This window comes from Dyadobacter sp. HNCC25DJ183 (assembly GCF_056895175.1).
Genome location: NZ_JBXHAP010000002.1, coordinates 807,399 through 848,512, shown reverse-complemented (window position 1 = coordinate 848,512; position 41,114 = coordinate 807,399). Strand labels below are relative to the sequence as shown.

Annotated in this window: 30 protein-coding genes; 20 read left to right on the top strand and 10 right to left on the bottom strand. The window is 44.1% G+C overall.

Annotated features, from left to right (window positions below; all coding sequences use genetic code 11):
- Window positions 1–84 precede the first annotated feature (84 nt).
- A complete protein-coding gene (locus tag AC1XTG_RS07500; protein ID WP_484841513.1) occupies window positions 85–591 on the bottom strand; it encodes a hypothetical protein in 507 nt (168 codons plus the stop codon).
- 274 nt (window positions 592–865) lie between these two features.
- Here AC1XTG_RS07500 and AC1XTG_RS07495 point away from each other — a divergent pair, with 274 nt between their 5' ends.
- Together AC1XTG_RS07495 and AC1XTG_RS07490 are read left to right on the top strand one after the other, a co-directional pair.
- Window positions 866–1,909 carry a hypothetical protein gene (locus tag AC1XTG_RS07495; RefSeq protein ID WP_484841512.1) on the top strand — a complete coding sequence of 348 codons (1,044 nt, stop codon included), beginning with the start codon at window positions 866–868 and terminating at the stop codon, window positions 1,907–1,909.
- Window positions 1,906–2,241 (top strand): DUF6984 family protein, encoded by a 336-nt coding sequence (locus tag AC1XTG_RS07490; RefSeq protein WP_484841511.1) that lies wholly within the window; start codon window positions 1,906–1,908, stop codon window positions 2,239–2,241. The genes AC1XTG_RS07495 and AC1XTG_RS07490 overlap by 4 nt, the downstream gene beginning before the upstream one ends.
- Before the next feature lie 3 nt (window positions 2,242–2,244).
- Here the strand turns inward: AC1XTG_RS07490 and AC1XTG_RS07485 are convergent, their stop codons facing one another.
- Window positions 2,245–3,486: an MFS transporter gene (locus AC1XTG_RS07485; RefSeq protein WP_484841510.1), complete on the bottom strand. Its 1,242-nt coding sequence runs from the start codon at window positions 3,484–3,486 to the stop codon at window positions 2,245–2,247.
- A 22-nt stretch (window positions 3,487–3,508) separates the two neighbouring features.
- A complete protein-coding gene (gene arfB / locus AC1XTG_RS07480) occupies window positions 3,509–3,916 on the bottom strand; it encodes an alternative ribosome rescue aminoacyl-tRNA hydrolase ArfB (RefSeq protein ID WP_056280735.1) in 408 nt (135 codons plus the stop codon).
- A 304-nt stretch (window positions 3,917–4,220) separates the two neighbouring features.
- Between arfB and AC1XTG_RS07475 the strand changes: the two genes are divergently transcribed.
- From AC1XTG_RS07475 to AC1XTG_RS07465, 3 genes are all read left to right on the top strand, one after another.
- Window positions 4,221–5,561 (top strand): DUF6600 domain-containing protein, encoded by a 1,341-nt coding sequence (locus AC1XTG_RS07475; protein WP_484841509.1) that lies wholly within the window; start codon window positions 4,221–4,223, stop codon window positions 5,559–5,561.
- A 110-nt stretch (window positions 5,562–5,671) separates the two neighbouring features.
- The gene (locus AC1XTG_RS07470) at window positions 5,672–6,691 is read left to right on the top strand and encodes a GntR family transcriptional regulator (protein WP_484841508.1); all 1,020 of its coding nucleotides are present in this window, start codon (window positions 5,672–5,674) and stop codon (window positions 6,689–6,691) included.
- Between the two features lie 266 nt (window positions 6,692–6,957).
- Window positions 6,958–7,485, top strand: coding sequence for a DUF1579 family protein (locus AC1XTG_RS07465; RefSeq protein ID WP_484841507.1), 528 nt, complete (start codon window positions 6,958–6,960; stop codon window positions 7,483–7,485).
- Between the two features lie 53 nt (window positions 7,486–7,538).
- On the opposite strand, the gene AC1XTG_RS07460 is transcribed toward AC1XTG_RS07465, so the two are convergent.
- From AC1XTG_RS07460 to AC1XTG_RS07435, 6 genes are all read right to left on the bottom strand, one after another.
- Entirely contained in the window at window positions 7,539–8,822 is a 1,284-nt protein-coding gene (locus AC1XTG_RS07460) for a sugar isomerase (RefSeq protein ID WP_484841506.1), read from the bottom strand.
- A gap of 67 nt (window positions 8,823–8,889) precedes the next feature.
- Entirely contained in the window at window positions 8,890–11,013 is a 2,124-nt protein-coding gene (locus AC1XTG_RS07455; protein ID WP_484841505.1) for a bifunctional aldolase/short-chain dehydrogenase, read from the bottom strand.
- 238 nt (window positions 11,014–11,251) lie between these two features.
- Complete coding sequence (locus AC1XTG_RS07450) at window positions 11,252–13,102, bottom strand: T9SS type A sorting domain-containing protein (RefSeq protein ID WP_484841504.1); 1,851 nt, start codon at window positions 13,100–13,102, stop codon at window positions 11,252–11,254.
- Between the two features lie 79 nt (window positions 13,103–13,181).
- Window positions 13,182–15,284 carry a prolyl oligopeptidase family serine peptidase gene (locus AC1XTG_RS07445; RefSeq protein WP_484841503.1) on the bottom strand — a complete coding sequence of 701 codons (2,103 nt, stop codon included), beginning with the start codon at window positions 15,282–15,284 and terminating at the stop codon, window positions 13,182–13,184.
- 12 nt (window positions 15,285–15,296) lie between these two features.
- Complete coding sequence (locus AC1XTG_RS07440; protein ID WP_484841502.1) at window positions 15,297–17,183, bottom strand: CocE/NonD family hydrolase; 1,887 nt, start codon at window positions 17,181–17,183, stop codon at window positions 15,297–15,299.
- A gap of 11 nt (window positions 17,184–17,194) precedes the next feature.
- Window positions 17,195–18,112, bottom strand: a complete 918-nt coding sequence (locus AC1XTG_RS07435) for a PE-PGRS family protein (protein ID WP_484841501.1) — start codon at window positions 18,110–18,112, stop codon at window positions 17,195–17,197.
- Window positions 18,113–18,204: 92 nt separating this feature from the next.
- On the opposite strand from AC1XTG_RS07435, the gene aspS reads away from it, so the two are divergent.
- The 7 genes from aspS to AC1XTG_RS07400 all read left to right on the top strand — a co-directional run bounded on the left by aspS (window position 18,205) and on the right by AC1XTG_RS07400 (window position 28,151).
- On the top strand, window positions 18,205–19,962 hold the full coding sequence (gene aspS / locus AC1XTG_RS07430) for an aspartate--tRNA ligase (protein ID WP_484841500.1): 1,758 nt from the start codon (window positions 18,205–18,207) through the stop codon (window positions 19,960–19,962).
- Window positions 19,963–20,095: 133 nt separating this feature from the next.
- Complete coding sequence (locus tag AC1XTG_RS07425) at window positions 20,096–22,489, top strand: polysaccharide biosynthesis/export family protein (protein WP_056280715.1); 2,394 nt, start codon at window positions 20,096–20,098, stop codon at window positions 22,487–22,489.
- Window positions 22,489–23,541, top strand: coding sequence for a Wzz/FepE/Etk N-terminal domain-containing protein (locus AC1XTG_RS07420; RefSeq protein WP_056280712.1), 1,053 nt, complete (start codon window positions 22,489–22,491; stop codon window positions 23,539–23,541). The genes AC1XTG_RS07425 and AC1XTG_RS07420 overlap by 1 nt, the downstream gene beginning before the upstream one ends.
- 365 nt (window positions 23,542–23,906) lie before the next feature.
- Entirely contained in the window at window positions 23,907–25,076 is a 1,170-nt protein-coding gene (locus AC1XTG_RS07415; protein WP_484841499.1) for a glycosyltransferase family 4 protein, read from the top strand.
- Complete coding sequence (locus AC1XTG_RS07410; RefSeq protein ID WP_056280708.1) at window positions 25,077–25,883, top strand: glycosyltransferase family 2 protein; 807 nt, start codon at window positions 25,077–25,079, stop codon at window positions 25,881–25,883. It begins immediately after the preceding gene.
- Between the two features lie 43 nt (window positions 25,884–25,926).
- Entirely contained in the window at window positions 25,927–27,006 is a 1,080-nt protein-coding gene (locus tag AC1XTG_RS07405) for an EpsG family protein (protein WP_056280706.1), read from the top strand.
- Window positions 27,003–28,151 (top strand): hypothetical protein, encoded by a 1,149-nt coding sequence (locus AC1XTG_RS07400; protein ID WP_056280704.1) that lies wholly within the window; start codon window positions 27,003–27,005, stop codon window positions 28,149–28,151. The genes AC1XTG_RS07405 and AC1XTG_RS07400 overlap by 4 nt, the downstream gene beginning before the upstream one ends.
- A gap of 68 nt (window positions 28,152–28,219) precedes the next feature.
- Here the strand turns inward: AC1XTG_RS07400 and AC1XTG_RS07395 are convergent, their stop codons facing one another.
- Window positions 28,220–29,353, bottom strand: a complete 1,134-nt coding sequence (locus tag AC1XTG_RS07395) for a glycosyltransferase family 4 protein (protein WP_056280702.1) — start codon at window positions 29,351–29,353, stop codon at window positions 28,220–28,222.
- Between the two features lie 151 nt (window positions 29,354–29,504).
- Between AC1XTG_RS07395 and AC1XTG_RS07390 the strand changes: the two genes are divergently transcribed.
- From AC1XTG_RS07390 to AC1XTG_RS07355, 8 genes are all read left to right on the top strand, one after another.
- The gene (locus tag AC1XTG_RS07390) at window positions 29,505–30,713 is read left to right on the top strand and encodes a hypothetical protein (protein ID WP_056280699.1); all 1,209 of its coding nucleotides are present in this window, start codon (window positions 29,505–29,507) and stop codon (window positions 30,711–30,713) included.
- Window positions 30,714–30,752: 39 nt separating this feature from the next.
- Window positions 30,753–31,826: a glycosyltransferase family 4 protein gene (locus AC1XTG_RS07385; RefSeq protein ID WP_056280696.1), complete on the top strand. Its 1,074-nt coding sequence runs from the start codon at window positions 30,753–30,755 to the stop codon at window positions 31,824–31,826.
- 359 nt (window positions 31,827–32,185) lie between these two features.
- Entirely contained in the window at window positions 32,186–34,378 is a 2,193-nt protein-coding gene (locus AC1XTG_RS07380) for a glycoside hydrolase family protein (protein ID WP_056280692.1), read from the top strand.
- Window positions 34,379–34,659: 281 nt separating this feature from the next.
- Window positions 34,660–35,781, top strand: a complete 1,122-nt coding sequence (locus AC1XTG_RS07375) for a glycosyltransferase family 4 protein (protein WP_056280690.1) — start codon at window positions 34,660–34,662, stop codon at window positions 35,779–35,781.
- Window positions 35,778–36,797 carry an NAD-dependent epimerase/dehydratase family protein gene (locus AC1XTG_RS07370; protein WP_484841498.1) on the top strand — a complete coding sequence of 340 codons (1,020 nt, stop codon included), beginning with the start codon at window positions 35,778–35,780 and terminating at the stop codon, window positions 36,795–36,797. Before AC1XTG_RS07375 ends, AC1XTG_RS07370 begins: the two co-directional genes overlap by 4 nt.
- 290 nt (window positions 36,798–37,087) lie before the next feature.
- Window positions 37,088–38,089: a sugar transferase gene (locus AC1XTG_RS07365; protein WP_056280684.1), complete on the top strand. Its 1,002-nt coding sequence runs from the start codon at window positions 37,088–37,090 to the stop codon at window positions 38,087–38,089.
- Window positions 38,090–38,131: 42 nt separating this feature from the next.
- Window positions 38,132–39,550 carry a capsule assembly Wzi family protein gene (locus tag AC1XTG_RS07360; RefSeq protein ID WP_484841497.1) on the top strand — a complete coding sequence of 473 codons (1,419 nt, stop codon included), beginning with the start codon at window positions 38,132–38,134 and terminating at the stop codon, window positions 39,548–39,550.
- A 51-nt stretch (window positions 39,551–39,601) separates the two neighbouring features.
- Window positions 39,602–41,044 (top strand): capsule assembly Wzi family protein, encoded by a 1,443-nt coding sequence (locus AC1XTG_RS07355; protein ID WP_484841496.1) that lies wholly within the window; start codon window positions 39,602–39,604, stop codon window positions 41,042–41,044.
- Window positions 41,045–41,114: the final 70 nt, after the last annotated feature.

The following is a 41,114-nucleotide window of genomic DNA, read 5'->3' as shown; positions in this document are numbered from 1 at the left end:
GCAAACTTAGGTCTGCTACTGTTTCAAAACTTTAATTTATTTATCCCAAACCTGTATCGGGTTTTCAGGACTAGTCAATATTGACTAGAACTTCCCGGTCGGTGTGTAAATGTATCTGATGCTATCCAGATCAGCTTTGTACTCTGCACTTTTCATAACATTACTGACGTCCATCTGATAAGACTGGTTTGAGCCTTCAACAAAGTGAAATACGATCCGAAATCCCTCCTGCTTTGAAATAGCATACCATTGAACTTCGGTAGGTGTCTTCGGGCCTGATTCATATCCCCATTCAATCGCATCAAGAACACTTGTCTCTGTGGAATCAGAGGAGGCAAACGTAAATACATAATGCGTATTGTGTGTGGAATAAGCACTGTCGTATTTAGTGTATTGACTTAATTTCAGGTAGGCCAAACTGTCTGCCTTAAAAATGTCAATTTGATTTTTGTTTTTGTAAAGCGACGTCAATTTCCAATACCCGTCCGATCTGTTTCCAAGTGGATTGGCGCGCGGGCCAAGCGGTGTATCACAGCCGAGAATAGTAAGCGTGCACACGATTGTTCCGATTGAAATTAATCTTTTTATCATACCTGTGAGAGGGACATTGTGTAAGCTATTGTTTCAAGTCAAGGAAATTACATCAATGTAAAACTAGCTAAAAAAAGATTCGTCAAATGAAACCGAATGTTCGACGGGTTCGATCAAAACTTCGACGAACTGAGCGAATTTCAACCAATTGTGCTATTGATTGCAAGTGCGGCTTGGCAGAAATTTATCATTTTTGCTAAATAAGTATTACAATAGTGATGCTTCTGACAGTTCATCGGCACAGACTTTGTAAAATGATGCACTAAAAACCGGAATGGAATTAGATAAAAAAGAAGCCGAAACTGTTAACAAAGCCATTCTTTTCTGGGAGGAAAGTAACCAGATATCCAGGGAACAGGCAGAACAGCTGCGGGGAAGTTACCAGCTGCGCAATTCGAATGTGGATGCAATCGCCATTTACGCATTGATCTCAGCCATTTCGTGTGGCCTGCTGGCTTTCGGCGCATTGGTGATCGATGAAAAGTGGCTGGAAATGCTGCGACAGAAATGGGGTATTTCCGAGAATATTTTCGGGATAGGCTTTTCTCTCCTGAGTGCATTGTTTGTTTTTCTTGCCAAAAGAAGACAAATCCGCTTTCCACAGGCACGCGCAAGCAACGAAGCCTACAACATTACAATCATCCTCACAGTCGCCATCGCCGTCACCTACTGGACGCGCAGCTTCGCCGATGCGCAAAGCAACTACGCACTGCCGTTGCTGATTGCGGCGGTTGTTTATGGCGGTATAGCTGTTCTATTACGCTCAACCCTGCTCTGGACGGTGATGATTGTTTCACTTGCCGGCTGGTGGGGAGCGCAAACCCATTATTGGTCAAAGGGTAGCTTCCGGTTTTTGGGAATGAATTATCCGCTGCGGATGACAGTTTTCGGACTGGTTATCTGGGGTTCTTCCTTCCTTTTGAAGCGCTCCGGCTCAATGAAGTTTTTACAGGAAGTCACTTATAGTATCGGCCTTTTTCTATTCCTACTCGCAGCCTGGACACTTTCTATATTCGGGAATTATGACGATTGGGAGGGTTGGAAATTGCTGAAACAAGGCCATTTCTGGTATTGGGCAGCTGCATTTACATTGATGCTCGCCGGAATGCTCTATTATGCATTTCAGAAAGGTTTGTATGTCCTGCGCGACTTGTGCCTGATCTTCTTTCTGCTAAACATTTACACCCGGTATTTTGAGTACTTCTGGGACCGTACCAACAAAGGCATTTTCTTTGCAATACTCGCACTTTCATTCTGGTTTGTAGGAAGAAAGGCTGAACAGTGGCGCAACAAAACCATTTCTACCCCCACTAAATGAGAAAGATCCGCCAAAACGAAAAAGACCTTATTGCATTTTTGCTTACACACATCAATCTCAACCCTGACGATTTCCCGGTCAATGAAAACGTAGATGAATACGAAGGCGGCGTAATGGGAAGTATCAGTCTGGGTGGCAATGTGGATGCATATGCCGGAGATCTGATACAGGTCGAATACGTGGACCAGGATGGAACTCCGGTTGTAATTACGCTCACGAAAGATGAAAACAACAGGTTACTCGACCTGGATTTCTGGAAAACTGATTTTACAAAACTGCTTGTATATCCCACTCCGGACAAGCTGATTTTCGGCACTCCGGCAGTGAAGTAAGGGTTACAGTTCCTCGTAGTCAAGCTCTTTGCCGTAGGTTTCCTCCATTTTCCACAGCGACAATAAAGCCAGGGCAAAACAAATGCCGCCCACAATCGCGCCGGAATGCAATACACCTGAGGAAGGTTTCAGTAATTGGAACAGGGGCAATGTAATCAGGACCGTAGCGCGCACATTGTTCGCCACCGAGGTAGTGGCAGTAGCCCGGAGGTTGGTGCCAAATTGCTCCGCAGTCGTGGTCAGGAACATCGCAATGTACCCGATCGAAAATCCAAGCCAGACGTAACAGATATACAATACTTCTGCCGACCTGATACCTCCGTAAAGCAGCCACCCTACCCCGGCCAAAGTCATTGTGATCATAACCAGAATAGCTTTGCGCCGTGATTTCAACCATTGACTCAGAATACCGCTGAAAAAATCGCCGGTGACTACACCAATGTAAGTATACAGCACGCAGGTCCCCGCCTGCACTTCACCTGGTATTCCAAGTGCCTTAGCGAATTCGTTACCAAAGGTGGAGTAAATACCGATTACCATGTACGTTGGCAGCCCGATCCCCATGCAGCGAAGGTACCTTATCAGCCGCGACCAGCTTATGAACAACGTCCACCAGGGTACCCGCCTGGCTCCCCGCTTTTCCAGACTTTTACTAAAAACCGAGGATTCAAGCACATTGAAACGCATAACCAACAGGATCAACCCCATTCCGCCACCTATAAAGTACGCCGTGCGCCAGTCCGTAAGCTTAACGGCAAAGAAAGCCGCAATTGCTCCGGCAAGTCCGACGCTCGCTACCACCGAGGCTCCGTATCCCCTGAGCTCCCGCGGCAGGATTTCGGCTATCAATGTGATACCCGCACCCAGCTCACCAGCCAGGCCAAGTCCTGCGATGAAACGTAACAAGGAGTAAATCTCTACGTTACTGGTAAAACCGCAGGCAATGTTTGCGAGCGAGTAGGTCAGTATTGAGCCAAACAGCACTGATCGCCGCCCCAGCTTATCGCCCAGAACTCCCCACATGAAGCCACCGATCAGCAATCCCGCCTGCTGCCAGTTATAAATATTGGCACCGATCCGGGAGATTTCTTCTTCGCTCAGGCCCAAATCTTTGAGACTTGGAACACGCACGATATTGAACAGCAGCAGGTCGTAAACATCCACGAAATAGCCGAGTGAGGCTACAATCACGGGCAATGTAAGAACAGCGCTTATTTTGGGCTGAACAGTTGTAACGGAGTGCATTATCGGTATGTGTTGAGCAGTCTTAATCTTCAAAAGTTTTCTTCCGCAGCGATTTTACGATCGCATTGCGCTGCTTGTCTTTCAACCTTTCCAGCCTGGAAGCGTTGGTGGGCCGGGTAGGTTTCCGGCTTTTTTTAACTGTAAATGCCTGTTTGATCAGCTGATCAAACTTGGCGATTACTTTGTCCTTGTTGGCCAGCTGCGAGCGCTCGGTCTGGTGGTATAATACCAGGACTTTGTCATTCGTTAACTTGGAGGCAAGTTTTTCGATGAGCATTTGCTTCTGTTCGTCAGTAAGTACCGTCGAATGCAGGATATCAAATCTCAGTTCCACCTTTGTTTCTACTTTATTAACATTTTGTCCTCCGGCGCCACCGCTGCGGGCTGTCTGGAAGGTCAATTCATTGTGAAGTGTGTCCGGATTTATCATTATCAGGAGGAGAAATATTGTTAACGCTTGTTAATGTTTTTTGGCTAAATAGGGCTATCTGCTTGTTCAATTGTCAGATTACCTGTCTGGCTAACAGATTCATTTCATTAAAAATGCTACTAATAAGCTGTGGAAGAAGAATTTACATTAAGTACCTTCCCTAGGATTGCAAAAATTGACATTAAAATGCTGAAAGCAACCTTGAAGCCTGTTCGGTAGTCTGTCAAATAGCATTAAACCGGCAGCAAAAATTGATGTCCAAGAAACGATTTTTAAAAACAGAAAACAATTTAAACATACAGCCATGAGCACCACGCGCATACTTCGGATTCTCGGCCTGTGCATTTTCATGTTAGGCGGTGTTACGGTGTCCAATAAAACCCAGGCTCAACCCGGGGTAAGCATTTCTTTTCAAACATTTTACGAAGAATTGTCACCCTACGGAAGGTGGGTGCGCAATCCGCAGTTCGGCTCCATTTGGGTGCCTGACGTACCAAGAGGTTTTCAACCCTACTCCACCAACGGATATTGGGAAGTTACCGAATATGGTAACACATGGGTGTCCGACTACGACTGGGGCTGGGCACCGTTCCACTATGGCCGGTGGTCTTTCGACGATTACGTGGGCTGGTTTTGGGTACCTGATTACGAATGGGGACCTGCCTGGGTAAACTGGCGTTCGGGTGGAGGCTATTATGGCTGGGCGCCGCTGGGTCCCGGGGTGAATATCAATGTGTCGGTGAACATTCCTTCCTTCTGGTGGGTGTTTGTACCACAACGTTATGTCACTTACCGCAACTGGTACAACTACTGCCCGCCGCGCCGGAGAGTCACAAACGTTTACAATCAAACTGTGATCATCAACAATTATTACCGCAGCAACAACCGCACTTATGTGTATGGACCGCGCCGCGATGAGATTGAGCGTGTGACACGAAGAAGCGTACCTGTGCGTACAATCGATGCAACACCGAGTGGCCGCGGCAGGGTGATTGTAGCCGGGAACAGCAGAGGTGACAACCGGTACGATTCACGTGGTAACGACCGGGATGCAAGATACGAACCCAACCGCCGCGGATCTGTCATTGATGCCAACCGCAATGGACGGGGCGATAATGATAACAGCAGCAGGGATCGTGGGAATAACGATTTTGACAGAAATGACCGCATCAGCAGCGGTCGGGTCAACGAAAATGCTGATCGTCGTGATGAACGCATTAATAATGGAAGGATAAGCGACAATTCGGATCGGGGTGACCGTAGCCCTGTTGATCGTAGTCCCGGCGACCGTATCAACAATGCGCCGCGTAATCCGGTGGAAGCTCCTGATAATATGAGAAGAGGCCGGACCAGGGAAGCTGAGCCGTCATTTCCTTCTGACAACCGCAGCAATAACCGGTACGAAGCGCCCCGTCAGCCTGATCGCAGCAGCAGGGAGGTTAATCCAGGATTCGGTTCTGAAAGAAGTGCCAGACCAAGCCGCTCAAATGATGCGCCGGTCAATCCGGGCCGCGGATCTTATGAAGCGCCGCAGCGTTCGAGCCGCCAGGAAAGAAGTGCTCCCGAGCCCAGAAATAATGGTCGTTCTTCCCAGGAAAGTGCACCGCGGGGTGCCTCTGAAAGAAGCGGAAGAGGGCCAAGATAAGTGGTGTTAGTGTATTTGAAAACCCGTCAGAATCATAGATTTTGGCGGGTTTTTTCTATTGGATGCAGGATAAAATCGTTACTTTTAGCCTATTCTAAACCCACTTTTTAATGGAAATACAATTTGACATTGAATTCAAAGAAAGTGCCCCCAAGTACATCCAGATCATCAAGTCGCTCTTGCAGGCAATCAGCAAAGGAAAGCTGAAAAGAGGCGACAAAATCCCTTCCATTAACCAGCTCAGCGAGGAATACCTGCTCTCGCGGGATACTGTTGAAAAAGCTTACAAACACCTGATCAAAGACGGGGTACTGATCTCGGTTCGCGGAAAAGGATATTTCATCAATCGCGTTGACATTGAAACTTCGGTGCGGATCTTACTGGTTTTTAATAAGATCAGTAATTACAAAAAGCAGGTTTATAATGCGTTTGTGGAAAATCTGGGGAAGAATGTAAATGTAGATCTGCATATCCACCATTCCAATGCAAATATCTTTCGCAACCTGATCAAAAACAGTCTGGGTGAGTACGACTACTATGTGGTCATGCCGCATTTTTACGAAAAAGCGGAAGATGCCATTGAAACACTCAAAATGATCCCGCCGGAGAAGCTGATATTACTGGACAGGGATCTGGAATTAAACAGCAAGAAGCATTCGTCTGTATACCAGAACTTTGAGAAAGATATTGTATTGGCGCTTAATGAAGCGGTGGATTTGCTGAAAGTCTACAAGAAACTGGTACTGATCTTCCCGACCCTGATCCGGTATCCGAAAGAAATCATCAAAGGTTTCCGGATCTTTTGTATCCAGCATGAATTCCAGCACGAGATCATGTACGATTTTCATGAAGATAACAAGGCTGTGAAAGATACTGCCTATGTGGTAATCGAGGAAAATGACCTGGTGAACCTGATCAAAAAATCACGTGAGCAACAGTTGACGGTAGGGAAAGATATCGGGATTATTTCTTACAACGAAACGCCGCTGAAAGAGATTTTACTCGACGGAATTACCACCATCTCTACCGATCACGAGCAAATGGGCAGAACAGCCGCCGAACTGATCAATGAAAATAAGAGGGCAGTGATTAAAAATCCGTTTACGTTGATTAAGAGAAAGTCGCTTTGATTTAAAAACTTGCTATATTGCTTGCCTACTCAATGTTCCGCTCTTTATAAGTTTTTTAATTAAACAAACTTTGCGAATGGAACAACATACCATCTTACCCTGCCTTACAAATCTGGCAGAGACTCCAATTAAAGCTATCAAGCTAGCGGCACTAGTTACTAACGCAACAGATTCCTGTTGCCTATGGCAAATAAGGCTTAGATCTTCTTCTTTGAACCTGCCAAACTAGTCTTCGTTAACCTCGAAAGTAAAATTCATTAGCAAAAATGAAACAGCTTCAAACTCTGGCTTTCGCCTTTTTGATCACATTTACACATACAAATATTATGGGACAGAACTCTTCTAAATGCCCGACTGAGTTTTCCGAAGATTCCTTGTTGCAAAAGTTGGTAGGCACATGGGAATCTAACGGAAATATTGGAAATGAAAAAGTCAGATATACAATATCAGTACAATGGATACTTAACCGCCAATTCTTGCAAATGGACTTGGAAGGATCATCTGACTCTTCGTTATACTCAGCCAAGGTATTAATAGGCTACGATTGCGAAAATTCAAAATATATAATGCATTGGCTAGACATCTTGGGTGGACCGTTCTCAGAAACTCTAGGATATGGAAAGAAAATAAATAATTCGATAAAATTTCACTTTCAGTATCCTCAGGGACCTTTTAGCAATGAATTCCTATATAATATCGACAGCGATACATGGCAATTTCTCACGAAATTTAGAAGTAGTGAGAAAGATGAATGGAAGGATTTTGGCAATCTTTCGCTAAAAAGAAATTTGTAATACATAAGTGCGCATGGATGTAACGATTGTCCCTGCGCACTTAACATTAAAGTTTACAACCCCGTCGCTACCGTCAGCTTGCCTCTTTCATTCATCAGCTCATTCCTGACATTCAGATTCCTGAACAACCCGATGGGGTCGAGTGCTCCGCCGCTCAGGCGCATCGATTCGCGGACCAATGGCCTTACGTCTGTTCTGAATGCGTTTTGCAAAATTTGCTGGGCGAGTACTACGTCGTTTTCCATTCTTGCCTGTTCCAGCCTGGTGCGGTCAACCAGCAGAGCCTGTGCTTGTGCGATCAGGATTGCTTCTACTGATTGCAGCAAGTCTTCGAGTGGATCTTTTACATTGTGGCTGGCGTCGATCATCCAGGCATACGAATCCGCGGCCCGGTTAGCGCGCTGCATTCCTGCCACTAGCTCTACGAAAATCAGGAATAACTGATACGGACGAATGCTGCCCACAGTCAGATCATCGTCGCCATATTTGGAATCATTGAAGTGAAAACCCGCCAGGCGACCTTCCATCATCAGCGTAGCAACGATTTGCTCAATGTTTGCATTTGGTAAATGGTGGCCCAAATCAACCAGTACATCGGCTTTCGGTCCCAGCTTTTGGCAAAACAATAAAGAGCTGCCCCAATCCTGGATCACAGTTGAATAGAAATTAGGCTCGTAAGCTTTGTATTCCACATATACCTTCCAATCATCAGGCAATGCAGTATATATTTCCTGCAATGATTCAAGTGTATTCTGGAAAGCCTTCACAAAGTTAGATTGCCCTGGAAAGGTAGAACCATCGGAAAGCCAGATCGATAGCGCCTTTGAACCCAGCTCTTTTCCATATTTGATTACCTCAATATTGTGCTCAACCGCCTGCTTACGCACAGATTTATCTACATGCGACAGCGAGCCGAACTTGTAGGAAAGCTCCTGGTTTTTCTGATCCTGGAAAGTATTTGAATTGACAGCATCGAATTTGAGATTGACAGAAGCAGCCAGCTCCATAATGGATTGTGCTCTTTCCGGAATATCCCAGGGAATGTGCAGCGAAATAGACCCGCTGGAACGGTTTAATGCGTGCAGCAAGCCAACATCTTCTATCTTCTCTTCCAAAGAGCGCGGCTCCCCAACACCGGAAAAACGGCCGAAACGAGTACCGCCGGTACCCAAAGCCCAGCTTGGAATAGCTACCTGAAACTCGGATAATGCTTTTACAACATCACCGGCATTGATCCCTTCCTCAGCCAGAATAGTATTGGTGTACGCCAACTGATTATTGTGCCTGGCAAGTAAGCTGTCGTTGTGCTGATCGATCTGATATTGTTCAATTCTCATGGGTAAAAGCGTTTTTATAAAACAAAAAAACCGGGGCTTTCCGGCCCCGGCGCATTTCATTCAATTCTTATCTCAGGAATGCAGCAGGTACGCCACCGTCCACATTGATCACATTGCCGGTACTTTTGCTGAGCAATCCGCTCACGAAAATGTATACGCCATTTGCGATGTCTTCGGTGTGGATCTCTGCATTCAGAACAGTTCTCTTGGCATAATATGCCGGAAGTTCTTCCACTTTGATCCCGTAAGCCTTCGCGCGGCCAGCCGCCCAGCCACTTTCCCAGATCTTACTTCCTGCAATCACTGCGTCAGGGTTAACGACATTCACACGGATCTTGTCAGGCCCGAGCTCAGCGGCCAAAAGTCGCGACATATGCTGCTGGGCTGCTTTGGCAGTTCCGTAGGCCACATTATTTGGACCTGAAACGATTCCGTTCTTGCTCGCAATGTTTATAATATCTCCTCCCAAACCCTGCTGGCGCATTATGGCGACAGATTCCTGCGATACCAGAAACTGACCTTTAACCAAAACATCCTGCAGGATATCGTAATCTTTAATAGTAGTCTCGGCAAGTGGTTTTGAAATGGAAAGCCCCGCGCAGTTTACTACAATGTCGACGCCGCCGTATTTCAGTTTGGTTGCGTGCAATGCAGCTTTGATCTGCTCGTCATCCAGTACGTTGGCAATAGCAGTATCTGAGAAGTCTTTACCGAATTTAGCATCGAACTCTGCCTTTGTGTCTGCCAATGCGTTTTCATCAATATCTGAAATCACCACGCAAGCTCCTTCCTGCAACAATTTCTGCGCAATAGCCTTTCCGATACCGCCTGAACCTCCGGTAACGAATGCGACTTTGCGCGACACAGATTTCTCTTTCGGCATACGCTGCAATTTTGCCTCTTCCAGCAACCAGTATTCAATGTCAAAAGCTTCCTGTTCGGGGAGTGAAACGTAAGAAGAAATCGCCTCAGCGCCTTTCATTACATTAATTGCATTGATATAAAACTCAGCAGCTACGCGCGCAGTCTGTTTGTCTTTTGCAAAAGAGAACATTCCAACACCTGGCAGTAAAATAATCACCGGGTTCGGGTCACGTACTGCCGGACTGTTATCGTGCTTGCAGCGATCGTAATAAGCCTGGTAATCGGCACGGTAAGCTTCAAATTGCGGGCGGATATGTTCAAGTATCTCCTGATCTGCGGCAGAAAGCTTTTCGAATGGAAGATCCAGTACTAACGGGCGGATTTTCGTCCGCAGGAAGTGGTCGGGACAGCTGGTACCCAGTGGCGCCAGTTTATCAAGATCATTGCTTGCGATAAATTCCAGCACGCGCTCATCGTCGGTGAAATGGCCGATCATTGCCTGCTTTTCAGAAGCCAGTCCGCGAAGGTATGGAGCGAGTTTGCCTGCAATCTCGGTGCGGCGCTCTGTTGGCTCACTCTGGAGTTTCTGTCCTCCGAAAACAGGGCGGGTCTTGCCATAGTTTTCATTCAGGTATTCAGAAGCTCTTTCAATCGTATCCAGTGTATTAATGTAAGATTCATAAGCAGTATCTCCCCAGGTAAACAAACCATGTCCGCCAAGTACGATGCCGCGTATTCCCGGATTTTCGGCCAGAGCCTGTTCCAGCTTCAATCCAAGATCGAAGCCCGGACGCTGCCAGGGTACCCACGCCAGTTCACCGTTAAATAACTCTTTTGTAATAGCTTCCCCTTCTTTAGATGCAGCGATCGCGATCAATGCATCGGGGTGAAGATGGTCAATGTGTTTGAATGGAAGAAGGCCGTGCAGCGGCGTATCGATGGAAGGCGCTTTTGATTTAAGATCGTAGATACAGTGATTAAAAAGCTCCACCATCTCGTCTTCAAATTCAAGACCTCTGTATATATTTTTAAGACTATGCAGCCTGTCGACATACAAACCAGCCAGCCCGCTTCTTGTCAATGTACCTATATCGCCACCTGAGCCTTTGATCCACATTACCTCCACCGGATTGCCTGTAAGAGGATCTTTTTCAATGGTTTTACAGCTTGTGTTACCACCAGCATAATTGGTTAGCCGGAGGTCTGCTCCCAACAGGTTGGAACGGTACAGAAGAAGCGCCACCTGGTCATCGCCGAGCGAAGCTGCTTTTTCATCATCCCACAAATAGCTTACATACCGATACTGGCTCACTTTAGAACTGCTCATATATTTTATGTTAATTATTTTGTCGATTTGAGGTGAATAGCACTTTCCAGAAAGGTTTTGACCGGACGGTTCTTACTCTGGAAAGGTGCACAAGATTAGAAAACTTAGCTATGCACACCGTCCTGTTGTATCCTGCATGTAGAAATAAATTGAGATTTAATGGGAGATTAAGAAGTTAATAAAAATGGCCTGCCCCTTTGATGAAGCAGACCATTTTGATGGACAATATCCTTAGTAGTTATTTCGAAATCGCCATATTTTTTGTTCTGTCACCTATTTTCAAGGTGTAAACACCAACAGGCAGGCCGCTGATATTTACAGGCTTTAAAATCCCTGTTTGTTGCTTTAAAACAAGTTCACCACGCATGTTGAAAATAGAAAGTTCTTCATGCTTTGACAGCCCTGAAACTGTAATATAGTCGCGTGCCGGGTTGGGATAGACGCTTAACTCCGGCTCGTTTTTAACCATTATTATTTTAGAATAATCGCTCCTGCCGTCATAGTCCAGTTGTTTCAGGCGGTAGTAAGTAATACGGAATGGATTGAGGTCGGTATAGCGATAGCTTCTGTCTTCCCTGCTATCTCCTCCCCCGTCTATGAAGCCCACACTTTCAAATATGCGACTATCCGAGCTTTTTTCAATTTCGAATCCTTTGTTTCCGGTTTCGGAAGCAGTTTTCCAGGATATTACATTGCTGGCTTTTTCCTGCTTTCCCTTAAAATAAATGAGCGTGACCGGGAGGGAGCTTTCTACGTTAACGCTGATCAGTGTTAACCCTATCGCAACAGAATTTGTAACCTCGACGTGGTAATTTCCCGTTTCCGCAGGTGTGAATGTACTGTCTCCGACTTTGGTTTCTACCAGGCTGCCAAAGTTGTACCACTTGTAAGTGTTCTTGGAGAGTGTTCCTCCTGCATTTACAGACAATATTCCATTCCTCTTCGTTACGGGTATCTTCTTTTGATTTGAATAATAAGCGAATCTTGTCTCGTTACTTTCTATACCGTCAAAGGTAAAATCATTAACGCTTACTACTATTTTACGAAAGCCCACTGCCGAAAGATCTGGTATTGGGCCAGTAAGATGATTGTTAATCAAACTCAACGACGAAACTTTTGTCAACTGATTGAAGGATGAAGGTATTGTACCTGTGTGTCCATTGCCTGATAAAGTCAATTGTTCGAGATTTACTAAGTTCCCGATACTCGACGGAATAGCTCCGGAGTTGAGCAATAGGGTTAGGTTTAAGGTTCTCAAATTGATCAGATTCCCAATCTCATCTGGAATCACGCTTCCTCCGGGAAGATCAATAATCTGAAGGGATGTAAGATTTGACAGATTGCCGATACCAGGAGGTATTGTACCAATATCAGCAGCCCCATTCAAAAACACCGAAGTCAGACTGGTAATTTGTCCAATTTCATTGGGAATAGCGCTTTGAAAGTGCGTACCGGACACACTTAATGAAGTAAGTTTGGGAAGTCTGCATATTCCAATCGGAAAGTCTCCCAAATTAGCTTTATAGCTGTTGACATATTCATTATCTATTACCAAAGTTTCCAGGTTTGACAGGTCGCCTATCTCATCAGGAATTGGCCAGGTAGCGGAAAATGATAGTGATTTTAAGTTAGGGAGGTCGAAAATAATATCCGAGTTAACCTGGTCAAAAAAGTTTTTCCGCAGATCAAGTGTTTCTAAATTGACCAGATTTGCAAACTCTGCCGGCAACGTTCCGTACAGAGATGGACGTTGACCTTCCAAAACGCCACCTCCTGGTATAATAAGTGACTTCAATGCGGTAAGATTTCCTATTCCTTTTGGAATCGTGCCCGAAAGATCCTCAGCTGCTAAAGTCAAACTTACAACCCGGTTGTTCTCACATTCCACGCCATACCAACCGCAGGGGCTGTCTCCCGGATTACCTGGAACTTGCCACACAGGATAATCAGACGGTCGCTGCTGAAAGAACCACCGTTCACCATCAGCTGCATTGAAAAATGCAACGAGTGCAAGCCTGTCCTGTTCTAATGTTTGTGAGTAGGTACTAAAAGAAGATAATAGCAGAATGAACGATAAAAGTTTTTTCATAATGGCATGATAGAGTAAGAGTAGTCCCTCAATGGGAATATCATGACACTAAATAACAACCAGTTACATTTCTACTCCTCTACTTCCAGACCAGCCCCATGTTCGCGAACATAAATGCATAGATATCCGCTTGTGTTTCCAGCGCTTTTTTGGTGTTGCTGGCGCCGTGGCCGGAGTTGGTGTCAATGCGGATCAACAACGGATTTGCTGATGAAGCGCCAGCTTTTGCCTGCAACTCGGCGGCGTACTTGAATGAATGCGCGGGCACTACCCTGTCATCGTGGTCGGCGGTAGTGATCATTGTTGCAGGATATTTTCCGCCTTCTTTGATATTGTGTAAAGGTGAGTATGCATAAAGTGCTTTGAACTCGTCTGCATTATCGCTGCTGCCATAATCCGCGATCCAGTTCCAGCCAATCGTAAACTTGTGAAACCGCAGCATATCCATTACTCCCACTGCCGGAAATGCTACTTTGAACAGCTCAGGCCGCTGGTTCATTACCGCCCCTACAAGCAAGCCTCCGTTAGAACCACCCTGAATGGCCAGTTTTTCCGGTGAGGTATATTTTTCTTTGATCAGGTACTCCGCCGCAGCAATGAAATCGTCAAAAACATTCTGCTTTTTGAGCTTCATTCCTTGTTCGTGCCACTTTTCACCATACTCACTTCCGCCACGCAAATTGGCTTGTACATAAACGCCGCCCTGGTTCAGGAAAGGAATGCGAGTGGGACTGAATGAAGGGGGTAAACTTACATTGAAGCCACCGTACCCGTAAAGAATGGTCGGGTTACTACCATCCAGCTTCAATCCTTTTTTGTAGGTAATAAATGCGGGGATCTTCGTGCCGTCTTTGCTGGGATAAAATACCTGTTTTGTTTCATACTCCGCTGGTTTGAATGCAACTTCCGGCTCGCGGAATACCTCGCTCTTTTTAGAGGCAATATCGTATCTGAAAATGGTCGGCGGGTAATTGAATGAGGTAAATGTGTAAAAAACAAAGCTATCGCCCCGCTCGCCGCCGAATCCGCTTGCAGATCCAAGAGAAGGCAGTGCCACCTCATTTTCCAGCTTACCGGAAAGATCATATACGTAAGCTCTTGTAGTCACATCTTTGGAGTAAGTTGCGAAAAGCTTTCCTCCCGCTGTTCCTGCGCCCTGCAAAGGTTCGGGTTTTTCCGGCAAAATGGCTTTCCACTTTCCAGTCTTTGTTTCAAATAACATTACCTTGCTATTAGGCGCATCTTCATTGGTTTCAATTAAAAAGTCAGCACCTACATTATCGATCACGCCATAACTGAAATCTGTAATTTCTTCCTTGATTGGTGTGAATTTGGTCTCTCCTTTTTTTAGTATCCAAACCCCATTCCCATCTTTTCCCTTACCCCGATCGCTAATACTGAGAATCGCATATTGCTCATCTTCGGTGGTACCTACGGTGTGAAAACGCTGCGGATTTTTACTGTCTTCGTAAACCAGCCTGTCTGCACTTTGTGGCGTGCCCACAGTATGAAAATATACCTGGTGATTTTCATTCTTGGAAGCCAATGCACTTCCATCCGGTTTTGGATATCTGCTATAATAAAACCCATTCCCCTGCCAGGCTGCGCCGGAAACCTTCACCCATTCCACCTTGTCAGACAACATAGAAAGCGTTTTCATATCCATTACGCCATATTCCTGCCAGTCGGAGCCGCCTTTTGATAAACCTACCACTGCATGCCCGCCATCTTTCGACAAGCTGAATGCAGCCAGCCTGGTAGTACCGTCTGTTGAAAGCTTGTTCGGATCAATTATCACTTCGGGCGTTCCATTCAAGCCTTTCTGACGATACAAAACAGCCTGATTTTGCAGACCATCATTTTTGTAGAAATAGAAGTACTCTCCTTTCTTTGAAGGGGCCGAATACTTTGGATAATTGTATGCTTTTTCAAGATCTGCGAAAATCTTCGCCTTAAATGGGATCTTGTTCAAATACCCGAAAGTAACCTCATTCTGCGCCTTCACCCAAGCCGCAGTTTCATCAGAGCGGTCGTCTTCCAGCCAGCGATAAGGGTCTGCAACTTTGGTCCCGTGGTACTCGTCGGTATGTTCTATTTTTTTGGTCTGCGGATATGTAATTTCCTGCGCGGACAGGCTCAGGCTTGCAGCAGTAAGACTCATTGCCATTAATTTAAATTTCATGAATGTGGAGTGTTATTTGATTATATCAACTTCCAGTGCGCTCGCCGCGTCTGCCTGGTGGTAGACAGTCTGCGTGGCAGTTGTAAAATCAGTATCAGCAGCTTTGTAAATATTCTCGACATACTTCTGGGGATTCCTGTCGAAAAGGGGGAATGCAGTACTTTGAACCTGCACCATGATCTTGTGCCCTTTTTTGAAAGTATGAAGTACATCCTGTAATCGGAACTTAATGTCGGTAACCTGACCGGCAACCAGCGGCTCAGGCTTTTGAAAGCTGTTCCGGAATCTTGCCCGCATGATTTCGCTCCTTACCATTTGCTGGTAGCCTGCCAATACCGTTTTATTATCTTTCAGGTATTCATGATTTTGCTCATTGCCCGGATAAACGTCAATCAGCTTCACGAAGAAATCAGCATCGGTGCCGCTGGAACTGATTTTTAACAATGCAGTAATCTCTCCTCCCAAAGTAATGTCCTGATCCAGCACATCGGTTTCAAAAACAAGCACATCAGGCCGGGCTGCTGCGAAACGCTGGTCTTCGGACATATACTCAAACGGCGTAAAGCCTGACATTTGCTTATAATTTGAAGTATATGGGACCGGCTTCAAAGGATCGCTTACATAGGCTGTCTCTGACTTACTTTCGTCAGGTGCATTAAAGCTGAGTTTACCTTTTGCCTGAAAATACAGCTTCCGTTTTTCAGCATTGGCAACCGGCCATTTATCGTAGGTTTTCCATTCTTTCTTTCCTGTATCAAAAAGATATGCTTCCGGTAAACCTGTTTTGCCATCACCTGCTTCTTTCAGAAAGTGTTTAAAGAATTTGGCCTCAATGTTATTTTGGTAAAAAGTGGCGATACTATCCCCGAAGTAGATATCATTATGCATCGTGTGGCCAGCTTCTGCACTCCACCGCCCATGCCCGAATGGACCCACCACCAAGGTATTGTAAGCCGAAGGATTGTTCTTCTCAATGGTTTTGTAGGTATTCAGCGGTCCATACAGATCCTCCGCATCAAACCAGCCGCCTACGGTCATAAATGCGTGTTTCAACCCCTTCAAATGCGGGAGTATGTCCCTTTTCTGCCAGAATTCATCATAGTTGGGATGATCCATTGTTTCCTGCCAGTACCAGTTTTTGGAATAATACTTATCAAAATTTTTCAGCGACCCCATTTTCAGGTTGAAAGTATAACCGTCGGGCTCAGGGCTGATCATTTCACTTGCAAACCAGGAAGCGGTGGTAGGCTTTGGCGGCTTTATGCCAAACACAGGGAACGTGAGGTAATAACCCTGCGTAAACACGCCATTGTGATGGAAATCGTCAAAGAAAAAATCCGCAATCGGAGCTTGCGGCGAGGATGCTTTTAAAGCAGGGTGCCCGGACAATGCGCTGGCGGTAGTGTAAAACCCGGGATAGGAAATACCCCATTGTCCTACCCTCCCATTGTTGTTCGGAATGTTTTTGAGCAGCCAGTCGATGGTATCGTAAGTGTCCGAGGATTCATCTACGTCCGATTTCTTCTTTTTTTGCTCGATATGGGGCGTCATATTGGTCCATTCTCCCTGGCTCATATATCGTCCCCGCACATCCTGATACACGAAAATAAACTTGTCACGCATTAAAGCCGGACTTGGACCCAGTTTCGCAGGGAATTTGTCGGCACCATACGGAGCTACGCTGTAACAGGTCCGCTGCATCAAAAAGGGATATTTCTTATCGGGAGATGCATCCTTCGGTGTATAAACGATGGTATGCAGCTTTATCCCGTCACGGACCGGAATGTCATATTCCGTTTTGGTGTAATTCTCCCTGATCCAGGTTTCATTTGACGAAGGCTGCGCGTGAGCAGCAACAAAAACGAAAAGAAAAACCGCGGTTAGTAGCGCTCTAAACATATTGGCCCTGATTATAGTCTTTTATAAAAGTTAAGGGATACGGAAGTTGCAGTTGATTTTTCAGAAATCGTATAAAATCCTGCACGCGTTGCTTCAAAGCAAACGCCTTCTCCCTGCGGTTCCAGCTCAATTCTTAATTGTTTCGCAGCCGCCTGTTTAAGAACCTGTCCTACACCCTCGCCTTCCATTCGCTTCCAGTAATGAACCGCCAGGTAAGTGCGAACCAGAATTTCACTTCCGTCTTTGGAAATGCTCGCGCCTGTGGCGGTAGAAATGCCAGGAATAGTACCCACATTTTCAGCAATGATCACATCACTGGTAGATTGCGGATAAGGCAGTCTGTAAATACCGGTATTTTCCATGTCTTTCGAGATAATGAAAATATCCCTGGTCACCGGGTCTACAATCATCGATTCCGAATTGCGTGGACCACCGGGATAACTAAAAGAAATCTTTTCAACCGAAGACTGATTGAATGCACCATTCAGATCTGCAATTTCCGGGACACGGTAAATGACGCTGACCGGCGAAGCAGGTGTATTATTATTGCCAATATCACCGATATACAGGTAATTAACTCCTGCATTGGGGCCAGGACCGGAAGCGATGTCTTCCCAATCACGGTTAGTGGTGCCTGGTACATTATATTCTTTAATCGATTTCCCGTCTTTGCTGATCAGATAAAGTGAATTGGGCGCACCTGAATCCTGATTTGTCCACAAATAACCTGGCATGTTCAGACTGGGCGCCAGTCCGGAACCCTCGTCAATTATACCGGGTTCGATGGGAAATTTTTCAGCTTTTGTTTCAAACTGATCGGAAGTGCCTAATGGAGGCTCTGGCTCAGGATTACAGGAAAAAGCCAGCCCGAGAGCTAGTGATGCAAATACAATTGAGAGCTGGTTACCCGGCCGGGTGAATACATTCATGAAAAACGTTGCATGTTAGATTTGCTAAAAATACGTAGTTTTGCGGCATTTATTATCAGGGACTTTCTTTATATCAGTATCAAAATAGTTATATGTTACGTTCACATACCTGTGGGGAATTAAGCTTAGAACATGTTAATCAAGAGGTTGTATTGTGCGGGTGGGTTCAGCGGGTTCGCGACAAGGGGGGAATGATTTGGCTTGATCTCCGCGATCGGTACGGCATTACCCAGCTGCTTTTTGAAGAAGGAAAGACACCGGCCAATGTGCTGGAAATCGCCCGTTCGCTTGGTCGCGAGTTTGTGATTTCGGCAAAAGGAGCCGTGATTGAGCGTTTGTCTAAAAATGACAAGATAGCGACAGGCGACATTGAGATCCGCGTTTCGGAAATAAGTATCCTCAATCCTGCTAAGTTACCACCCTTCCTGATTGAAGATGAAACGGACGGTGGCGACGATATCAGGATGAAATACCGGTATCTCGACCTGAGAAGAAATAATGTCCGTAAAAACCTGCAACTGCGTCATCAGGTTGCCCGGTATACCAGAACATATCTTGATAATCTGAATTTTATTGAAGTTGAAACCCCGGTTCTGATCAAGTCTACACCCGAAGGTGCGCGCGATTTCGTGGTACCGAGCAGAATGAACCCGGGTGAGTTTTATGCATTGCCCCAATCCCCTCAGACTTTCAAACAACTCCTGATGGTAGCCGGTTTTGACCGTTACTATCAGATCGTTAAATGTTTCCGTGACGAAGATTTGCGTGCAGACCGCCAGCCTGAATTTACGCAGATCGACTGCGAAATGTCGTTTGTAACCCAGGAAGATGTACTGAACACCTTCGAGGGTATGATCCGGAACCTGTTTTTGAATGTGAAAGGCATCGAGCTGCCGGAAGTCCCAAGAATGACCTATGCAGACGCAATGCGTTTATATGGTTCGGACAAGCCTGACATTCGTTTTGACATGCAATTCACGGAGCTTAAAGGCGAAGATCAGGACCTTACTTCGGGAAAAGGATTCGGCGTTTTTGATGATGCAGGGTTAGTTGTAGGGATTTGTGCGCCGGGCTGTGCTGAGTACACGCGCAAGCAGATGGACGAACTTACAGACTGGATCAAGCGCCCGCAAATTGGTGCGAAAGGTTTGATTTATGTGCGATATAATACCGATGGATCAATCAAGTCTTCCGTTGACAAATTTTACACCGAAGAAGACCTTAAAAAATGGATAGTTGCATTCAATGCAAAACCAGGCGACTTACTGTTGATAGTATCCGGACAAGGAGACAAAGCAAGGAAGCAGTTGAATGAATTGCGCCTTGAAATGGGAAGCCGCCTTGGACTGAGAAATCCGGATGAATACCGGGTGCTTTGGGTACTGGATTTCCCATTGCTGGAATTTGGCGAAACTGAAAATCGCTGGTTTGCAATGCACCATCCTTTCACGAGTCCGAAGCCCGAGGATATTGATCTTCTGGACAAAAATCTGGGGCTTGTGAGAGCAAATGCATACGATATGGTTATTAATGGCGTTGAGGTTGGCGGAGGATCTGTCAGGATATTCGAGAAAGAACTGCAACAGAAAATGTTCGGTATACTCGGGTTTTCGCCGGAGGAAGCTCAGGAACAATTTGGCTTCCTGATGAATGCATTCGAGTTCGGAGCACCACCACACGCAGGTATCGCATTCGGATTCGACAGACTTTGCTCCATATTTGGCGGTGCCGACTCGATCAGGGACTTTATCGCATTCCCGAAAAACAATTCAGGCCGCGATGTAATGATCGATTCACCGTCAGTTATTGCCGATAGCCAATTGAAAGAATTATCAATAAAAGTTGAATAGTCCTATCCGGTTAACTGTAGTGACTCTTAAATCATTATTAGTTAAGATTTTGTAGTTTTACCACAACTTAGGATTTTCCAAATCACGCCGGTACAATGGAGCGCACCAGTACCGGCCGAAATAACAACACTGCATGCATTATCAATCCGTTCTAGCGAAATACTTAAGGCGTATTCTGCCTGTATTTCTGATTTTAATCAATCTTCAAGTTTTTGCACAAAACACCGCTCCGCAGACACCAACTACGCAACCCACGGTTGATCCCGCACAAGTAGGCAACCAGCAGGCTGTCGACTTTTACAATCAGGCAAAAGGTGCCGGGATGTCCGACATGGACATTGAAAGAGCTGCGCTTCAGAGAGGTTATTCACTCGATGATATTTCGACCATTCGCCGCAGGCTGCAGCAGAATTCGAAAGACAACACCAGAAATGACCCTAACCGCGATGAGATTGATGAGACACGCGAGCAGGACGATCAGGACGAGCTCGATGACGAGACGAACAATGAGAGGGACTCGACGGCCGCAGGAAAAGCAAGACAAAGAAGATTGAACAGAACTTTCGGATCCGCATTCTTTGGGCGCTCAGCTGCAACTTTCGAACCTAATCTACGCATCGCTACCCCGAAAAACTATATTCTTGGACCTGACGACGAGCTGATCGTTGACATTTACGGAAATGCCGTTGACAATTTCAGGATGAAGGTCAGCCCGGAAGGAACTGTAAAAATGCTGAACCTCGCACCAGTGCAGGTAAGCGGGCTTACCATTGAACAGGCAAATGAAAGGATTGTTAACCGGCTTAGGCAGGCATATTCTACACTAAACAGGCCTGGTTCCGGCACTTACTCGAGCATCACGTTAGGCAACGTACGCAGCATTAAAGTGATGATTATCGGAGAAGCTGTCAGACCTGGCAGCTACACTGTTTCTTCTCTTGCTACTGCATTCAATGCATTATACGTTTCCGGCGGACCTAACCGAAACGGATCTTACAGGAATATCGAAATTATCAGGGACAATAAGGTACTCCGCAAAATAGACCTTTACCGGTTTTTAATGGACGGAGATCTTCGGGATAATATCGCATTAAGGGATCAGGACATCATACTTATCCGTCCTTACGATACACGGGTGGAGCTTGCAGGGCAATTAAAGAAAACAGGTGTTTTTGAAGCAAAGCCAGGTGAAACGCTGAATGATCTGCTTAGATATGCAGGCGGCTTTTCCCCGGAAGCATTTACTCAGCTAATTCAGTATCAACGTAATACAGGCAATAACTTCATTATCGGTACGATTGATTCGACGCAAATCAGTTCTTTCATTCCTAAGAACGGCGACATCTTTACTATCAAAAAGATCCTCGACGTAATTGCCAATCAGGTTGAAGTCCGTGGCGCGGTAACCCGCCCAGGCTTTTATCCGCTTGACGAACGTACCAAAACAGTGAAGGAACTGATCAACATTGCGCAGGGAATAGGTCAGAGAGCATTTTTAAACCGCGCATTGCTGGAACGCGCAAGTGGAGATACGCAGACAGGTCTTGTCGCCATTGATCTTCGCAAACTGCTGAATAATGAAATTCCTGACATTCAGCTTTTGCCGGGCGATATATTGACGATCAAGTCGGTGGAAGACCTAAAAGAATTCACTTACCTGTCAATAGACGGATCAATTATCAACCCTGGTGCCTACTATTATTACAAAGACATTACGATAGCTGACCTTATCTTTCAGGCTGGTGGCTTTACCGAAGGCGGGGTCCCTTACCGCATTGAAGTTTCACGGCGGGTTAAGAATGATACGATCGGATTACCCGAGTCGCAGAATGTCCGGATTTTCACATTGAATGTAGCGGACAACCTCGTACTGAATGAGGAAGATCAAAAATTCAAACTCCTCCCCTATGATATCGTGCTGGTGCGTAAATCACCAAGGTACGAGAGCCAAAAAATCGTGACAGTTGCCGGAGAAGTAACTTATCCTGGTACTTACACGATCCTGAACAACTTTGAACGTATTTCAGACTTATTCCCAAAAGTAGGCGGAATGAAAAAGGAGGCTTACATTGAAGGAGCACGCTTTTACCGGAACCGGGAGCTCGTTGCCCTCGATTTGAAGGCTATTGTTGAGAAGCCAAATATCCCAGCCAATCTTCTGCTGATGGACGGAGACACGCTTTACATTCCCAAGAAGTCTGAAATGGTCCGGATTCAGGGAGGAGTTTATAATCCTTCTGTCGTGAACTTTGACCGGAACTTCAACTTCAAAGAATACATCTCACAGGCAGGCGGCTACACGGAGAGAGCGCGTAAAAACAGAACGTACGTTTCGTATCCTAACGGCCGGACGCACAGGACAAACAAATTCCTGTTTTTCAGATCTTATCCCCGCGTCGAACCAGGTTCTGTGATTACAATCCCAATGAAAGAGCCAAGGAACGAGCAACCAATGTCCCGCGGAGAACGCTTAGCCCTTATTTCATTATTCACCACCCTCGCGGTTGCATTGATACGTATTTTATAATGATGGTGGAGAACAAGACTTTGACGAAGAGGGAAACGCTTGAAGTAAGTGTAGCGGATCTGCTGGATTTTATTAGAAGGTATTTTTTAGTGTTGGTAATTGTACCCATATGTTTTGCAGTAATCGGTATACTTTACAGTTTTTTGTTGCCAAAACTCTTTACGGCACAAACTATACTTCTTCCGGAATACGGTATGTCGGGGAAGAATTCCTTTTTCAGTATGGCCGTAACTGCTGAACGAGGCGGTGCTGAAAAACTGGTTCCTGAACTTTATCCGAACATTTTGAAAAGTACGCCATTTGGTCAGTACCTATTAAAACAACCGGTTATAGACGAATCAGGGAAAAAGTATGCTGACCTGCGTCAATATTTCGCTCGTGACACAACGCAGAACTGGTTAGCCAGCATCAAAGGGCTATTCAAATCAAAGCCGGGACCGCCCAAGGCACAAACACCATTGCCAAAATCCAATATTATTTCCCTTACCAGCGACGAACAAGCCAAAATTTCGGCTGCAATTGGATTGGTAAGCATTAATGTGGATGATAAAAACGGGATTATCACTATTGAATGTGAAATGCCTGACCCTGTTGTAGCTGCAATGATCGTTGAAAGTGCAAAGGAGTATCTTATTCAATATGTCGAAGATTACCGAACATCAAAAACGAGTGACCAGGCTTTATTCCTTGATGACAGAGTAAAGGAAGCTAAAGCAAGACAAGACAGAGCAGAGTACGCCTTGCAGAGTTATCGGGACAGAAACAGAAACGCATTCCTCAACGTAGCCCGTATCGAAGAACAGCGTCTGCAGGCGGAATATGTGCTTGCTCAATCAATCTATTCTGACCTTGTCGTCAAGCTTGAACAATCCAAAATTAAGGTTAAGGAGGAAAAGCCGGTATTCAAGATTTTAGAACCTGCGAAGGTTCCGATTAACAAAAGCAGCCCTAAAAGGCTTATTATTGGCTTGGTGTTTGCAATTGCAGGAGCAATCCTTACGCTGATCTACATTGTATTTTTCAAAGAAAAATACCACTTGCGACTTCTTTAACGCAAACCCTAAGTTCCAGCTATTTACATTGTCCTATTAATCTGCCTAGTAAAGGCTTCGTTGCTTGCCTTCACGCAACTACTTCCTTCACCAGTCTGATTTTCCCTCTGATGAATTATTGTATACTACCTGGAAGCAAATGGAGTGAAGTAGCTGTTATTTAAAATTTCAGTATCCCGGTTTGCTTTCAATGATCACATTTAGTGCAGGCGCAATCTTCCCCTCGTAGGAATAGTCTTCACTTTACTAGAAATAGGCCTTCTTAGTGCAGTAATTAAGATAACTTCAAAAGGAACAAAGGATCGCGATACTTGTACCTTTACACTAACGCAAAAAAGAAGGCTGTTTAATTGCTGTTGATATTAATGAACAAAGCATACGGTAAGATTAAAAAGCCAAAGATCCTGTCATTTAGCCACTATGGACAACTATATGGTGCAAACAGGTCGCTACTGACGTTGATTCTTGCCTCGCGCGACAGATTGGATTGGCTGGTCATATGCAGACAAGAGGGACAATTCACGGACGAATTGAAAGCCAATTCTGTTGCCTACCGCGTTATTCCGTTTAAACCCGATGTTTACAATGGCACAAGTAACACTCCGATGCTGCGCGGCATTTTAAAGCTCGTAACCAATTTCCGGGCAGCCACTAATATTGTAAGTCTGATAAACAGTGAACAAATTGACATCATTCATTCCAATTCATCTGTAATTCTGATTGGGGCTATCACAGCTCAACTTGCTGCCAAAAAGCATTTGTGGCATTTTCGGGAATTTGTATATGAAGATTATGATTCCAAATACAATCTTGGAAAACCCTTTTTCAGATTTTGGGCTCGCAAAGCGGATACAATAATCTGTATCTCACGAAGCATACGTGAGGTAAGGCTGGTACAGGGCAAAGTTGACACCCGCAGCGTGATTATTTACAATGGCCTGGTAGGGAGTGATATGGCGCTGACTCCAAAGACCCTTGCAATTAGGACTTCCGTCATTTCAATAATAGGAGTTATTAATCGGGCTAAAAACCAACTAATTGCCATCAAGGCACTTAGGCTATTGTTACGGCAAGGAAAGAAGCTAACACTGCAAATTGCAGGCGACATCAATGATCCTGAATATTACAGTGAACTTAATACATATATTCAACAGGAGAACCTGTCTGAATACGTGAAGTTCCTTGGATTTGTGAAAGATATAAAAACAGTGGTAGCTGATTCGGACGTGACCTTAATGTGCTCGCGCATGGAAGCCTTCGGTAGAGTGACCGTCGAAAGTATGATGTATGGCGTACCTGTTGTCGCATTTGCATCTGCGGGTTCGGGTGAGATTATAGAAAATGGAAAAACGGGTTTGCTCTACACAGGTGAAGAAGATGATCTAGCTGAAAATATAGACAAGCTTCTGTCCGATCCTGTTCTATACAAAAACATTTCAGAAAATGCACTGAGCCACGTTGCCAAGAATTTTACTGTTAGCAGCTATGCCGACAACTTTGTGAACGAGGTAAATCTGGCCTTAAAATCCAACTGAATGCAATCTCCTAAAATCACTATAATAACTGTCGTAAGAAATGGTGAGCAATATCTCGAGACTACTATCACCAGTATTCTTGAGCAGACATATTCCAATATAGAATACATTATTATTGATGGAAATTCCACTGACGGAACGGTTGATATTATTCGTAGGTACAGTGACAAGCTGCATTACTGGATCAGCGAAAAAGATAAGGGGATTTATGATGCAATGAACAAAGGGGTAAGAGCTTCCACTGGCGATTGGCTGCTTTTTATCAATGCAGATGATTTTCTGGCAGACAAGAATTCAATAGCGGATTCTATTCCATATTTGTCTACAACACCTCATAAAATAGCCTACGGGGATATTATATATCGCTATCCGGATGGAACAGACAAGCAATACGGCGTAGCATGGCCGGATTTGAAAAAACGCTTTCGAGACGTGGCTATGTATCTCGCACACCAGGCAACATTTCATGCGCGTAGTCTTTTTCAAGAACGGCTATTTGATACTTCTTACAAGATTGCTGGTGATTACGACTTCCTTTTAAGCCATTTGAAAGATCACGATGCAACCTATTTCCCTGTAACAGTTGCGGTGATGCGGACTGGGGGGCTGAGTTTCGCTGTTAGTAAAATCGAATTGCTTGCAGATACGCGTCGTGTACAAATAAGCAATGGGATGTATAAATATATTCCTCCTTTCTCCTGGATAGTTTCTGCCAGCAAGCTTCTTGTTATCGATTTGATTATCAGGTCTTTTGGTGTCAATGGGAAGGATACTATTAAGAAGTTATTAGGACTTAAAAAATCTTAGCTACACAAATCCAGCGTGCAACCCGATTATAATTAAATAAGCAATGGCAATTTACTTTATCATTTACTTTCTGCTTAGTACAACTGCATTGGCAGATTTGTTTATAAAGAAAGCCAGTAATAAGTCACTGCTTTTTCCATTGATCTTAATAGGCAGCCTGGTAATTATAACAGCGGGAATACGTTGGGAAACAGGAACAGACTGGCCAAATTATCTCGCCTATTTTCGTAGGATAAAGCAAGTGGAATTTGGTGCGACAGGAATGGAGGTTGGCTACGAACTTATTGTTAGATCGTTTAATCTTTTTTCCGAAAACTATACGCTATTTCTTTTCGAATGTGCGCTTATCATTGTATCATTTACGTATTACACTGTTTATAAAACAAGTCCTTATCCAGCTTTCGCGCTGTTTTTACTATTATCTTATAGTTTAGTAGGCAGTGGTTTCGGAGTAAGACAGGATCTGGCTATCAGCATTACACTATTTTCTGTCATTTTCATTCAACAAAGATCATTTTACAAGTTTGCCATTGTTGTATTCATTGCCACACTGATCCATAAATCCTCATTCGTCTTTTTTCCAGCGTATTTCCTATACAATTTAAAGTGGAATGTACTTTCCGTATTAGCTATTCTGGTAGTGATAATTATCAGCTTTTACTTGTCAGATATCATGATTGAAACCATTGGGTCAGCTGTTTCAGAACATAAGACTGAGGTTTATATGGACCTCGGTGATGAAGCAATTGAAGATCCATATACAACACTCCTGAAAGGGCTATCTCGCAGATTGCTTTTTTTGGCATTGTTAATACCAGCTGTAAACTACACTGAAAACGGTGATAAAGATTTTAATGGTATTTTCAATATATACGTTTTCGGAATTGTACTATATATAATATTTACTCATTTAAATCCCATATTTAGCAGGATTGCCCGACCTTACGATATCTTTCAGATTTTGGCTATTCCAATAGCATATTACAATGCCTCCCGCCGCTATAAAATAATCTTGGTCAGTATTGTTTTTGTTTTCTCGGTTTATAAATTCACTTCAATGATCAGAAGTGATGAAGGTATCAATGTGCCATATAAAACCATCTTTACCGAAAACCAAATATGATCTACGTATCTGATATATCCTCTGTTGCTTTCAGGCACGAGCAGTTTAATAAATCTTTCTTAGAACTTCTAACTAAGACATACCCGTCGGAGCCTATTGTTTTTCTGGGAGAGGCAGAACACCTTCGTGTTATAAAGGAGGATACTTCTAACATTAAGTATCAGGAAATTCCTGTGTACGACAAGCGTGGCGGGTTTAAAGAGTTTATAAGGGCATATCATCAGTTTCAAACACTCAGGAAACTGCTTCGCCTGACAAGGCAGCATGCAGATGCCAGATTATATATTCTGTTAATCCATCCCTTTGCGCATTTTCTATATAAGTTGTTTGGTGACAGAAAGGCACCAATTTCTATTGTAATGCACGGTGAACTTGAATCTTTAAAATTCAATAAGCACTTCCTAAACAAAATATGGGGATTTTTTCAAAAACAGGCATTTGCTAAAAGAAACCATAATGTAACTTACATTATACTGGGAAAAAGCATTTACCGAAACCTGATTGATGTTCTGCCTTCTTTTTTATCACAGAATGCCATTGTCCTTGACCATCCTTACCCGTTTTCTGAACCTCCCCTACTCCGCAAAGACACGCGTCCGATTGTGCTGTCGACATTAGGAGTAGCAACAAAGGCTAAGAATACCCACCACTTTTTCCAGCTCGCAGAACAGGCTTTCGCTAAAAGTTTGAAATACAAATTCAATGTTTGCGGCAAGGTTTATCCCAATATGCAATGCTTCCTGAATGAACATGTTAATTACAAACGCGATTTTGGAATATTAACCCGCGAAGAGCTGGATAGGCTGACACTTGAATCATCTTTTACCGTTTTTTATTACGAAAATTCCGACTATTCACTTTGTTCAAGTGGGTCATTCTGGGATGCAATCAACACAGAAATTCCTCTACTATATGTCCATAACGATTATTTCGACTACTATGCAGAGATTGCAGGCCCTATTGGAATACCATTCAAAACTCCGGAAGAGTTAAATGACTATGTCCTAAACGGCCTGGATCCTGACATAGTCAACAGCGATCGTTACAAACAGTATATAGCTAATATTAGGGCATTTAAAACTGGATATATGGCGACAGAAAACCTTTCTAATCAGCTTAAATATCCGATTATTCCAGCAGTGTAACAGTCACTTAGGAGGAGATGTGATTTAGCAGATCCACAATCATATCTCTTGTCAGCGAATTAAAGTCTCTATAATTCGGACATTAATTGTGTGATTGTACGTCCAGCTACATCCCAGTTCAGGCGGCTTTCGTATTCATTGAATGAGGAAAGTGACAGTTGCTGATAAGAACTCCAGTTACTGAAAACAGATTCAATGTAAGATGCATATTCCATGGCGGATGATTGGATCTGAAATGCCTTTCCATTCACATCTTCACGGATAATTGTTGGAATACCCCCAACATTCGTTGTGATGCATGGTAGCCCAAAGGAATTAGCCTCCGAGAAAACCACGGGTGTACAATCAGCCCTGGTGGGGAGTAAAAGAAAGTGGCTTTCAACGAGCAGCTTGTTCATCAGCATTATTCCCTCGGGATCTGACTTACTGATAAACCCGTAGTTCCTGACGTGCGGAGGGGCAACTTCGAAGGGGAAGTTTTTTACGCCGGCTATATGCAAGGTGGCTTTTAACCCATTTGCATTCAAAATATTTACAACTTCAAGCGCGATATCCCCCCCTTTCCTTTTCCAATCCACTCCTAGGAAAAGCAGGTTGCATTCTCCATGTTTCTTGTTGTTGATGATTGTCCGGATTTCATTCAGGTCCTTTCCAGACACAACATTCGAGCCGAATGGAACCACCTTAATTTTATCCGGATCGGCATTATAGTGTTCGACAGCGGTGTTTGCTGCCCATTCTGAGGAATAAATCGCCAGAGCACATGATTCTAATGCCTGCCTCTCCAGTTCATTTCCGCTTTTAATTGTACTGGATGAAAGATTAGACAAATAATCATAAAAACCGATCATCCCGGCAAAGGTTGCATCTGTATAGAAGACCTTCGGCTTGGAAATATCGAGCAGCGAAACAGGCAAAGTGCTTGGTGAAAAAATTACGTCGCTATCACTGCTTACACGGGATTTGATTTGTGCAGCATACTGCCTGGCTGTGTGAAGTTCTCTTCCAAAGTCGAAATCTTTTCCCAAGATCTTGTAATACAACTTTTTCAGATACATCTCGGCGGATGGTGAGGACTTCAGGCTACCAATCAGATTAACCTCATGATCCTGATTTCTCAATGCATCAGCAATCATATATCCAAGTCCGGACCAGTTATGGATATCCGATGCATCGTAGGAAGTTACGTATGAAATTTTCATAGGCTGGAAATGTGTGTGAGTTGCAAATCTACTACCTTTTACTAAAAAATGATTTTTTCGGAAATGACGCACCCTTCGTATGGTAGGGTTTTAGCTTACTCCTGTAAGTACGTATATATATGCCTTATCAGCTCATAAATAATAATAACTTATGAAAAAAGTTGTTTTCAGCTTGCTACTGGTCGTTTTAATTAGCCTGCACCACAGCTTACATGCTCAAAAGCGTGAAAAGATGTTGCGCGATAGTACCATGAAATACGGTGTCGCGATTGAACCATATCTAAAAAGCATTAATGGAGGTAAAATTGTCAAGGACTTCAACTATTCTCCTTACATCAACAAATTCCTGAGTGAGCACAAATACGTCATCTTTCCTGCCTATCCCCTTACTATTGGTGTCGACGACTCGTTCAAGGGTTACAAAAGGCATATTTCGGTAAGTTCCGGCAACAGATTGTATTTTCCAGCGGGCAGTTCACTAGTTTGTCCCAGTACTATGAAAACTAACGGATACATGTGCTTCATCGCCTGGGATATCAAAGATGTATTTATAGACGGGATCAATCTCGTAGGCAGTAAAGCAAACCCTGATTATCTCACCTCCGCGGCCGGGGCCGGCATTGCCATGTATGCGCCCGACAATGTTACGATAGCCAATGCAAAAGTAACGAAGAGCTCGGGAGATGGCGTAACAGTCCGCGTTCAATGGAACAAGCAGAGCCGGGACATCACTATTAATAAGTTAGTGGTTAACGACGCAACACGGGTAGGTATGTTGGTCACTGGAATTATTAATGGCGATTTTAGGGACATAAGTATAGAAGGTACCGGTGAAGAAGATAAAACCAAGATAGTCAAACCGCAAACAGGATTGTCCTTTGAGCCTAATGATTGCACAAGCAAGTACATCAACTGCAAGTTTTACAATCTGCAAACAAAGAACAACCTTGGTCCTGTACTGGCAACAACTAACTTCTACGCAATTTTTACAAAAAACACTTGCGGGGTTAATAAGATTGACATTACGATTGATAAATGGACCGATTACACAGATGATCCCAAAGCATACGGAGCTTCATTTGCCATTGCCAGCGGAGACATGACACCTTATGATACCAAGGATATTTCTGGAACTTTTACTATTATTAACCCCACTATCATAAGGAACACGGCCAAGCCTAACTACTATTTCTTCCAAGGCACAAGCGAATCGAGGAAAGGCGGCGTGAAATACATCTTGTCTAATCTGAAACTGGTCCATCAGGGGAAAACGTATACCATGAAAAACCGATCAAACAACGAAAAGATCAAGAATTTGATAGATCAGGCAAATGCGCGAAATAAGGTTTTGATCAAATAGCTATTTCTTCCATTGAGTTCAAGGAAAAGATTAACTTACGTGTTACACAGTATTGCGATTGGCGGCGTAGAAGTTGCTTTGTTATCAGCTGTGCCTGCTCTTCACAAACAGTACGACCTCACAATTATAGTACTGGGGAAGATCAATCCAGCAATTATGTCGCATTTATCCGAAGAGGAGAAACAGGTGTTCATCCCTCTTGACTATGCTGTTCCGCTTTATCCGATCGTATTGCCGAAAATTGTTCGGACCGTATTACAAACCCGTCCGGATATACTAATCTGCTCACTTTGGCGAAGTTCGCTGGTGGGTACGCTATGTAAATTGGTTGACAAGAACGTCAGGTTATATTCATTTATCCATAGCACAGACTTCCCTCACGCATTTGCAAAGCAGTTCAATAAATATGCTGTTCGCATGGCCGACTTTGTTTTGGTAGATAGCTCTGCGACCAAGAAATATGTTGCAGATCACTTCAAGCCCAAAGCGAAAATCAAAGTGGTAAGCTTTCTCACCCGCTCCACACCGACCGACAATAAGGCACTTGCGCCAGAGACACAGGATAATGTCCGCTTTATGTTTCTGGGCAGGATAAATAAGGTAAAAAACTTACCCGACGCAGTCGAGCTTATCAAATATCTGCACGAAAATAATGTAAAGGCATATTTTGACATTTACGGCAGGGACGATGATGGCTCCGGGGCTAGCTTGCAGCAGATTATCAGTGAACATGATCTGAATGCTTATATCCGGTTTAAAGGAGAAATAACCGGCTCACAGAAATGGAAGATCTTTCCAAATTACCACTTTTACCTTCAATTAAGCTTCAACGAAGGGATGGCGATGAGTGTTACCGAAGCAATGCAGAATGGCATTGTAGGTGTAGTATCCCCTGTTGGAGATATTGTAAATTATTCAAAGGATATGGATTCTGCGATATTCATTGACGTCCATAATCCGGCAAAGAAAAACGAGGATTTTGCCAAAGTATTAAGCGTAATCCGCAATCCTGCACTATACGCCAAACTCTCTTCTAACTGCCACGCTCACTTCGCTTCAAAAAAGCTCTATGCTGATTCCCTTATCGAGCAGATTGAGAGCACTTCATCCTGAATCCCACTTTCAAATCACCTTTACTACGCAAAATTCGATCGCTATCACTCTACATAGCGCGATAGAAATGTAGAATATGTTCTATATATACTAGCTTCAATGTGCAGCTCCAACTATCTTTTTGATTTCAAAATTTGTAACTTTTGGTTTCTAAAAAAAGATACACCATGCTTTCTAATAGAGAGTTAAGCTAAAATATGCCCTGATTTTTCACATGAGGCGATTTTAGTCCATAATGCCAAATGGTAAGACATTTAAATTCATGAATTGTAGAACTAATTGACAAATGTCATTTTTTTCTTGTAGAACTTTTAAATTAGCTTTGTAGTTAAAATACAAACTTATTTAATTTTAGACCTGTGAAAAGCTCTACAATATTAAAAGCTATTTTCTTGCTGCTGTTCGCTAATTTATCCTACATAGTAAACGCGGCGCCTCTGATCGATCCGATCAAGTTTTCAATCGGCACCCAGGCTACGCATGTTGGCTTAAATGAAGAGTTTCAGATTGAAATCAAGGCGAGCTACATGTACCTTCCTGCCACTACCGTGTTTGTCTTTGAAGGATCAAATGCGTTCAGATTAAAGCTGATCTTGCCAGACGGCTTCGAACAAACAGGAGGTACTTTCTCTGATTTCGTAGGTGCAGAGCTTTCATCAACCAAGCCTTATGTATCCTACACAGTAAAGGGTAAATTCACCCACAACTCTGGCGATGGTGTTTTCCAACTGTTACGCAGCCACAGGAAAGCGGATAATCAAAGCAACTATATTGCTGTATCCCAGTTGTCTTTCAAACCCGATGAAGGGATTGCATCTGAAGACGTTGAGTCTGGTGCAAGGGTCGCAGCAACTGCAGCAGTAAACTATATACCTTACCTTACCATTGCCCAATTAAGGGCCGGTGTAGCAGATACCGCTTCGTCGGTGTTTATCACTGACGAAGGGAGATCCGGTTTGTTCAAGTATAACCGTACTTCTACTGCCGTTGATGATGGCGCAATGACTATCGTAGCAGCTACAAGAAGGTACGAGCGCGTATATGAAGGCGCAGTAAATGTCAGATGGTTTGGTGTTGTTGCTGACGGGACCAATGATCAGTCGGCTGCAATTCAAAAGATGCTGGACAATGCTAAATACCGAAACGTGTTTTTCCCGAAAGGAGCCCAGCCGTATCGGATCAAAAGCATACGCATCTGGAGTAATTCTAACCTTACGTTTGAAGAAGGAACGATTGTCGAAGGTATGGGAACACTAGGAACATCTCAGAAAATGATGTACATGTATGATGTATCCAATATTACTATCAAGGCACCTGGGGTGATTTTCAGGGATCTGAAGTCGCAATACACATCAGGACAGCACAGACACATTTTTTCTCTGGAAGGCGTAGCGAATGTTTCCCTGGAAGGTATGGCAGCAAACGATAGTGGCGGCGACGGATTCTATATAGGCTCTGCCAGTGTCAGAAAGATCAGTGAAAATGTAAAACTCACCAATGTCTCCGCAAACAATAACAGAAGGCAGGGACTTTCCATCGTCTCTATCCGGAACATTGATGTTATCAATTCTTCTTTCAGCAACACTATCGGAGAAGGTCCACAAGCCGGGATTGATATCGAACCAAGTAATTCCGGGCAACGCGCGGAAGGAATAAGAATTCTGAATACTGTGACTGCAGGTAATAAAGGCCCGGGAATTGTAATCAGTCCGGGGGTATTATCCGGCACCGGTAATGTAGTTGAAGTCACAATCACCAATCATATAGACGATGGCAGCCAGTACGGAATGCTTGCAATCGGCGTAAAAAGTACACTTGGCGGATTTGTTACAATCCAGAACCCCATTTGGAAAAATGCGAAGCTGAATGGGTTTGTAGCCAGAAACTGGGGCTATCGTGCATGCGATGTGGTGATACAGAAACCAAGTGTTATAAACTGCAACTCCAATGCCAGTACATCACCGACTGCCAGCGCCGCATTCTATGTTCACCGTGAAACAAACGATGCAGGGGATACACATATAGGCAACATTCATATTCTCAACCCCAGCATAACAGACCTTCGTGCAACCAAGCTTAGTACCCGCGCATTCAGCTTCAAAGATTGGAACAGTTCCAACAAGATCTTGAATTGCAGTATCGTTGATCCGGTTAAATCAGGTGATTATTTTCCATCAAACAACATGATTGTAAATGCCGAGCTTGCACTTTCCGATGCAAACAAGACCTTGGTTCATGAACTCGGAGCAGGCAATAGTATCGCTGATTATACCTACTATAAGCAATATTATACCAATGAAAAATCGACCAATACACGTAATGTTACCTTAGGTAAGGTAAATGCGGGCTGGCCTGACGTCATTATCGAGGTTAAAACGGCGAAAAATATTACGATCATACCAAATGCAACAGACAACATTACGCCTCTTGCGTCGGGCAATGGGAAATGGATTACCAGTAACGTAGTAGGTAGTCGCATTCGTCTGCGAAAAACAAGTGACAATACCTGGACGGTCATTGAAAAGACAGGTACCTGGACAGCCCAGCCTTAATCCGTTTCAAAAACAAAATCAGCCGGTAAATCAAAAATTTACCGGCTGATTTTGTTTTATAGCCTCAGAGAAATTGCTGCACCTACTTTTTCGGTGATGAAACTGGTAATTTTTAACATTTAAGGTATTTTTGAAAATCATTAAGTAACACACTAGCAGCTTTATGTTTCCAGAAGCCTCTCTGAGCCGACCTTGTTTCATAGAAAATAACCCGGAATTCCATAAATCGGACTTCGTTCTCCCCTCTGGTCAGTCTCTTTCAGTTAACTTGATTTTCAGGAATGACCAATAAAAACGTTCTTCTCCTGGCACATGACGGAGAAGATTTCTATAAGGCACGGATTCCTTTTGCGAAATTTTTGAAGGAAAGAGGGTACAGTATTTCTGTAATGGTACCCCATGACGAGTACACCGCGCGCATTCAGCAGGAGGGATTTTATGTGCAGAACTCAAGTCTGCAGCGGGACAATACCAATCCTTTGGCCCTCATCAAAACGATCTTTGAAGTCCGACGATTTGCCAAGGCAAATCAGATAGGGCTCGTGCATTCTTTCAAATTTGTTCCTAATCTGATCAACTCGTTCTCTGGCATTTTCGGACGCCAGAAAGTTGTTTTGCATATTGCAGGCCTGGGGATTGCATTTGCCAATACGGGTCCGAAGTATAAATTCCTCAAACTTGTTCAGCAAATCCTTTTTCTGATTCAGTTCCTGAGAGCCAATCTCGTGATTATCCAGAACCCGGACGACTATCATGATTTTCTCTTCAAAAAATCTTTCCGTAACAGGATCAAGGTTGTTAAAGGAAGCGGCGTAGATATAACGAAGTTTTCACCTGTATCAAAAACTCCCGACCCTACCAGGATAACATTTCTTTGTACTACAAGGCTGATCTGGGAAAAGGGGATCAGTGAGCTTACTGAGGCTTTTGAGACTTTACCCACGCATTTGAAGGCGAACCTGCAATTGCTGATTATTGGCGAGCCTGACAACAAAAATCCAAGAACAGTCACACCAGAGTTTATTCAGGGTTTTCAGAACAATACATTAATACGCTTCCTCGGCAAACAGAGCAATATTGCCGAAATGCTGAATAGCTCTGACGTGTTTATCTTGCCAAGCTATTATCGCGAGGGTATCCCAAGAAGCATATTAGAGGCATTATCCTGCGGACTGCCCGTTATCACAACAAAAGTTCCCGGCTGCAACCTGACAGTAATTCAGGGTGAAAACGGATATTTGATAGAACCACGATCGGTGGCTGCTATCAGGAATGCAGTTGAACAGATGCTCTCACGCCAGTCAGAATGGAAAAGCATGGGAGCTTCCAGCCGCAATTTGGCGGTAACCGAGTTTTCAGAAGAAACTGTATTTAGTCAAATTGTTAAGCTATACAACTCATGAGCGTTTTAGTAACCGGAGCCGCGGGCTTTATAGGTTTTCACCTGGTAAAGAAGTTGATCGAAAAAGGTCATGATGTGGTTGGCATTGACAATATCAACGATTATTACTCAGTCACATTGAAGCACGATCGGCTAAGAGAATGCGGCATTGACATTGACAATCCTGTTTCAGAAAACTACTACAAAAGCGATATAGCCAATTATGAGTTTTTCAAAATGGACCTCACGGAGATGGACAAGCTGTCGGAGTTGTTTGAAACGCGCAGGTTCCGGTACGTGATCAACCTTGCGGCACAGGCTGGTATACGGTATAGCTTAGAGAACCCACGCAGCTATCTTTCTTCGAATGTTGAAGGTTTTTTCAACGTTCTTGAGTGCAGCAGGCTGGTCAAGCCAGAGAAGCTGATATATGCAAGTAGTTCGAGCGTATACGGCCTGAATACCGAGCAGCCATTTGCAATAAGCCAAAAATCCGAAACGCCGATCAACATATATGCTGCGTCGAAAAAGGCTAACGAATTAATGGCACATGCATACAGCCATTTGTACAATATCCAGACTGTTGGTTTAAGGTTTTTTACCGTGTACGGTCCGTGGGGAAGGCCGGATATGGCGCCTTATCTTTTTGCAAATGCGATTGAAAAAGGCGAGGCAATTAACGTATACAACCATGGTAACATGAAGCGTGATTTTACCTACATTGATGATATTGTGAGCGGGATCTACGCCGTACTGGACACACAGTTGACTGAGCAATACCAGGTTTTCAATATTGGAAATGGGCAACCAGTCGACTTGATGGACTTTATTAAATGCCTTGAATCATCATTCGGTAAACCGGCCGAAATTAACCTGAAAGAAATGATCCCAGGCGACATTGTGTCAACCTGGGCGGACACTGCAGAGCTGGAAAGGGCAACAGGATACCGGGCTGCAACGGACATCAGTACAGGTGTGGAACATTTCGCAAAATGGCACAGAGCTTACCATGCAAAGCTTGTGAATGGCGCCGGATAAATATGAAATTATCATTATAAAAAGGATGTAAAGTACTGAATATACGCTGACCACTAAATGGCTGAACGGAAGATTGTTTTGTAAGTAACTTCAAATTAATTGGCGAAATACACCGAAACTAGTTTCTCGCAGAATGGTTGACAACTGACACTAAGCAATTGACCAACAGAGCTGAATATAATAAAAACAACAAGGTACATTTCTGTTTTTTGATTTTTATAGCTAAACTTGTACCTCTAACACATCTTGTTGAAGAACACGACACTATCACATAAATCAGGTACACACATATGAATAACACTTACATATCGGAAAAACGGTATATTCATCGCCTGCTGAGTAAGACCGCTGTTTCAGAAGAAGTTCTAATAGTGACCAGCTATGATTACTTTCTCCAGAAATATGATTTAGCCCTCCTATTGAAGAAATACAGGGAAATCATTCTGATACCACACAGTTCCGATGATGATTATCTGCTCAATCATACAGTCAGGCCGCTTCTAGACAAATTTGAAAAAATACACCTTGTTACAAATCCCCAATACGACAGCCGAAACAGGGTTATTTATGAGCTGGTAGTAAGAAAGAATAAGTCCATCCGAATTAACACCGTTTACGACTTTTGTGAGCGCATCCTTAAGAAGGTCTACATTCCGGATGATGTATCAGAAATCAATCCGAATCTTCTTACCCTGCCTACATTTGGAAAAAGGGTAAGATATCCTAAAAAGATCATTGATGTTTCGATCTCGATCATCCTGTTTCTTCTGACATTCCCCCTTTGGATACTAAGCTATTTCCGCATTAAAATGCAGTCGCCCGGCCCTATCTTCTATCGTCAGGAGCGGGTTGGAATGAATAATCAGTCTTTTTTCTGTATCAAGTTCAGGTCTATGGGGCTCGATGCCGAGCAGAATGGCGCATCATTTTCTAAAAAGAATGATTCCCGTACATTCTCTTATGGTTCGTTTATGCGACAAACACGCATCGACGAGCTTCCCCAGATCATCAATATCTTCAGAAGGGATCTTTCATTGATCGGTCCCCGGCCTGAACGTCAGGTATTTACGGAGACATTTGACGAAACAATCCCTTATTATAATATGAGACATAACATCAAACCAGGTATTACCGGGTATGCACAAGTTATGTACTCTTATGGAGCCGGCGTTTTCGATGCGCGTCATAAGTTGATGTATGATCTTTACTACATTAAAAACTGGACGTTGCTCCTCGAATTAAGAATAATCCTGCTTACGGCAGTTGTGATTTTCGGGAAAAAGGGCAGGTAGTTAGTACCTGTCACTTTATTCCATCTTCTGACACCAACTCTGATGAGGAACTTACTGCTGAGCCTGCTTCTGTTAGCGGCCTGCTCCTCTAAATTATATTCCCAGGATTCTACATTCTATTATTCCCTGGGAATATCAGGTGCCGCCTCTACATCCAAAACACCTTTTTGGATGCATGCAAATCAATTCGGCACTGTACCTCAAGACGGTTCTTTTGGATTAGCCAATGCAGGCTTTTACAGGGTCTACAATCCCAGCAACCCGCGGCTTTTTCAATGGACCGCCGGAGCAGAACTGATCGCAGTTGCCGGAAAGAAGCCGGACCTATTCTTTTCAGATTTATTTATTGGCGGAAGCGCGGGTCCATTTGAACTAAGTGTTGGCCAGCGTAAAGAATACATGGGGCTATCCGACAGTCTGCTTACGATGGGAGGAATAGCAATGTCGTCGAATTTCCGCCCCTACCCCAAGATTGAGCTCCGCACGCGCCGGTTTGTAAGTATTCTCCCGTACAATGATTTACTTTCATTCAAGTTTTCTTATTCCGACGGAATTTTTGGCCCCGCTGACGTTCACTTCGGAAATGTCAGACGTATTGAAGAGAGTTACCTGCATCAGAAGTCATTTTATATCAAGCTCGGCGGCAAAAGGCACCGGCTTAATCTTCTTGCAGGATTTAATCACCAGGCCATGTGGGGTGGCGAAGACAAGATTTTTACCGGCGGCCTCAAACGTCAGGAAGCTTATAGCTATGTGGTGTTCGGTAAGCCCTGGGCCGACAGCCGCGTAGGTAATCATTTCGGTACCATCGACGTGGCCGCTGACTGGAAAGGTAATAAGTGGAACCTCTTTCTTTATCGTCAAAGCATTTACGAAGACGGATCGCTGAGTAACCTCTCCAACCTGGCAGACGGTCTGAATGGACTCAGGTTCAAACGAAATACTTCGGGAACTAAAAGCGGCTTTCGCATCAACACGATACTTCTTGAATTTCTTTACACAAAAAACCAGGGCGGCGAGGTCTTCGATTTCACTACCGGTACTTTCGGGCGCGACAATTATTTCAACCATTATGTTTATAGTCAGGGCTGGTCTTACCGAGGCCGGAGCCTGGGATCGCCCTTTATTCCTTCGCAATCGATGGTGCAGAATGAACTCAGAAACAACGCAGCTTCATTCACTCCAAACAACCGGATTATGGCGTATCATGCAGGTATCTCCGCTTCTTTCAACAAGGTCACTTTCAACTTCAAAGGGAGCTACTCGCTGAATTCCGGCACATACACGATTCCATTTTCAAAAACAATCCGGCAAACTTCCCTGCTCCTCGACATTTCGAGCCCGATTTTTGCTAGTAAAAGTAACCGTCTGTCGATCATGCTCGCTGCTGATTTTGGAGAGTTATTTCCGAATAGTGCGGCTGTTTTGCTCGGATGGAGAAAATCCGGTTTTATCCGATAACTTTGATGAATTATCAATTGATCAACGGAGGAATAACTTCTATATACTTAAATGCCCGTTCCAGTTTGTCAGCGCCGAATTTGCTTAATTCTTTGTATTCTTTGCTTCGCTATAAGCGGCTATTCTCAAGACTCCACGCTTTACTATAAAGGCACCATATCGGCGGCCGGCGCCACTGCTCAAACTCCGTTCTGGCAATTTGCCAATCAGCATGGAAGTGTTCCGCTGGATGGAAACTTCGGCTTGGCTGATATAGGTATTTACAAAATTTACAACCCGAATAATCCACGCAATTTCCAATGGAGTGGCGGTGTACAGGCGATCGCAAGCTACGGGAAAGCCGGAAACGTGTTCCTCTCCGACGCTTACCTCACTGCCAAATTCAATATTGTAGAAATTCTCGCCGGACAACAAAGAATGGTGTCCGGTTTGATTGACACTACAATGAGCTCCGGCTCGCTTGCAATGGCGGGCAATGCACGCCCGATGCCGCGCATACAGGTTTCCATTCCAAAATACTTGCCCCTGTTCTTTACAGACAATTTTGTCGCACTCAAATTTGCATACTCCGATGGTTACCTGGGATCGAGCAGAATCAATTACGGTAGCGTCAACCGCGTTCCGAGATCTTACTTTCACCAGAAAAGTCTCTATTTCAGATTAGGTAAGCCGCAGGACAAGTACAAAGTATACCTCGGCATGAACCATCAGGCAATGTGGGGCGGCGAGGCAGAGACCATGCCGCTCCGGGAGCTCAGTCCGCCCAAAGCATACCTTTACACTGTCATCGGAAAAACTGTTGACTACCGAAAAATCGGAAATCACTTCGGCACCGTAGATATAGGGGGTGAATGGAGAGGTAAAGACTGGTCTTATTTTTTATACAGACAAAATATTTACGAGACCGGCTCGCTTTTCAAAGTCAATAATTTCACAGACGGATTGAATGGAATTAGTTTGAAGCGGCTCAAACCTTTACCAAAAGGAGCCAGATATTTCGCGTTCCGATCTTTTCTGTTTGAGGTGTTAGGCACTAAAAATCAGACAAATAAGAACCCGCTGTCCGGACTGGTTATTTTCGAGAAAGGCAACTACTATAACAGCTATCTATTTGCCAGGGGCTGGTCGTATTACGGTAGTGGAATAGGTACTCCATTGATACCTGCCGCCTCGCAAACAAAGCCTGACCTGCCGAGAAGCCGGTCGGAATTCACCAATAATAATCGCGTGTGGGCGTTTCATACCGGAGTGACTGCGAGCTGGCTTGCTTTGGAATGGTCGTTTAAAGGAACATATTCACGGAATTCCGGCTCTTTTATCAGCCCATTTGAATCCGTTAAGCAGCAGGGATCAGTCATGTTAAGTGTTGAAAAAAGACTGAAAGTATTAAACGGAAGCAGCGTTTTTACAAGTGTTGCCTCTGATTACGGCGACCTGTACGCGCATTCGACCGGGTTGATGATTGGCTTTCGCAAGAGCGGCTTTTTGGATTAGTAGACGCCATCCTGCGGAAGTGCAATATGAAAACCTGAAAGTTATACTTATTTTTATGACCAAGGAAGCA

What these genes read in the sequence shown, in the direction of transcription:
- AC1XTG_RS07500 (WP_484841513.1), bottom strand. Translation starts at nt 591, where the DNA reads ATGATAAAAAGATTAATTTCAATCGGAACAATCGTGTGCACGCTTACT.
- AC1XTG_RS07495 (WP_484841512.1), top strand. Translation starts at nt 866, where the DNA reads ATGGAATTAGATAAAAAAGAAGCCGAAACTGTTAACAAAGCCATTCTT.
- AC1XTG_RS07490 (WP_484841511.1), top strand. Translation starts at nt 1,906, where the DNA reads ATGAGAAAGATCCGCCAAAACGAAAAAGACCTTATTGCATTTTTGCTT.
- AC1XTG_RS07485 (WP_484841510.1), bottom strand. Translation starts at nt 3,486, where the DNA reads ATGCACTCCGTTACAACTGTTCAGCCCAAAATAAGCGCTGTTCTTACA.
- arfB (WP_056280735.1), bottom strand. Translation starts at nt 3,916, where the DNA reads ATGATAAATCCGGACACACTTCACAATGAATTGACCTTCCAGACAGCC.
- AC1XTG_RS07475 (WP_484841509.1), top strand. Translation starts at nt 4,221, where the DNA reads ATGAGCACCACGCGCATACTTCGGATTCTCGGCCTGTGCATTTTCATG.
- AC1XTG_RS07470 (WP_484841508.1), top strand. Translation starts at nt 5,672, where the DNA reads ATGGAAATACAATTTGACATTGAATTCAAAGAAAGTGCCCCCAAGTAC.
- AC1XTG_RS07465 (WP_484841507.1), top strand. Translation starts at nt 6,958, where the DNA reads ATGAAACAGCTTCAAACTCTGGCTTTCGCCTTTTTGATCACATTTACA.
- AC1XTG_RS07460 (WP_484841506.1), bottom strand. Translation starts at nt 8,822, where the DNA reads ATGAGAATTGAACAATATCAGATCGATCAGCACAACGACAGCTTACTT.
- AC1XTG_RS07455 (WP_484841505.1), bottom strand. Translation starts at nt 11,013, where the DNA reads ATGAGCAGTTCTAAAGTGAGCCAGTATCGGTATGTAAGCTATTTGTGG.
- AC1XTG_RS07450 (WP_484841504.1), bottom strand. Translation starts at nt 13,102, where the DNA reads ATGAAAAAACTTTTATCGTTCATTCTGCTATTATCTTCTTTTAGTACC.
- AC1XTG_RS07445 (WP_484841503.1), bottom strand. Translation starts at nt 15,284, where the DNA reads ATGAAATTTAAATTAATGGCAATGAGTCTTACTGCTGCAAGCCTGAGC.
- AC1XTG_RS07440 (WP_484841502.1), bottom strand. Translation starts at nt 17,183, where the DNA reads ATGTTTAGAGCGCTACTAACCGCGGTTTTTCTTTTCGTTTTTGTTGCT.
- AC1XTG_RS07435 (WP_484841501.1), bottom strand. Translation starts at nt 18,112, where the DNA reads ATGAATGTATTCACCCGGCCGGGTAACCAGCTCTCAATTGTATTTGCA.
- aspS (WP_484841500.1), top strand. Translation starts at nt 18,205, where the DNA reads ATGTTACGTTCACATACCTGTGGGGAATTAAGCTTAGAACATGTTAAT.
- AC1XTG_RS07425 (WP_056280715.1), top strand. Translation starts at nt 20,096, where the DNA reads ATGCATTATCAATCCGTTCTAGCGAAATACTTAAGGCGTATTCTGCCT.
- AC1XTG_RS07420 (WP_056280712.1), top strand. Translation starts at nt 22,489, where the DNA reads ATGATGGTGGAGAACAAGACTTTGACGAAGAGGGAAACGCTTGAAGTA.
- AC1XTG_RS07415 (WP_484841499.1), top strand. Translation starts at nt 23,907, where the DNA reads ATGAACAAAGCATACGGTAAGATTAAAAAGCCAAAGATCCTGTCATTT.
- AC1XTG_RS07410 (WP_056280708.1), top strand. Translation starts at nt 25,077, where the DNA reads ATGCAATCTCCTAAAATCACTATAATAACTGTCGTAAGAAATGGTGAG.
- AC1XTG_RS07405 (WP_056280706.1), top strand. Translation starts at nt 25,927, where the DNA reads ATGGCAATTTACTTTATCATTTACTTTCTGCTTAGTACAACTGCATTG.
- AC1XTG_RS07400 (WP_056280704.1), top strand. Translation starts at nt 27,003, where the DNA reads ATGATCTACGTATCTGATATATCCTCTGTTGCTTTCAGGCACGAGCAG.
- AC1XTG_RS07395 (WP_056280702.1), bottom strand. Translation starts at nt 29,353, where the DNA reads ATGAAAATTTCATACGTAACTTCCTACGATGCATCGGATATCCATAAC.
- AC1XTG_RS07390 (WP_056280699.1), top strand. Translation starts at nt 29,505, where the DNA reads ATGAAAAAAGTTGTTTTCAGCTTGCTACTGGTCGTTTTAATTAGCCTG.
- AC1XTG_RS07375 (WP_056280690.1), top strand. Translation starts at nt 34,660, where the DNA reads ATGACCAATAAAAACGTTCTTCTCCTGGCACATGACGGAGAAGATTTC.
- AC1XTG_RS07370 (WP_484841498.1), top strand. Translation starts at nt 35,778, where the DNA reads ATGAGCGTTTTAGTAACCGGAGCCGCGGGCTTTATAGGTTTTCACCTG.
- AC1XTG_RS07365 (WP_056280684.1), top strand. Translation starts at nt 37,088, where the DNA reads ATGAATAACACTTACATATCGGAAAAACGGTATATTCATCGCCTGCTG.
- AC1XTG_RS07360 (WP_484841497.1), top strand. Translation starts at nt 38,132, where the DNA reads ATGAGGAACTTACTGCTGAGCCTGCTTCTGTTAGCGGCCTGCTCCTCT.
- AC1XTG_RS07355 (WP_484841496.1), top strand. Translation starts at nt 39,602, where the DNA reads ATGCCCGTTCCAGTTTGTCAGCGCCGAATTTGCTTAATTCTTTGTATT.